Origin of the sequence: Pseudomonas sp. MAG002Y, assembly GCF_019400845.1 — a bacterium.
In the GTDB taxonomy this organism is placed as follows: domain Bacteria; phylum Pseudomonadota; class Gammaproteobacteria; order Pseudomonadales; family Pseudomonadaceae; genus Chryseomonas; species Chryseomonas luteola.
The window spans coordinates 114,936-171,310 of record NZ_WOEJ01000008.1 but is presented as its reverse complement, the minus strand read 5'-3'; the positions used below and the strand labels follow the sequence as shown (position 1 = coordinate 171,310).

The 56,375-nt window shown below is 54.6% G+C and carries 62 protein-coding genes and 4 tRNA genes (2 of these 66 cut by a window edge); 12 read left to right on the top strand and 54 right to left on the bottom strand.

All coding sequences use genetic code 11. From position 1 onward, the window contains the following. The 49 genes from GM154_RS13620 to hslO form a co-directional block, all read right to left on the bottom strand. Positions 1–700: the 5' portion of an MBL fold metallo-hydrolase gene (locus GM154_RS13620; RefSeq protein WP_219652511.1), read on the bottom strand. Its footprint begins 173 nt before the window's first position; the window shows 700 of its 873 coding nt (coding positions 1–700); the start codon lies at positions 698–700; its stop codon lies off the left edge, out of view. Between the two features lie 127 nt (positions 701–827). Beyond that, entirely contained in the window at positions 828–2,285 is a 1,458-nt protein-coding gene (locus GM154_RS13615; protein WP_219652510.1) for a catalase, read from the bottom strand. A gap of 167 nt (positions 2,286–2,452) precedes the next feature. Next, positions 2,453–2,845: a 50S ribosomal protein L17 gene (gene rplQ / locus GM154_RS13610; protein ID WP_074829509.1), complete on the bottom strand. Its 393-nt coding sequence runs from the start codon at positions 2,843–2,845 to the stop codon at positions 2,453–2,455. A 43-nt stretch (positions 2,846–2,888) separates the two neighbouring features. Continuing rightward, complete coding sequence (locus GM154_RS13605; protein ID WP_010796771.1) at positions 2,889–3,890, bottom strand: DNA-directed RNA polymerase subunit alpha; 1,002 nt, start codon at positions 3,888–3,890, stop codon at positions 2,889–2,891. Between the two features lie 22 nt (positions 3,891–3,912). After that, positions 3,913–4,533 (bottom strand): 30S ribosomal protein S4, encoded by a 621-nt coding sequence (gene rpsD / locus GM154_RS13600; RefSeq protein ID WP_010796770.1) that lies wholly within the window; start codon positions 4,531–4,533, stop codon positions 3,913–3,915. A gap of 16 nt (positions 4,534–4,549) precedes the next feature. Then, on the bottom strand, positions 4,550–4,939 hold the full coding sequence (rpsK, locus tag GM154_RS13595) for a 30S ribosomal protein S11 (RefSeq protein WP_003093689.1): 390 nt from the start codon (positions 4,937–4,939) through the stop codon (positions 4,550–4,552). 30 nt (positions 4,940–4,969) lie between these two features. Next, the gene (rpsM, locus tag GM154_RS13590; protein ID WP_010796769.1) at positions 4,970–5,326 is read right to left on the bottom strand and encodes a 30S ribosomal protein S13; all 357 of its coding nucleotides are present in this window, start codon (positions 5,324–5,326) and stop codon (positions 4,970–4,972) included. Positions 5,327–5,458: 132 nt separating this feature from the next. Further along, positions 5,459–5,575, bottom strand: coding sequence for a 50S ribosomal protein L36 (rpmJ, locus tag GM154_RS13585; protein WP_003281814.1), 117 nt, complete (start codon positions 5,573–5,575; stop codon positions 5,459–5,461). A 29-nt stretch (positions 5,576–5,604) separates the two neighbouring features. Continuing rightward, positions 5,605–6,933 (bottom strand): preprotein translocase subunit SecY, encoded by a 1,329-nt coding sequence (gene secY, locus GM154_RS13580; protein WP_010796768.1) that lies wholly within the window; start codon positions 6,931–6,933, stop codon positions 5,605–5,607. Next, positions 6,934–7,368 (bottom strand): 50S ribosomal protein L15, encoded by a 435-nt coding sequence (rplO, locus tag GM154_RS13575; protein ID WP_010796767.1) that lies wholly within the window; start codon positions 7,366–7,368, stop codon positions 6,934–6,936. A 3-nt stretch (positions 7,369–7,371) separates the two neighbouring features. After that, positions 7,372–7,554, bottom strand: coding sequence for a 50S ribosomal protein L30 (gene rpmD, locus GM154_RS13570; RefSeq protein ID WP_010796766.1), 183 nt, complete (start codon positions 7,552–7,554; stop codon positions 7,372–7,374). A 2-nt stretch (positions 7,555–7,556) separates the two neighbouring features. Then, positions 7,557–8,057 (bottom strand): 30S ribosomal protein S5, encoded by a 501-nt coding sequence (gene rpsE, locus GM154_RS13565; RefSeq protein WP_010796765.1) that lies wholly within the window; start codon positions 8,055–8,057, stop codon positions 7,557–7,559. A gap of 3 nt (positions 8,058–8,060) precedes the next feature. Continuing rightward, positions 8,061–8,411: a 50S ribosomal protein L18 gene (gene rplR / locus GM154_RS13560; protein WP_010796764.1), complete on the bottom strand. Its 351-nt coding sequence runs from the start codon at positions 8,409–8,411 to the stop codon at positions 8,061–8,063. 10 nt (positions 8,412–8,421) lie between these two features. Continuing rightward, a complete protein-coding gene (gene rplF / locus GM154_RS13555) occupies positions 8,422–8,955 on the bottom strand; it encodes a 50S ribosomal protein L6 (RefSeq protein ID WP_010796763.1) in 534 nt (177 codons plus the stop codon). Between the two features lie 11 nt (positions 8,956–8,966). Then, positions 8,967–9,359, bottom strand: a complete 393-nt coding sequence (rpsH, locus tag GM154_RS13550) for a 30S ribosomal protein S8 (protein WP_010796762.1) — start codon at positions 9,357–9,359, stop codon at positions 8,967–8,969. A gap of 161 nt (positions 9,360–9,520) precedes the next feature. Then, positions 9,521–9,826, bottom strand: coding sequence for a 30S ribosomal protein S14 (gene rpsN, locus GM154_RS13545; RefSeq protein WP_010796761.1), 306 nt, complete (start codon positions 9,824–9,826; stop codon positions 9,521–9,523). A gap of 12 nt (positions 9,827–9,838) precedes the next feature. Further along, complete coding sequence (rplE, locus tag GM154_RS13540; protein WP_010796760.1) at positions 9,839–10,378, bottom strand: 50S ribosomal protein L5; 540 nt, start codon at positions 10,376–10,378, stop codon at positions 9,839–9,841. Positions 10,379–10,397: 19 nt separating this feature from the next. Next, positions 10,398–10,712, bottom strand: coding sequence for a 50S ribosomal protein L24 (rplX, locus tag GM154_RS13535; protein ID WP_010796759.1), 315 nt, complete (start codon positions 10,710–10,712; stop codon positions 10,398–10,400). 12 nt (positions 10,713–10,724) lie between these two features. Further along, positions 10,725–11,093 (bottom strand): 50S ribosomal protein L14, encoded by a 369-nt coding sequence (rplN, locus tag GM154_RS13530; protein WP_007161241.1) that lies wholly within the window; start codon positions 11,091–11,093, stop codon positions 10,725–10,727. A 12-nt stretch (positions 11,094–11,105) separates the two neighbouring features. Then, complete coding sequence (gene rpsQ / locus GM154_RS13525; RefSeq protein ID WP_010796758.1) at positions 11,106–11,372, bottom strand: 30S ribosomal protein S17; 267 nt, start codon at positions 11,370–11,372, stop codon at positions 11,106–11,108. Between the two features lie 2 nt (positions 11,373–11,374). Continuing rightward, positions 11,375–11,566, bottom strand: a complete 192-nt coding sequence (gene rpmC / locus GM154_RS13520) for a 50S ribosomal protein L29 (RefSeq protein ID WP_010796757.1) — start codon at positions 11,564–11,566, stop codon at positions 11,375–11,377. Continuing rightward, the gene (gene rplP, locus GM154_RS13515; RefSeq protein WP_010796756.1) at positions 11,566–11,979 is read right to left on the bottom strand and encodes a 50S ribosomal protein L16; all 414 of its coding nucleotides are present in this window, start codon (positions 11,977–11,979) and stop codon (positions 11,566–11,568) included. The genes rpmC and rplP overlap by 1 nt, the downstream gene beginning before the upstream one ends. Before the next feature lie 12 nt (positions 11,980–11,991). After that, positions 11,992–12,678 (bottom strand): 30S ribosomal protein S3, encoded by a 687-nt coding sequence (rpsC, locus tag GM154_RS13510; RefSeq protein WP_010796755.1) that lies wholly within the window; start codon positions 12,676–12,678, stop codon positions 11,992–11,994. A gap of 13 nt (positions 12,679–12,691) precedes the next feature. Next, positions 12,692–13,024, bottom strand: a complete 333-nt coding sequence (rplV, locus tag GM154_RS13505) for a 50S ribosomal protein L22 (RefSeq protein ID WP_003103908.1) — start codon at positions 13,022–13,024, stop codon at positions 12,692–12,694. A 13-nt stretch (positions 13,025–13,037) separates the two neighbouring features. After that, a complete protein-coding gene (rpsS, locus tag GM154_RS13500) occupies positions 13,038–13,313 on the bottom strand; it encodes a 30S ribosomal protein S19 (protein WP_010796754.1) in 276 nt (91 codons plus the stop codon). 18 nt (positions 13,314–13,331) lie between these two features. Continuing rightward, positions 13,332–14,153, bottom strand: a complete 822-nt coding sequence (rplB, locus tag GM154_RS13495; protein WP_010796753.1) for a 50S ribosomal protein L2 — start codon at positions 14,151–14,153, stop codon at positions 13,332–13,334. A 13-nt stretch (positions 14,154–14,166) separates the two neighbouring features. After that, on the bottom strand, positions 14,167–14,466 hold the full coding sequence (rplW, locus tag GM154_RS13490; RefSeq protein WP_010796752.1) for a 50S ribosomal protein L23: 300 nt from the start codon (positions 14,464–14,466) through the stop codon (positions 14,167–14,169). Further along, entirely contained in the window at positions 14,463–15,065 is a 603-nt protein-coding gene (rplD, locus tag GM154_RS13485; RefSeq protein ID WP_010796751.1) for a 50S ribosomal protein L4, read from the bottom strand. Before rplD ends, rplW begins: the two co-directional genes overlap by 4 nt. A gap of 14 nt (positions 15,066–15,079) precedes the next feature. Continuing rightward, on the bottom strand, positions 15,080–15,715 hold the full coding sequence (gene rplC, locus GM154_RS13480; protein ID WP_010796750.1) for a 50S ribosomal protein L3: 636 nt from the start codon (positions 15,713–15,715) through the stop codon (positions 15,080–15,082). Between the two features lie 83 nt (positions 15,716–15,798). Further along, positions 15,799–16,110, bottom strand: a complete 312-nt coding sequence (gene rpsJ, locus GM154_RS13475; RefSeq protein ID WP_003243886.1) for a 30S ribosomal protein S10 — start codon at positions 16,108–16,110, stop codon at positions 15,799–15,801. 142 nt (positions 16,111–16,252) lie between these two features. Further along, entirely contained in the window at positions 16,253–17,446 is a 1,194-nt protein-coding gene (gene tuf, locus GM154_RS13470; protein WP_010796738.1) for an elongation factor Tu, read from the bottom strand. Between the two features lie 29 nt (positions 17,447–17,475). Beyond that, positions 17,476–19,578 (bottom strand): elongation factor G, encoded by a 2,103-nt coding sequence (gene fusA / locus GM154_RS13465; RefSeq protein ID WP_219652509.1) that lies wholly within the window; start codon positions 19,576–19,578, stop codon positions 17,476–17,478. Positions 19,579–19,596: 18 nt separating this feature from the next. After that, the gene (rpsG, locus tag GM154_RS13460; protein ID WP_010796748.1) at positions 19,597–20,070 is read right to left on the bottom strand and encodes a 30S ribosomal protein S7; all 474 of its coding nucleotides are present in this window, start codon (positions 20,068–20,070) and stop codon (positions 19,597–19,599) included. 96 nt (positions 20,071–20,166) lie between these two features. Continuing rightward, the gene (gene rpsL / locus GM154_RS13455; protein WP_010796747.1) at positions 20,167–20,538 is read right to left on the bottom strand and encodes a 30S ribosomal protein S12; all 372 of its coding nucleotides are present in this window, start codon (positions 20,536–20,538) and stop codon (positions 20,167–20,169) included. A 150-nt stretch (positions 20,539–20,688) separates the two neighbouring features. Next, on the bottom strand, positions 20,689–24,891 hold the full coding sequence (gene rpoC, locus GM154_RS13450) for a DNA-directed RNA polymerase subunit beta' (RefSeq protein ID WP_219652508.1): 4,203 nt from the start codon (positions 24,889–24,891) through the stop codon (positions 20,689–20,691). Positions 24,892–24,955: 64 nt separating this feature from the next. Further along, entirely contained in the window at positions 24,956–29,029 is a 4,074-nt protein-coding gene (gene rpoB / locus GM154_RS13445; RefSeq protein ID WP_122043688.1) for a DNA-directed RNA polymerase subunit beta, read from the bottom strand. Between the two features lie 224 nt (positions 29,030–29,253). Continuing rightward, positions 29,254–29,622 (bottom strand): 50S ribosomal protein L7/L12, encoded by a 369-nt coding sequence (gene rplL, locus GM154_RS13440; protein WP_010796744.1) that lies wholly within the window; start codon positions 29,620–29,622, stop codon positions 29,254–29,256. Positions 29,623–29,700: 78 nt separating this feature from the next. After that, positions 29,701–30,201, bottom strand: coding sequence for a 50S ribosomal protein L10 (gene rplJ / locus GM154_RS13435; protein WP_010796743.1), 501 nt, complete (start codon positions 30,199–30,201; stop codon positions 29,701–29,703). Between the two features lie 192 nt (positions 30,202–30,393). After that, positions 30,394–31,089, bottom strand: a complete 696-nt coding sequence (gene rplA / locus GM154_RS13430) for a 50S ribosomal protein L1 (protein ID WP_010796742.1) — start codon at positions 31,087–31,089, stop codon at positions 30,394–30,396. After that, positions 31,089–31,520 carry a 50S ribosomal protein L11 gene (gene rplK, locus GM154_RS13425; protein WP_010796741.1) on the bottom strand — a complete coding sequence of 144 codons (432 nt, stop codon included), beginning with the start codon at positions 31,518–31,520 and terminating at the stop codon, positions 31,089–31,091. Before rplK ends, rplA begins: the two co-directional genes overlap by 1 nt. A gap of 113 nt (positions 31,521–31,633) precedes the next feature. Next, on the bottom strand, positions 31,634–32,170 hold the full coding sequence (nusG, locus tag GM154_RS13420) for a transcription termination/antitermination protein NusG (RefSeq protein ID WP_074830397.1): 537 nt from the start codon (positions 32,168–32,170) through the stop codon (positions 31,634–31,636). A gap of 9 nt (positions 32,171–32,179) precedes the next feature. After that, a complete protein-coding gene (secE, locus tag GM154_RS13415) occupies positions 32,180–32,548 on the bottom strand; it encodes a preprotein translocase subunit SecE (protein WP_019366107.1) in 369 nt (122 codons plus the stop codon). 36 nt (positions 32,549–32,584) lie between these two features. After that, positions 32,585–32,660: transfer RNA gene (locus tag GM154_RS13410), tRNA-Trp, on the bottom strand. 54 nt (positions 32,661–32,714) lie between these two features. After that, positions 32,715–33,908: an elongation factor Tu gene (gene tuf / locus GM154_RS13405; RefSeq protein WP_010796738.1), complete on the bottom strand. Its 1,194-nt coding sequence runs from the start codon at positions 33,906–33,908 to the stop codon at positions 32,715–32,717. 81 nt (positions 33,909–33,989) lie between these two features. Further along, positions 33,990–34,065, bottom strand: a tRNA-Thr gene (locus GM154_RS13400). 14 nt (positions 34,066–34,079) lie between these two features. After that, a tRNA-Gly gene (locus tag GM154_RS13395) sits at positions 34,080–34,153 on the bottom strand. Positions 34,154–34,175: 22 nt separating this feature from the next. Further along, positions 34,176–34,260, bottom strand: a tRNA-Tyr gene (locus GM154_RS13390). Between the two features lie 223 nt (positions 34,261–34,483). Next, positions 34,484–36,025 carry a phosphoenolpyruvate carboxykinase gene (locus tag GM154_RS13385; RefSeq protein WP_074821650.1) on the bottom strand — a complete coding sequence of 514 codons (1,542 nt, stop codon included), beginning with the start codon at positions 36,023–36,025 and terminating at the stop codon, positions 34,484–34,486. 118 nt (positions 36,026–36,143) lie between these two features. After that, positions 36,144–37,037, bottom strand: coding sequence for an Hsp33 family molecular chaperone HslO (hslO, locus tag GM154_RS13380; protein WP_074821755.1), 894 nt, complete (start codon positions 37,035–37,037; stop codon positions 36,144–36,146). Between the two features lie 96 nt (positions 37,038–37,133). On the opposite strand from hslO, the gene GM154_RS13375 reads away from it, so the two are divergent. Continuing rightward, positions 37,134–37,934 (top strand): phosphatase PAP2 family protein, encoded by an 801-nt coding sequence (locus tag GM154_RS13375; RefSeq protein WP_074821646.1) that lies wholly within the window; start codon positions 37,134–37,136, stop codon positions 37,932–37,934. An 8-nt stretch (positions 37,935–37,942) separates the two neighbouring features. On the opposite strand, the gene GM154_RS13370 is transcribed toward GM154_RS13375, so the two are convergent. After that, positions 37,943–38,359, bottom strand: a complete 417-nt coding sequence (locus GM154_RS13370; protein ID WP_010796733.1) for an RNA-binding S4 domain-containing protein — start codon at positions 38,357–38,359, stop codon at positions 37,943–37,945. A 77-nt stretch (positions 38,360–38,436) separates the two neighbouring features. Here GM154_RS13370 and GM154_RS13365 point away from each other — a divergent pair, with 77 nt between their 5' ends. Genes GM154_RS13365 through GM154_RS13350 form a run of 4 tightly spaced genes read left to right on the top strand, consistent with a single transcriptional unit; the run spans position 38,437 to position 41,534 of the window. Beyond that, positions 38,437–39,216 carry an EAL domain-containing protein gene (locus GM154_RS13365; protein WP_219652507.1) on the top strand — a complete coding sequence of 260 codons (780 nt, stop codon included), beginning with the start codon at positions 38,437–38,439 and terminating at the stop codon, positions 39,214–39,216. A gap of 48 nt (positions 39,217–39,264) precedes the next feature. After that, positions 39,265–39,714 carry an ATP-dependent zinc protease gene (locus GM154_RS13360; protein ID WP_256205724.1) on the top strand — a complete coding sequence of 150 codons (450 nt, stop codon included), beginning with the start codon at positions 39,265–39,267 and terminating at the stop codon, positions 39,712–39,714. After that, a complete protein-coding gene (rimK, locus tag GM154_RS13355) occupies positions 39,711–40,616 on the top strand; it encodes a 30S ribosomal protein S6--L-glutamate ligase (protein WP_010796730.1) in 906 nt (301 codons plus the stop codon). The genes GM154_RS13360 and rimK overlap by 4 nt, the downstream gene beginning before the upstream one ends. A gap of 3 nt (positions 40,617–40,619) precedes the next feature. Then, positions 40,620–41,534: an LD-carboxypeptidase gene (locus GM154_RS13350; RefSeq protein WP_219652506.1), complete on the top strand. Its 915-nt coding sequence runs from the start codon at positions 40,620–40,622 to the stop codon at positions 41,532–41,534. Between the two features lie 7 nt (positions 41,535–41,541). Here the strand turns inward: GM154_RS13350 and GM154_RS13345 are convergent, their stop codons facing one another. After that, positions 41,542–42,855: an ATP-binding protein gene (locus GM154_RS13345; protein ID WP_219652505.1), complete on the bottom strand. Its 1,314-nt coding sequence runs from the start codon at positions 42,853–42,855 to the stop codon at positions 41,542–41,544. Between the two features lie 201 nt (positions 42,856–43,056). On the opposite strand from GM154_RS13345, the gene GM154_RS13340 reads away from it, so the two are divergent. Beyond that, a complete protein-coding gene (locus tag GM154_RS13340; RefSeq protein WP_219854971.1) occupies positions 43,057–43,920 on the top strand; it encodes an undecaprenyl-diphosphate phosphatase in 864 nt (287 codons plus the stop codon). Positions 43,921–43,943: 23 nt separating this feature from the next. Here GM154_RS13340 and ompR read toward each other — a convergent pair whose 3' ends face one another. Then, a complete protein-coding gene (gene ompR / locus GM154_RS13335; RefSeq protein WP_010796726.1) occupies positions 43,944–44,675 on the bottom strand; it encodes a two-component system response regulator OmpR in 732 nt (243 codons plus the stop codon). A 227-nt stretch (positions 44,676–44,902) separates the two neighbouring features. Between ompR and GM154_RS13330 the strand changes: the two genes are divergently transcribed. The 3 genes from GM154_RS13330 (at position 44,903) to gshA (ending at position 49,382) form a co-directional block, all read left to right on the top strand. Next, positions 44,903–47,230, top strand: a complete 2,328-nt coding sequence (locus GM154_RS13330; RefSeq protein WP_219652504.1) for a Tex family protein — start codon at positions 44,903–44,905, stop codon at positions 47,228–47,230. Between the two features lie 2 nt (positions 47,231–47,232). Beyond that, positions 47,233–47,616, top strand: a complete 384-nt coding sequence (locus GM154_RS13325; protein WP_122040966.1) for a PaaI family thioesterase — start codon at positions 47,233–47,235, stop codon at positions 47,614–47,616. 182 nt (positions 47,617–47,798) lie between these two features. Continuing rightward, positions 47,799–49,382, top strand: a complete 1,584-nt coding sequence (gshA, locus tag GM154_RS13320; protein ID WP_219652503.1) for a glutamate--cysteine ligase — start codon at positions 47,799–47,801, stop codon at positions 49,380–49,382. Between the two features lie 37 nt (positions 49,383–49,419). Here gshA and argA read toward each other — a convergent pair whose 3' ends face one another. Together argA and argE are read right to left on the bottom strand one after the other, a co-directional pair. After that, positions 49,420–50,721, bottom strand: a complete 1,302-nt coding sequence (gene argA / locus GM154_RS13315) for an amino-acid N-acetyltransferase (RefSeq protein WP_074821604.1) — start codon at positions 50,719–50,721, stop codon at positions 49,420–49,422. A 75-nt stretch (positions 50,722–50,796) separates the two neighbouring features. Beyond that, positions 50,797–51,957: an acetylornithine deacetylase gene (gene argE / locus GM154_RS13310; RefSeq protein WP_074821597.1), complete on the bottom strand. Its 1,161-nt coding sequence runs from the start codon at positions 51,955–51,957 to the stop codon at positions 50,797–50,799. A 243-nt stretch (positions 51,958–52,200) separates the two neighbouring features. Between argE and GM154_RS13305 the strand changes: the two genes are divergently transcribed. The 3 genes from GM154_RS13305 to GM154_RS13295 all read left to right on the top strand — a co-directional run. Then, positions 52,201–53,553, top strand: coding sequence for an inorganic triphosphatase (locus tag GM154_RS13305; RefSeq protein ID WP_219652502.1), 1,353 nt, complete (start codon positions 52,201–52,203; stop codon positions 53,551–53,553). Between the two features lie 276 nt (positions 53,554–53,829). After that, positions 53,830–55,611 (top strand): GspE/PulE family protein, encoded by a 1,782-nt coding sequence (locus GM154_RS13300; protein WP_074821590.1) that lies wholly within the window; start codon positions 53,830–53,832, stop codon positions 55,609–55,611. Positions 55,612–55,729: 118 nt separating this feature from the next. Continuing rightward, on the top strand, positions 55,730–56,375 hold the start of the coding sequence (locus GM154_RS13295; protein ID WP_219652501.1) for a PAS domain S-box protein. It continues 4,067 nt past the right edge of the window; 646 of the gene's 4,713 nt are visible here — the first part of the coding sequence; the start codon lies at positions 55,730–55,732; its stop codon lies beyond the right edge, outside the window.

Below are 56,375 nucleotides of genomic sequence, written 5' to 3'. Positions count from 1 at the left end.
CCATCATCGTTTGATAAAAACGCAAACCTGGCGTACAGGAACGCTTCGGCTGCCCGACTTCTTCACGATAAAAGTAAGCATCACCAGCGTGAAGCAACCAACCTGTCGGTGTCTGAATGGCAATCCCCGCATGCCCCCAAGTATGGCCTGCCAATGGAATCATGAGAATTTCTGGAGGCAGACCTTTCAAATCCCGAACTGCAGAAAAGCCATACCATGCCTCGCCTTGAGGCTCATATAGTTCCCAGCGCCTTACCTGGTCCCATTGATGAAAACGGTAGCGTCGCTTGCCTATATAGCCATGAGGCAAACGGGCCATACTTATCTCACGCTCTAGCACATGAACCGTGGCGTCTGGAAAATCCTCCAGACCACCCGCATGGTCGAAGTCCAGATGGGTAAGCACAATATGGCGTACATCGCTGGCCTGGAATCCAAGCTGCCGAATTTGCTCGATAGCGGTATAACGCATCTCAAACTGTATATTGTTGAACCCAATAAAAAATCCGCTAAGACGCTTGTGCGGTGCATGAACATCACGGGCACCAAACCCTGTATCAACCAAGACAAGGCCATCGTTGTCTGTCTCAATCAACAGACAATGACAAACAAGATGTCCTGTCAGACCTTTGCTGAATCCATCAAAAAGCGCACCGCCCCACGGACACATACAACCGCAGTTAAGATGATGTATACGCATGAGATCAATCCCAGTGTGGTTCTTTTATTGCGACACACCGCGGGCGTCAGGTGTTTCCTCTATCTCGACATTTATTTGCAGACAATAAAAAGCCCCTCGTAGGAGGGGCCTTCTGAACTGACGATACTTATTCCACTTCGCTTAAGGACACACCCAAACCACTGGCGATCCCCTCACCATAAGCGCGATCCGCCTTAAGGAAATGAGCAATCTGACGGCATTGAACGTCACGCGTAACAGAACGCATAGCACCAGTGATGTTATCGATCAATAATGCCTTTTGCGCATCGGACATCAGGCGGAACAACGCTCCTGCTTGAGAATAATAATCCTTGTCCAGGCGATGATCATAACGATCCGCTGCACCACTCAATGTCATTGCAGGCTCACGGTACTGAGGGGCCTGCTTGGGTGCCTTGCTAAAGCTGTTTGGCTCATAGTTGGGCGCTGCCCCACCATTACCATCAAAACGCATGGCACCATCACGTTGGTAGTTCTGGTAAGGCGAACGCGGAACATTTACAGGCAGCTGTTGATAGTTGGTTCCGACACGATAACGCTGAGCATCAGCATAAGCGAACACGCGCCCCTGCAACATTCGATCAGGCGACAGACCAACCCCTGGCACTACGTTACTAGGAGCAAAAGCTGCCTGTTCAACCTCTGCAAAATAATTAAGTGGATTACGGTTAAGCTCCAGGTCACCCACCTCAATCAACGGAAACTCTTTTTGCGACCATACCTTGGTGACATCGAACGGATTCTCTGTACGGCTAAACGCTTCAGCTTCGTCCATCACCTGAATGCAAACGCGCCATTTCGGAAAGTCACCCCGCTCGATTGCATCGAACAGATCACGCTGAGCATAATCTGGATCAGTACCGGCCAACCTCGTAGCTTCCGCGGGAGATAGGTTCTTGATGCCCTGCTTGCTCTTAAAGTGCCACTTCACGAAGCGCCGCTCACCCGCTTCATTGATAACGCTAAACGTGTGGCTCCCAAAGCCATGCATGAAGCGATAGCCGTCAGGAATACCACGATCAGAGAACAGAATGGTTACTTGGTGCAGTGACTCCGGAGAATGCGACCAGAAGTCCCACATCATTTGCGGGCTCTTTAGGTTAGTCTGCGGGTTGCGCTTCTGGGTATGAATGAAATCGGGAAACTTCAGTGGATCACGCAGGAAGAAAACAGGCGTGTTGTTACCAACGATATCCCAGTTGCCCTCTTCCGTGTAAAACTTCAAGGCAAAACCACGAGGATCACGTTCGGTATCTGCCGAGCCACGCTCACCGCCAACAGTAGAAAAGCGCAAGAATACCGGCGTCTGCTTACCTACGCTTTCAAAAAGCCGAGCAGAGGATAGATGGGTAATATTTTGAGTAACGGTAAAAGTACCGTAAGCCCCAGAACCTTTTGCATGTACACGACGCTCAGGAATCACTTCACGGTTGAAGTGAGCCAGCTTTTCAACAAGATGAAAATCATCTAACAGCAACGGGCCACGTTCACCGGCAGAGCGAGAGTTTTGATTGTCGGCAACTGGAATGCCGCTAGCAGTAGTGAGCGTATTGTTCTGGCTCATGAAAAACTTCTCCCTTGGAATTGCGCTTCAGCGCGTCTTGCAGAGAAGTATGTTAAAAGCGGGACGGTAGATCTAATTTATTAGATCTAGCCTTGTGATAGAAAACCCAACTACTTTAAGCATAAAAAAGCCGGACACTAGGCCCGGCTTTTGATAACACTCACTGTTTATTCAGCAGAGTCAGCCTCAACTGTGCCGCCAATAGGACGGTCAACCAGCTCAACATAGGCCATAGGAGCGTTATCACCAGCACGGAAGCCGCACTTGAGAATACGCAGGTAACCACCTGGACGATTTGCATAACGCTTGCCCAGATCGTTAAACAGCTTGCCGACAGCAGCTTTCGAACGAGTACGGTCGAAAGCCAGACGACGGTTGGCAACGCTATCTTCTTTGGCCAGAGTGATCAGCGGCTCGGCAACGCGACGCAGTTCCTTGGCTTTCGGAAGAGTAGTTTTGATCAGTTCATGCTCGAACAGCGACACAGCCATGTTCTGGAACATAGCCTTGCGGTGTGCGCTCGTGCGGTTCAGGTGACGACCACTTTTACGATGACGCATGGTTAAATTCCTTACCAAACTAACGTTCGGTGACTAATAACGATCAGGCTGTAGCCTTATCGTCCTTCTTAAGACTTGCCGGGGGCCAGTTGTCCAGGCGCATGCCAAGCGACAAACCACGTGAAGCTAGGACATCCTTAATCTCGGTAAGCGACTTCTTACCTAGGTTAGGCGTCTTGAGCAGCTCTACTTCGGTACGCTGAATCAGATCACCGATATAGTAGATATTCTCAGCTTTCAAGCAGTTAGCCGAACGGACGGTCAGTTCAAGGTCATCAACCGGACGCAGCAGAATCGGATCAATTTCGTCTTCCTGCTCAACGACAACAGGCTCACTGTCACCTTTGAGATCAACGAAAGCAGCCAATTGCTGTTGCAAGATGGTTGCAGCACGACGGATAGCTTCCTCAGGATCTAGAGTACCATTGGTCTCAAGATCAAGAACCAGCTTATCCAGGTTAGTACGCTGCTCAACACGAGCGTTTTCGACCACATAGGCCACACGGCGAACCGGGCTAAAAGAGGAATCGAGCTGCAGGCGACCAATGGCACGCGTCTCGTCTTCTTCACTCTGGCGAGCATCAGCCGGCTCATAGCCACGGCCACGAGCAATCTTAAGCCGCATGTTCAGCGAACCGTTATCAGCCAGATGAGCAATGACATGATCGCCGTTGACGATTTCAACGTCATGCTCAAGCTGAATATCGGAAGCCAGAACGGGACCTTGACCTTTCTTGGAAAGGGTCAGAGTCACCTCGTCACGACCATGAAGCTTGATAGCCAGACCTTTAAGGTTAAGCAGGATTTCAATAACGTCTTCCTGCACGCCTTCGATTGCGCTGTACTCGTGTAGTACGCCATCAATTTCGGCTTCGACCACCGCGCAGCCAGGCATGGAGGACAACAAGATGCGACGAAGCGCGTTGCCCAAGGTATGACCAAAACCGCGCTCGAGAGGCTCGAGCGTGATTTTGGCGCGGGTTGGACTGACCGCCTGCACATCAATGTGCCGGGGGGTCAGGAACTCATTTACCGAACTCTGCATGGATGCACCTATTTTCTAGCCCTTACTTGGAGTAGAGCTCGACAATCAGGTTTTCGTTGATGTCGGCGGAAAGGTCGCCACGAGCCGGAACGCTCTTGAACGTACCAGACTTCTTCTCGGAGTCGACTTCTACCCACTCAACACGACCGCGCTGGGCGCAAAGCTCGAGAGCTTGGGCGATACGCAGTTGATTCTTTGCCTTCTCGCGTACTGCTACCACATCACCAGGCTTAACTTGGTAGGACGGGATGTTTACAGTCTGACCATTAACAGTAATGGACTTGTGAGAAACCAGCTGGCGAGACTCTGCACGAGTAGCACCGAAACCCATACGGTAAACAACGTTATCCAAACGAGTTTCTAGCAGCTGCAGCAGGTTTTCGCCTGTTGCACCTTTGCGACGAGCAGCTTCTTTGTAATAACCAGCAAACTGACGCTCCAGGACGCCGTAGATACGACGAACTTTTTGCTTCTCACGTAACTGCAGACCATAGTCGGATAGACGACCACGACGCTGACCGTGAGCTCCAGGAGCAGTTTCAATATTGCACTTGGATTCAATCGCGCGCACACCGCTCTTCAGGAAGAGATCGGTGCCTTCACGGCGGGACAGTTTGCACTTGGGACCAATGTAACGAGCCATTTCTTACTGTCTCCTATTACACGCGACGCTTCTTCGGCGGACGGCATCCATTATGCGGGATGGGCGTCACGTCGGTAATGCTGGCGATCTTGTAACCACAGGCGTTCAATGCACGCACTGCAGACTCACGGCCCGGGCCTGGGCCTTTGACGTTTACGTCAAGGTTCTTGAGACCGTACTCAAGAGCTGCCTGTCCGGCACGCTCAGCTGCAACCTGGGCAGCGAACGGAGTGCTCTTACGGGAGCCACGGAAACCGGAACCACCAGAAGTAGCCCAGGACAACGCATTACCTTGACGATCAGTAATGGTTACGATGGTGTTATTGAAAGACGCATGGATGTGGGCGATGCCATCAACCACTGTCTTTTTGACTTTCTTACGAGGACGAGCAGCAGGTTTTGCCATGACTAAATTCCTGTCGATTCGCGGATGCGATTACTTGCGGATCGGCTTACGCGGGCCCTTACGGGTACGCGCGTTGGTCTTGGTACGCTGACCACGAACCGGCAGACCGCGACGATGGCGAAGGCCACGGTAGCAACCCAGGTCCATCAAGCGCTTGATGTTCATGTTGAGTTCGCGACGCAGGTCACCTTCAGTGACGAGCTTAGCGACTTCATTACGCAGCTGATCGATCTGCTCGTCGCTCAGATCCTTGATTTTGGCGGACGGGCTGATGCCTGTGGCCGCACAGATATTCTGAGCAGTAGTGCGACCAATACCATAGATATAGGTCAGCGAGATAACAGTATGCTTGTTATCCGGAATGTTAACGCCTGCAATACGGGCCATTCTAGAAAAACTCCATGTGACAGCAACCCACGCCCTGGAAGCCAAGAAAAGGGCGCGAGATATTAACGCTGTAATAAAAAATGATCAACCCGACAGCACACTAGCTGTCGGGTTATACGCGTGTATTCACACTCAGCCTTGGCGCTGCTTGTGACGCGGCTCCGCGCTGCAGATCACCCGAACGACGCCGTCGCGACGGATGATTTTGCAGTTACGGCACAGCTTCTTGACCGATGCACGAACTTTCATCACCAACTCCTTAACCTTACGGGTACTGATCAGCGGAGCATTCCGCCGCCGTAGCCCTTCAGGTTGGCTTTCTTCATCAGAGACTCATACTGGTGGGATACAAGATGCGATTGGACCTGGGACATAAAGTCCATGACCACCACAACTACGATCAGCAGCGAAGTCCCGCCGAGGTAAAACGGCACGTTGGCTGCAACCACCAGAAACTGGGGCAACAAGCAGACCGCCGTCATATACAGGGCGCCGAACATGGTCAAACGCGTCAACACACCATCTATATAGCGTGCAGACTGCTCACCAGGACGGATTCCTGGAATAAACGCACCAGACTTCTTTAGGTTCTCGGCAACGTCTTTGGGGTTAAACATCAAGGCTGTATAGAAGAAGCAGAAGAATATGATCCCTGCACTAAACAGCAAGATATTAAGCGGCTGTCCTGGAGCAATGGCCTGAGCCACATCCTGAAGCCAACCGAGCCCTTGAGACTGACCGAACCACGAGCCTAGCGAGGCCGGAAATAGCAAAATGCTACTTGCAAAGATAGCAGGTATGACACCCGCCATATTTACTTTCAGTGGCAAATGACTATTTTGCGCTGCAAACACCTTGCGGCCTTGCTGGCGCTTAGCATAATGAACAGCGATACGACGCTGGCCGCGCTCGATGAAGACCACGAACGCAATGATAGCAACAGCAACAAGGCCCACCGCTATCAGAGCGAAGATATTAATATCGCCTTGACGAGCAGACTCGAAGGATTGACCAATCGCTCGCGGTAAGCCAGCAACGATACCCGAGAAGATCAGCATGGAAATTCCATTACCAACACCTCGCTCGGTTATCTGCTCACCCAGCCACATCATAAAAAGTGCGCCTGCAACAAACGTGGTTACAGCAACAAAATAGAAGCTGAACCCTGCTGAAAAGGCTACACCTTGACTCGCCAGTCCTACAGACATACCCGTAGCCTGAACCAGCGCAAGCACGAGCGTACCGTAACGAGTGTACTGACTGATCTTGCGGCGACCAGACTCGCCTTCTTTTTTCAACTGCTCTAGCTGTGGGCTGATAGCAGTGAGAAGCTGCATGATGATCGACGCCGAGATATACGGCATGATCCCAAGTGCAAATATACTCATCCGCTCCAGCGCACCGCCAGAGAACATGTTGAACAGGCTAAGAATGGTCCCCTCGTTCTGCCGAAACAGTGCAGCCAATTGATCAGGATTTATACCTGGAACTGGAATATGCGCACCAATTCGATAAACGATGATTGCCAGAAACAGGAAGCGCAAGCGCGCCCACAGTTCCGACAAACCGCCATTGTTGAGCGCAGAGAGAGAACCTTGCTTAGCCATTTATTCCTCGATCTTACCGCCAGCTGCTTCGATAGCCGCGCGAGCGCCCTTAGTGGCAGGAATGCCCTTCAAGGTAATAGCGTGACCGATTTCGCCAGAGAGAACGACCTTAACGCGCACAACGCTACGATTGATAACATTGGCATCTTTCAGCGCTTGCAAAGTGATCACGCCGCCTTCTACCTTTGCCAGCTCTGAAGTACGAACCTCAGCGCGATCAAGGGCTTTCAGCGATACGAAACCAAACTTCGGCAGACGACGATGAAGGGGCTGTTGACCACCCTCGAAACCAGGAGCAACCTTACCGCCGGAACGGGAAGTAGCACCCTTGTGGCCACGGCCGCCAGTCTTACCAAGACCGCTACCGATACCACGACCTGGACGCAGCTTTTCACGACGTGCACCAGGAGCGGAACGTAGATCGTTAAGTTTCATAACTTAACCCTCCACACGCAGTAAATAGTAAGCCTTATTAATCATGCCGCGGTTTTCTGGAGTATCCAGAACTTCAACGGTATGACCGATGCGACGCAGGCCGAGACCCTTGACGCAGGCTTTGTGATTAGCCAAACGGCCATTCACGCTTTTGATCAGCGTAACTTTAACAGTTGAAGTAGCCATGATCAGAGAATCTCCTCGACGCTCTTGCCACGCTTGGCCGCGACCGACTCAGGCGACTGCATGTGCTTCAAACCCTCAAACGTTGCATAGACAACGTTTACTGGATTAGTAGAGCCATAGCACTTAGCCAGAACGTTCTGAACGCCAGCCACCTCTAGAACGGCACGCATGGCACCGCCGGCAATGATACCCGTACCTTCAGAAGCAGGCTGCATGAAAACTTTGGATGCGCCATGAGCAGACTTCACTGGGTATTGAAGTGTGTTGCCGTTCAGATCAACCTGAATCATGTTACGGCGCGCAGCTTCCATAGCCTTTTGAATAGCTGCAGGAACTTCGCGCGCCTTACCACGGCCAAAACCAACACGACCCTTACCATCACCCACCACGGTTAGTGCAGTGAAAGCAAAGATACGGCCACCTTTAACGGTTTTAGCAACACGGTTAACTTGAACGAGCTTCTCGATGTAACCTTCGTCGCGCTTTTGATCGTTGTTTGCCATGACTTAGAACTCCAGCCCGCCTTCACGAGCGGCATCGGCCAGCGCCTTAACGCGACCATGATACTTGAAGCCAGAACGATCAAACGCTACTTGAGTAACGCCAGCCGCTTTGGCACGCTCTGCTACCAGCTTGCCGACCTTTTGCGCCGCTTCGATGTTGCTGGTTGCGCCTTCGCGCAGGTCTTTGTCCAGCGTAGACGCACTGGCCAGAACCTTGCTGCCGTCGGCCGCGATGACCTGGGCATAGATGTGCTGAGAGGAACGGTAGACGCACAGGCGTACAGTTTCCAGCTCGCGCATTCTCAGGCGTGCCTTGCGAGCGCGACGCAGTCGAGTTTCTTTCTTTACGCTCATTTGCTATGCCCTACTTTTTCTTGGCTTCTTTACGGCGAACGACTTCATCGGAATAACGTACACCTTTGCCCTTATAAGGCTCTGGCGGACGGAAATCACGAATCTCTGCTGCCACCTGTCCAACGAGCTGCTTATCAATACCCTTAATCAGGATATCAGTCTGGCTCGGGGTCTCAGCAGTAATGCCTTGCGGCAATTCATAGTCGACCGGATGAGAGAAACCCAGGGAAAGCGAAAGAACCTGGCCCTTGGCCTGAGCTTTATAACCAACACCAACCAGCTGAAGCTTGCGCTCAAAGCCTTGGCTCACGCCAATGACCATATTGTTAACCAGCGCACGGGTAGTACCAGCCATGGCACGAGTCTGCTGATCACCATTACGAGCGGCGAAACGAAGCTCACCGGACTCTTGAGAGACTTCAACAGAAGGATGAACCTTAAGCTCAAGAGAGCCTTTGGAACCCTTAATAGAAAGCTGTTGACCAGCCAGGTTAATTTCAACACCGGCAGGAAGCTTAACGGGGTTTTTAGCAACGCGAGACATGCTTCTTCCCCTTAGAAAACAGTGCAGAGCACTTCGCCGCCAACACCAGCAGCACGGGCTGCACGATCAGTCATCACACCCTTGTTGGTGGACACGATCGATACACCCAAACCGCCGCGCACTTTCGGCAACTGGTCAACAGATTTGTACTGGCGAAGGCCAGGACGGCTAGAACGCTTAAGCTCTTCGATTACAGGCTTACCTTCGAAGTACTTCAGCTCGATGGACAGCAGCGGCTTAACTTCCGTGCTGACCTGAAAACCCGCGATGTAACCTTCGTCCTTAAGGACTTTAGCTACCGCCACCTTCAGCTTGGAGGAAGGCATGCTTACGACGGACTTTTCAGCCATCTGGGCATTACGGATACGAGTTAGCATATCTGCTAACGGGTCCTGCATACTCATGGGCTTGTAGCTCCTAAATGCATAAATGAGCCTATAGCTCTGAAACTGCCCAGCCGAAAACATGCCGACTCGGGCGAGCCGGATATTCTAGTAGGCATACAAAAACGAATCAAGCCCCAAAAGGGGCTTGATTCGCATACTTACTGCAAATTGCTATGAAATTACCAGCTGGCTTTAACCAGACCAGGAACATCACCACGCATTGCAGCTTCGCGCAACATAATACGCGACAGACCGAACTTACGGTATACACCGTGCGGACGACCAGTCAAACGGCAGCGATTACGCAGACGACTGGCGCTAGCGTCGCGAGGCTGCTTTTGAAGTGCAACCTGTGCAGCCCAACGATCTTCCGGAGAAGTGTTGGGATTGGCAATAGCTGCCTTTAACTCAGCGCGCTTAGCTGCAAACTTAGCAACCGTTTGCTGACGCTTCAGCTCACGGTTCTTCATGCTTTGCTTAGCCATACGTAGCTCCTATCAGTTACGGAACGGGAAGTTAAATGCACGAAGCAGTGCACGACCTTCCTCATCCGTACGAGCAGTTGTAGTCAGAGTAATATCCATACCGCGGAGCGCATCGATTTTATCGTAATCGATTTCCGGGAAGATGATTTGCTCTTTAACACCCATGCTGTAGTTACCGCGACCATCAAAGGACTTGGCATTCAGACCACGGAAGTCACGAACGCGCGGCAAAGAGATAGCCAGCAGACGATCCAGGAACTCGTACATGCGATCGCTACGCAGAGTTACCTTGACGCCAATCGGCCAACCATCACGGATCTTAAAACCAGCGATCGACTTACGCGCATAAGTTACAACCGGCTTCTGACCAGCAATTTTCTCAAGGTCAGCCAGCGCATTGTCGATAATCTTCTTATCGCCTACCGCCTCACCAACACCCATATTCAGAGTGATTTTAGTGATACGCGGAACTTCCATCACGTTAGCCAGCTGAAGCTGTTCTTTCAGCTTGGGCGCGATGTCCTTCCGATAAACTTCTTTCAATCGTGCCATGGTGATCTACCTAGCAACCTTAAGCCTGAACCGCTTTCTGGTTCGACTTAAAGATACGAATTTTTTTACCGTCCTCTACCTTGAAACCTACGCGGTCAGCCTTGTTAGTTTCAGGGTTGAAGATAGCAACGTTGGAGACATGCAGAGGAGCTTCCTTCTCAACAATGCCACCTTGCGCGCCCAGCATGGGGTTAGGCTTGGTGTGACGCTTGACAAGGTTAACACCACCAACAACCAAACGGTCATCAGCCAGAACCTTGAGCACCTTACCGCGCTTGCCCTTGTCCTTGCCTGCGATGACGATTACTTCATCGTCACGACGAATCTTTTGCATGACGGCTACTCCTTACAGCACTTCGGGGGCAAGGGAGACGATCTTCATGAACTTCTCAGAGCGAAGTTCACGCGTCACCGGCCCAAAGATACGGGTACCGATAGGCTCCTGCTTGTTGTTCAACAGAACAGCCGCGTTACCGTCGAAGCGAATGATGGAGCCGTCAGTACGGCGCACACCGTGCTTAGTACGTACCACAACAGCTGTCATCACCTGGCCCTTCTTCACCTTTCCACGAGGAATGGCTTCTTTTACGGTGACCTTGATGATGTCGCCAATACCTGCGTAGCGGCGATGCGAACCACCCAGCACCTTGATGCACATAACACGACGAGCGCCGCTGTTATCGGCCACATCGAGCATGGATTGAGTCTGAATCATGGCTCTTCACCCTTACACTTGTACGGCGCGCTCAACGACATCAACCAGCGTCCACGCCTTGGTCTTTGCCAGAGGGCGGGTTTCACGAATGGTGACCAGGTCACCAGCGCGGCACTGATTGTTTTCGTCGTGGGCGTGCAGCTTAGTGGAACGCTTGACGTATTTACCGTAGATCGGGTGCTTAACGCGACGCTCGATCAATACAGTGATGGTTTTGTCCATTTTATCACTGACCACTCGGCCGGTCAGTGTACGGACGGTCTTTTCAGCTTCAGCCATGATCACTTACCTGCTTGCTGGTTCAGCACAGTCTTGACACGAGCAATGTCGCGCTTCACTTGCGAGAGCATGTGAGACTGCCCCAATTGGCCAGTTGCCTTCTGCATACGCAGATTAAACTGGTCACGCAGCAGGCTGAGGAGCTGCTCGTTCAGCTCCTCGACGGATTTCTCACGTAATTCTTGCGCTTTCATTACATCACCGTCCGCTTAACAAAGGAGGTTTCAACGGGAAGCTTGGCAGCCGCGAGCGCAAAAGCTTCACGAGCCAGAACCTCAGAAACACCCTCGATCTCGTAGAGGACCTTGCCCGGCTGGATCTGGGCTACCCAGTACTCAACACTACCCTTACCTTTACCCATACGCACTTCAAGGGGCTTCTTGGTAACAGGCTTGTCCGGGAACACACGGATCCAGATTTTACCGCCACGCTTAACGTGACGAGTCAAGGCACGACGAGCTGCTTCGATCTGGCGAGCAGTAAGACGGCCACGGCCAACAGCTTTCAGCGCATATTCGCCAAAGCTTACTTTACTACCGCGATGAGCCAAGCCACGGTTGTGACCAGTCATCTGCTTGCGGAATTTTGTACGCTTAGGTTGCAGCATGATGCGTACTCCTTACTTAGCAGCTTTTTTACGCGGAGCAGGAGCTACAGGCTTAAGCTCTTCCTGGCGGCCACCAATGACCTCGCCCTTGAAGATCCAAACCTTCACACCGATCACACCATAAGTGGTGTGCGCTTCCGCAGTTGCGTAGTCAATATCGGCACGCAGTGTGTGCAGCGGCACACGACCTTCGCGATACCACTCGGTACGAGCAATTTCTGCCCCGCCAAGACGACCACTCACCTGAATCTTGATGCCTTTGGCACCTAGACGCATCGCACTCTGCACCGCGCGCTTCATCGCACGACGGAACATAACGCGACGCTCGAGCTGCTGAGCCACGCTTTGCGCAACCAGCGCACCGTCGAGCTCCGGCTTACGGATCTCTTCGATGTTGATGTGCACAGGCACACCCATTTGCTTGGTCAGGTCCTGACGCAGCTTTTCTACATCCTCACCTTTCTTGCCGATAACGATACCGGGACGAGCAGTGTGGATGGTAATGCGTGCAGTTTGCGCCGGACGATGAATATCGATACGGCTTACGGACGCGCTTTTTAGTTTGTCTTGGAGGTACTCACGAACCTTCAGGTCGGAGAGCAGATAATCAGCGTAAGTGCGCTTATCTGCATACCAAACGGAAGTATGCTCCTTGACGATGCCCAGGCGAATGCCATTGGGATGTACTTTCTGACCCATCTGATCGACTCCGTTACTTGTCCGCAACCTTGACCGTGATATGGCAAGACCGCTTCACGATGCGATCAGCACGACCTTTGGCGCGCGGCATGATGCGCTTCAGCGAACGCCCTTCGTTGACGAAAACCGTGGAGACTTTTAGGTCATCCACGTCTGCGCCTTCGTTGTGCTCGGCATTGGCAACAGCCGACTCCAACACTTTTTTCATGATCTCGGCAGCTTTCTTACTGCTGAAAGCCAGGAGGTTGAGCGCCTCGCCCACCTTCTTCCCGCGAATCTGGTCGGCGACCAAGCGGGCTTTCTGGGCGGAGATTCGAGCGCCCGACAGCTTAGCGGCTACTTCCATCTTTCCTTACCCCTTAACGCTTGGCTTTCTTGTCAGCCGCATGACCGCGATAAGTGCGGGTAGCAGCGAACTCGCCGAGTTTATGACCAACCATGTCTTCGTTGACTAGCACCGGGACATGCTGGCGGCCGTTGTGTACAGCGATGGTCAGGCCGACCATCTGCGGAAGAATCATCGAACGACGCGACCAAGTCTTAATTGGCTTACGATCGTTCTTCTCTACCGCAACTTCGATCTTCTTCAGTAGGTGAAGATCGATAAAAGGACCTTTCTTAAGAGAACGTGGCACAGTCGTATCCTCAATTCGTTACTTGCGGCGACGGACGATCATCTTGTCAGTGCGCTTGTTCGCACGGGTCTTCGCGCCCTTGGTCGGGAAGCCCCATGGAGACACCGGATGACGGCCACCGGAGGTACGACCCTCACCACCACCATGCGGGTGATCAACAGGGTTCATCGCCACACCGCGGACGGTTGGACGAATACCACGCCAGCGCTTAGCACCTGCTTTACCCAGGGAACGCAGACTGTGCTCGGTATTGGATACTTCACCCAACGTTGCGCGACATTCACTTAGAACCTTGCGCATCTCGCCGGAGCGTAGACGCAGCGTTACATAAGCGCCTTCACGGGCAACTAGCTGGGCGGAAGCACCAGCTGAGCGGGCGATCTGTGCGCCTTTGCCTGGCTTGAGCTCAATACCGTGAACAGTACTACCTACCGGGATATTGCGCAGAGGCAAGCTGTTACCTGCTTTGATTGGAGCACCAGCACCAGAGATCAGCTGATCACCTGCTGTCACACCTTTCGGAGCGATGATGTAACGACGTTCGCCATCAGCGTACTTCAGCAGCGCGATGTGAGCAGTACGGTTTGGATCGTACTCAACGCGCTCAACAACAGCCGGGATACCATCCTTATCGCGACGGAAATCAACCAGACGATAGTGCTGCTTATGACCGCCACCCTTGTGACGAGTGGTGATACGACCGTTGTTATTACGGCCACCGGACTTACCCTGCTTCTCCAGAAGAGGAGCATACGGGGCGCCCTTGTGCAGATCAGCATTGACAACCTTGACCACGAAACGGCGGCCAGCGGAGGTCGGCTTGCATTTTACGATTGCCATGATGCCCCCTTACTTACTCAGCATTGCTGGAGAAATCGAGGTCTTGGCCCGGCTGGAGAGCAATATATGCCTTCTTCCAATCGTTACGCTTGCCCAGACCACGTGCGGTACGCTTAGTCTTACCCTTTACATTCAGGGTGCTAACGCTGCGCACTTTAACGTCGAACAGCTGCTCGACCGCCTTCTTGATTTCCAGCTTGGTTGCATCAGTAGCAACCTTGAAAATAAACTGCTTTTGGTTTTCCGCTAGCACAGTTGCCTTCTCGGAGATGTGCGGACCAAGCAGTACCTTGAATACACGTTCCTGGTTCATCCCAGCAGCTCCTCGAATTTCTTCACAGCAGACACTGTGACCAAAACCTTGTCGTAAGCGATCAGGCTAACAGGGTCGGAACCCTGTACATCACGAACGTCAACGAAAGGCAGGTTGCGGGCAGCCAAGTAAAGGTTCTGATCGACGTTATCAGTCACAATCAGGACATCTTTCAGGCCAAGGCCGTCAAGCTTGTTTACCAACCCTTTAGTCTTAGGGGCATCGATAGAAAACTCGTCCACTACGACCAGACGATCCAGACGTACCAGCTCCGCCAGAATGGAGCGCAGCGCAGCGCGATACATCTTCTTGTTGAGCTTCTGCTCATGGTTCTGCGGCTTAGCAGCAAAAGTGGTACCACCGCCACGCCAGATAGGGCTACGAATAGTACCTGCACGGGCACGACCGCTACCCTTTTGACGCCAGGGCTTTTTGCCGCCGCCAGATACTTCAGAGCGAGTCTTTTGAGCGCGAGTACCCTGACGACCGCCAGCCATGTAGGCGACTACTGCCTGATGGACCAGCGTCTCGTTGAATTCGCCACCAAAGGCGCGCTCAGAGACTTCAATAGCCTGCGAGCCATTTACATTTAGTTGCATGTTCCGTTCCCCTCTTAACCGCGAGCCTTGGCTGCAGGACGAACAACCACATCACCGCCAGGCGCGCCAGGAATGGCACCCTTGACCAGAAGCAGGTTGCGCTCAGCATCAACACGGACAATTTCAAGGGACTGCACAGTTACACGCTCAGCACCCAGGTGACCGGACATCTTCTTGCCCTTGAACACTCGACCAGGAGTCTGGCACTGGCCGATAGAGCCAGGTGCGCGGTGAGAAACGGAGTTACCGTGAGTATTATCTTGGCCACGGAAGTTCCAACGCTTAATGGTACCGGCATAGCCTTTACCTTTGGACTGACCAGTCACATCGACCAGCTGTCCAGCTTGGAAAATATCAACCGTGATCTGATCACCAGCGTTGTACTCGCCTTCTTCAAGACGAAACTCCAGAACGCTACGACCAGCAGCAACGCTAGCTTTGGCAAAGTGACCTGCCTGAGCCTTGCTAACACGAGAAGCACGACGTTCACCTACTGTCACTTGAACAGCACGATAGCCATCAGTCTCTTCTACTTTCATCTGTGTTACACGGTTCGGCTCAATCTCGATGACTGTAACCGGAACGGAAACACCTTCCTCGGTGAAAACGCGGGTCATGCCGCACTTACGACCGACTACACCAATAGTCATTGTATAAACCTCTTGAGTGTACGGGGCTTTCACCCGCTATGGCCGCCCATTTCAGAGCGTTACACGACTAAAACCCCAAGGTTTTAGCCGAGGCTGATTTGTACTTCTACACCAGCAGCAAGGTCGAGCTTCATCAGCGCATCAACGGTTTTATCCGTTGGCTGGACGATATCCAGCACACGCTTGTGAGTACGAATCTCGTACTGGTCACGTGCATCCTTGTTGACGTGCGGAGAAATCAGCACTGTGTAACGTTCCTTGCGGGTAGGCAGAGGAATCGGACCACGCACCTGAGCACCAGTACGTTTCGCGGTTTCCACGATTTCCTGGGTGGACTGATCAATCAGGCGATGATCAAAAGCCTTCAACCGAATACGGATTTGTTGGTTTTGCATTTGACCTCAGACTCCAAGCTTTCCCCTCAGGCAGAATATGCCCGATAAAAGGAGGCGCAATTCTATAGAGACGCCAGAGGGGTGTCAATAATAGACAAAGCAGAAAAGGCCCCGAAGGGCCTTCTCTGGACGAACGTCGATATTATTCGACGATCTTGGCAACCACGCCGGCGCCTACGGTACGGCCGCCTTCGCGAATAGCGAAACGCAGACCTTCTTCCATGGCGATCGGAGCGATCAGGGTAACAACCATCTTGATGTTGTCGCCCGGCATTACCATCTCAACGCCTTCCGGCAGTTCGCAGTTACCAGTCACGTCAGTAGTACGGAAGTAGAACTGAGGACGGTAGCCCTTGAAGAACGGAGTATGACGACCACCTTCTTCCTTGGACAGAACGTACACTTCGCACTCGAACTTGGTGTGCGGCTTGATGGTGCCCGGCTTGGCCAGAACCTGACCACGCTCAACGTCTTCACGCTTGGTACCACGCAGCAGGGCGCCAACGTTCTCACCTGCACGACCTTCGTCTAGCAGCTTACGGAACATTTCAACGCCGGTGCAGGTAGTTTTGGTCGTAGCTTTGATACCTACGATTTCAACTTCCTCACCCACCTTGACGATACCACGCTCAACACGGCCCGTTACTACAGTACCGCGACCAGAGATGGAGAATACGTCTTCGATCGGCATCAGGAACGGCTGGTCGATTGCACGAACCGGCTCAGGGATGTAGGCATCCAGAGTTTCAACCAGCTTACGCACAGCAGAAACACCGATTTCGTTGTCGTCTTTGCCTTCCAGCGCCATCAGCGCGGAACCTACAACGATCGGAGTGTCGTCACCTGGGAAGTCATAGGTGTTCAGCAGATCGCGAACTTCCATTTCTACCAGCTCGAGCAGCTCGGCATCGTCAACCATGTCGGCCTTGTTCAGGAACACGACAATGTAAGGAACGCCTACCTGACGGGACAGCAGGATGTGCTCACGAGTCTGCGGCATGGGGCCGTCAGCTGCCGAGCAAACCAGGATCGCACCGTCCATCTGCGCAGCACCGGTGATCATGTTCTTCACATAGTCAGCGTGGCCAGGGCAGTCAACGTGAGCGTAGTGGCGAGTGGCCGAATCGTACTCAACGTGGGAAGTGTTAATGGTAATACCGCGCGCTTTTTCTTCCGGAGCGTTATCGATCTGGTCGAAGTTACGGGCAGAACCACCCCAAGTTTCAGAGCAAACCTTGGTCAGTGCTGCAGTCAGCGTTGTCTTACCATGGTCGACGTGGCCGATGGTGCCGACGTTGACGTGCGGTTTGTTACGTTCAAATTTTTCTTTAGCCACGAGTATAAACCCCTACTAGAAAGCGTTTATTAAGCTTGTTTCTTGATAATAGCTTCGGCGATGTTCGATGGCGCTTCAGCGTACTTGGCGAACTCCATGGAGTAGCTAGCACGACCTTGAGACATGGAACGCACATCAGTAGCGTAGCCAAACATCTCGCCCAGCGGAACTTCAGCACGAATCACCTTACCGGATACAGTATCTTCCATACCCTGGATCAGGCCGCGACGACGGTTCAGGTCACCCATTACGTCGCCCATGTAGTCTTCAGGCGTTACCACCTCGACCTTCATGATTGGCTCAAGCAGAACAGCACCACCCTTCTGGGTCAACTGCTTGGTCGCCATCGAAGCAGCGATTTTGAACGCCATTTCGTTGGAGTCGACGTCGTGATAAGAGCCGTCGAATACAGTTGCTTTCAAGCCAAGCAGCGGATAACCGGCAACGATACCGTTTTTCATCTGCTCTTCGATGCCCTTCTGAATAGCAGGGATGTATTCTTTCGGAATCACACCACCTACTACCTCACTGGTAAATTCGAGACCTTCCTGACCTTCGTCAGCCGGGGCGAAACGAATCCAGCAGTGACCGAACTGACCACGACCACCGGACTGGCGAACGAACTTACCTTCGATTTCGCACTTGTTCCGGATAGTTTCACGGTAGGCTACCTGAGGCTTGCCGATGTTAGCCTCAACCCCAAACTCGCGCTTCATACGGTCAACCAGAATATCCAGGTGCAGCTCACCCATACCGGAAATAATGGTTTGACCAGATTCTTCGTCGGTCTTAACTCGGAAAGACGGGTCTTCCTGGGCTAGCTTGCCCAATGCAATACCCATTTTCTCTTGGTCAGCCTTGGTCTTCGGCTCAACCGCAACCGAAATTACCGGCTCAGGGAAGTCCATACGCTCAAGGATAATCGGCTTCTCTAGCGAGCAAAGAGTATCGCCCGTAGTAACATCCTTCATACCAATCAGAGCAGCAATGTCACCTGCACGAACTTCCTTGATCTCTTCACGGGTGTTCGCGTGCATCTGCACCATACGACCCACACGCTCTTTCTTACCCTTCACAGAGTTCAGAATCGAATCACCGGAATTCAGAACACCAGAGTAAACGCGCGCAAAAGTCAGCGTACCTACAAACGGGTCGGTGGCAATCTTAAACGCTAGAGCAGAGAAGGGCTCTTCGTCATTAGCATGACGCTCATCTTCCTGCTCCTCGTTATCCGGATGGACACCTTTGATCGCAGGAATTTCTGTCGGAGCCGGCAGGAAGTCAATCACGGCATCAAGAACCAGTGGAACACCCTTGTTCTTGAAGGAGGAACCACACACAGCCGGAACGATTTCGCATGCGATAGTACGCTGACGCAGGCCAGCCTTGATCTCTTCGATCGACAGCTCACCTTCTTCCAGGTACTTGTTCATCAGCTCTTCGTTAGCCTCAGCTGCTGCTTCAACCATGTTGGAGCGCCACTCATCAGCCAAGTCCTGAAGCTCTGCAGGAATTTCTTCCTCGCGATAGGTCATGCCCTGGTCATCATCGTTCCAGAAGATCGCTTTCATCTTCAGAAGGTCAATCTGACCCTGAAAGTTATCTTCAGCACCGATAGCCAGCTGAACCGGGACAGGTGTATGACCTAGACGCTTTTTGATCTGCTCAACAACACGCAGGAAGTTGGCACCAGCGCGGTCCATCTTGTTGACATAGACAATACGCGGAACACCGTACTTGTTAGCCTGACGCCATACAGTTTCAGACTGAGGCTCAACACCCGAAGTACCGCAGAAAACAACAACAGCACCGTCCAGCACACGCAAGGAACGCTCAACTTCAATAGTGAAGTCAACGTGACCAGGGGTATCAATGATGTTTACACGGTACTTGTCATACTGCTTAGTGGAGCCGGACCAGAACGCTGTGGTAGCAGCAGAAGTAATGGTAATACCACGCTCCTGCTCCTGAACCATCCAGTCCATGGTAGCTGCGCCGTCATGAACCTCACCCATCTTATGGTTCACGCCGGTGTAGAACAGAATACGCTCCGTGGTAGTCGTTTTACCTGCGTCCACGTGGGCGCAGATACCGATATTACGGTAGCGATTAATTGAGGTAGTACGAGCCACGATAAGGTCCTCGCTTGATTAGAAGCGGTAGTGCGAGAAGGCCTTGTTGGCCTCTGCCATGCGATGCACGTCTTCGCGCTTCTTGACTGCGGCGCCCTTGCCTTCGAATGCATCCATGAGCTCTCCCGCCAGGCGCAGAGCCATGGACTTCTCACCACGCTTACGCGCAGAGTCCACAAGCCAGCGCATGGCCAGAGCGTTACGACGGGACGGACGAACTTCGACCGGCACCTGGTAGGTAGCACCGCCTACACGGCGGGACTTCACTTCGACCAGCGGAGCGATGGCGTCGAGCGCTTTTTCGAAAACTTCCAGGGGGTCGGCATTCTTGGAACGCTCTTTGACCTTGTCCAGAGCACCATAAACGATACGCTCAGCAACGGCTTTCTTGCCGCTTTCCATTACGTGGTTCATGAACTTGGCCAGGATCTGGCTTCCGTATTTTGGATCGTCAAGTATTTCGCGCTTGGCCGCTACACGACGTCTTGGCATTGATAAGCCCTCAAAACGGTCTTCAGGTTAGCTCAGGACTGTAACAAGCAGGTTACGCCTGACCTTACTCTTATCGACTCGAACAAAAAGAATAGATTACTTCGGACGCTTCGCGCCGTACTTAGAACGACCCTGCTTACGGTCTTTAACACCAGAGGTGTCCAGAGAGCCGCGTACAGTGTGGTAGCGCACACCCGGAAGGTCCTTTACACGACCGCCACGGATCAGTACCACGCTGTGCTCTTGCAGGTTGTGACCTTCACCACCAATGTACGAAGTCACTTCGAAGCCGTTTGTCAAACGTACACGGCATACTTTACGCAGTGCCGAGTTAGGCTTCTTAGGGGTAGTTGTATATACGCGGGTGCAAACACCACGACGTTGCGGGCAGTTTTGCAGCGCAGGCACGTCGCTCTTTTCGACGAGACGCTTGCGCGGCTTACGCACCAGCTGGTTGATAGTTGCCATCTATAGCTCCACTGATTGTCTTACGACACAAACGAAATGGCAGGACCATGGGCCCTGCCAATTTTCGGGGTACGAAAGTCTAAAGAGGTTCTCCCGTACCGTCAATACGAAGCCCTGACCACTCGGCCAAGGCTTCGTTTGATTTACTGCTTAGCTACCACTTGAGTTCAACGCTTCGGTCAGCGCAGCTTCCGCCTCGCTCGCACTCACACGCTGAGGCTTGCCAATTTCCCGCTGACGCTTGCGCTCGCTGTGATAAGCCAGACCAGTACCCGCCGGGATCAGACGACCCACAACAACGTTCTCCTTCAGGCCACGCAGGAAGTCACGCTTACCTGTTACCGCCGCCTCAGTAAGAACGCGCGTTGTCTCCTGGAAGGAAGCTGCCGAAATAAAGGATTCCGTTGACAAGGATGCCTTCGTGATACCCAGCAGCACACGCTCGTACTTGGAAATGAACTTATCTTCTGCAACCAGGCGCTCATTTTCTTCCAGCACCTGAGTCAACTCCATCTGATCACCCTTGATGAAGCTTGAATCACCAACTTCACTCACCTCCACCTTGCGCAGCATCTGGCGCAGGATGGTCTCAATGTGCTTGTCGTTGATCTTCACGCCTTGCAGACGATATACATCCTGAATCTCATTCACGATGTATTTTGCCAGCGCACTTACGCCTAACAACCGAAGGATGTCATGCGGATTGCTTGGGCCATCGGAGATAACCTCACCGCGACTCACCTGCTCGCCCTCAAAGACGTTAAGGTGACGCCACTTAGGAATCAGCTCTTCGTACGGTTCACTACCGTCGGTAGGCGTAATTACCAAACGACGCTTGCCTTTTGTTTCCTTACCAAAAGAAATCGTACCGCTGATTTCCGCAAGAATAGCCGGCTCTTTTGGACGACGCGCTTCGAACAAGTCAGCCACACGCGGCAGACCACCCGTAATATCTCGGGTCTTCGATGTTTCCTGCGGGATACGTGCAATGACGTCACCCACATGAACCTTGGCACCATCGTTCAGGTTAACCAGTGCATTGGGCGGCAGGAAGTACTGGGCTGGTACGTCAGTACCTGGCAACAGTAAGTCGCGACCATTTGCATCAATCAACTTTACAGCCGGACGAATGTCTTTACCGGAGCTTGGACGATCTTTGATATCCAATACTTCGATATTGGTCAAACCTGTCAACTCATCGGTCTGACGCTTGATCGTGATACCTTCTTCCATGCCGACAAAGGCTACGGTACCGTCCATCTCCGTTACGATCGGGTGGGTATGCGGATCCCACTTGGCCACCACAGCACCCGGCTCAACCTTGTCACCTTCCTTGACAGAGATTACTGCACCGTACGGCAGACGATAGCGCTCACGTTCACGACCAAAGTCATCCGCGATAGCCAGCTCACCGGAACGGGATACAGCAACCAACGCACCGTCAGCGCGTTCAACGTGTTTCAGGTTATGCAGACGGATGGTACCGCCGTTCTTCACCTGAACATTGTCCGCTGCGGATGTACGGCTGGCCGCGCCACCAATGTGGAACGTACGCATGGTCAGCTGTGTACCAGGCTCACCAATCGACTGAGCAGCAATAACGCCAACCGCCTCACCGATATTGACCTGATGTCCGCGAGCCAGATCACGGCCGTAGCACTTGGCACAGATACCATGACGTGTTTCACAGGTAATTGGAGAGCGAACCACTACCTCGTCTACGCTATTCAGCTCGAGGAACTCAACCCAACGCTCATCTACCAGAGTGCCTGCAGGAACAATGACTTCGTCATCCGCACCGGGCTTGAAGACATCACGTGCAATGGTCCGACCGAGGACGCGCTCACCCAACGGCTCGACCACGTCGCCACCTTCGATGTGCGGCGTCATAACCAGGCCATGCTCGGTACCACAGTCGACTTCGGTTACAACCAAGTCTTGCGCAACGTCAACCAGACGGCGAGTCAGGTAACCTGAGTTCGCAGTTTTCAAGGCGGTATCCGCCAAGCCTTTACGTGCGCCGTGTGTGGAAATGAAGTACTGGAGTACGTTCAAGCCTTCACGGAAGTTCGCAGTAATAGGCGTCTCGATGATGGAGCCATCAGGCTTGGCCATCAAACCACGCATACCGGCTAACTGACGAATCTGTGCAGCGGAGCCCCGCGCACCTGAGTCAGCCATCATATACATGGAGTTAAATGACTCCTGATCAACTTCCTTACCCTCACGATCGATCACCTTCTCCTTCGAGAGATTGGTCATCATCGCCTTGGATACTTCGTCGTTAGCCTTCGACCAAAGGTCGATCACCTTGTTGTACTTCTCACCCTGAGTAACCAGACCAGAGGCATACTGGCTTTCGATCTCTTTTACTTCAGACGTAGCGGCATCAATGATACGAGCCTTCTCGTCTGGAATAACGAAGTCGTTCACGCCAATGGAAACGCCCGACAAGGTCGAATAGGCGAAACCGGTGTACATGAGTTGGTCTGCAAAAATGACGGTATCCTTTAGACCTACCACGCGATAGCAATGGTTGATCAGTTTGGAGATCGCCTTTTTCTTCATGGACTGGTTTACGACATCGAACGGCAAACCGGCAGGAACGACCTGGAACAGCAAGGCACGACCTACTGTCGTATCAACGATACGGGTGTTGCTAACGACAGAGCCGTCCTTCTGCTTCACCTTTTCATTGATACGAACCTTGATCTTGGCATGCAGCGCAGCTTCGCCAGCGCGGAATACGCGATCGACTTCCTGCAGGTCAGCAAATACACGACCTTCACCCTTGGCGTTCACCGCCTCGCGCGTCATGTAATAGAGGCCCAGCACCACGTCCTGCGACGGCACGATAATCGGCTCACCATTAGCAGGCGACAGGATGTTGTTGGTCGACATCATCAATGCGCGAGCTTCCAGCTGAGCTTCCAGTGTCAGCGGCACGTGGACAGCCATCTGGTCACCATCGAAGTCAGCGTTATAAGCCGCACACACCAATGGGTGCAACTGAATCGCCTTGCCTTCAATGAGCACAGGCTCGAACGCCTGAATACCCAAGCGGTGCAACGTCGGAGCACGGTTCAGCAATACAGGGTGTTCGCGAATGACATCGGCAAGAACGTCCCAGACCTCAGGCAGCTCACGCTCAACCATTTTCTTGGCGGCCTTGATGGTAGTCGCCATACCGCGAGCTTCCAGCTTGCCAAAGATGAATGGCTTGAATAGCTCCAACGCCATTTTCTTGGGCAGACCGCACTGATGCAGACGCAAGGTCGGACCTACGGTAATAACCGAACGGCCTGAATAATCCACGCGCTTACCCAGCAGGTTTTGACGGAAGCGGCCCTGCTTACCCTTGATCATATCAGCCAGCGATTTCAGCGGACGCTTGTTAGAGCCCGTGATTGCGCGACCGCGACGGCCATTATCCAGCAGTGCATCAACCGCCTCCTGCAGCATCCGCTTTTCGTTACGCACGATAATATCGGGCGCAGACAGATCAAGCAGGCGCTTCAGCCGGTTATTACGGTTGATAACGCGACGATAAAGATCGTTTAGATCAGACGTTGCAAAACGGCCGCCATCTAGCGGAACTAGCGGACGCAGATCTGGAGGCAGAACGGGCAGCACCGTCATGACCATCCATTCAGGCTTATTGCCGGAGCCCTGGAAGGCCTCCATCAGCTTCAAGCGCTTGGATAGCTTCTTGATCTTGGTTTCAGAATTGGTTTGCGGAATTTCTTCGCGCAGGCGGCCAATTTCGTGCTCTAGATCAATACCGCCCAGCAATTCGAAAACCGCTTCAGCGCCCATGCGAGCATCAAAATCGTCACCGAACTCTTCAAGAGCTTCAAAGTACTGCTCGTCATTGAGCAGCTGATATTTTTCAAGCGTGGTCATGCCCGGATCGATGACAACGTAGCTCTCGAAATAGAGCACTCGCTCGATATCCCGCAGAGTCATGTCCAGCAGCAGGCCGATACGGGACGGCAGTGACTTTAGAAACCAAATGTGTGCAACTGGGGATGCCAGCTCAATATGACCCATGCGCTCACGACGCACTTTAGCCAGCGCAACTTCTACACCACACTTTTCACAAATAACGCCACGGTGCTTAAGGCGCTTGTACTTTCCGCACAGGCACTCGTAGTCCTTTACTGGACCAAAGATCTTGGCACAGAAAAGACCATCACGCTCAGGCTTGAACGTACGGTAATTGATGGTCTCGGGCTTCTTCACTTCGCCAAAGGACCAGGAACGGATCATCTCGGGCGAGGCCAGACCGATACGAATGGCATCGAACTCTTCGAGTTGACCCTGGTTTTTCAACAGATTCAGCAAGTCTTTCAAGGCCTTTCCTCCTCACGGACCAGGCATGACCGCCTTGACGGCCATGCCTTCTTGGCGTCGCGTGTTATTCGGTTTCCAATTCGATATCGATACCGAGCGAGCGAATTTCCTTGATCAGTACGTTGAAGGACTCCGGCATACCGGCCTCCATACGATGATCTCCGTCCACGATGTTCTTGTACATCTTGGTCCGGCCATTCACATCGTCCGACTTGACCGTCAGCATTTCCTGAAGGGTGTAGGCGGCACCATAAGCTTCCAGCGCCCAGACCTCCATCTCTCCGAAACGCTGTCCACCGAACTGCGCCTTACCACCCAGCGGCTGCTGAGTAACCAGGCTATACGATCCTGTGGAACGGGCATGCATCTTGTCATCGACCAGGTGGTTGAGCTTCAGCATATACATGTAGCCGACAGTAACCGGACGCTCGAACTGATTACCGGTACGGCCGTCAAACAGGCGCATCTGACCACTTTCGGGCAGATCAGCCAGCTTCAGCATAGCCTTGATTTCACGTTCCTTAGCACCATCGAAGACCGGCGTAGCCATCGGCACGCCACCACGCAGGTTTTTAGCCAAACGCAACACTTCTTCGTCGCTCAGCTCATCCAGGTTTTCCTGGCGGCCACCGATCTCGTTATAGAGCTCATGCAGGAAACTACGCAGCTCAGCTACTTTGCGTTGCTCTTCAAGCATGCGATTGATCTTCTCGCCCAACCCCTTTGCAGCAAGGCCTAGGTGCGTTTCAAGAATCTGACCAACGTTCATCCGTGACGGAACACCCAGCGGGTTCAATACGATGTCAACCGGAGTACCCGTCTCATCGTAAGGCATGTCTTCAACCGGCATGATGACCGATACCACACCCTTGTTACCGTGACGACCTGCCATCTTGTCACCAGGCTGGATACGGCGACGGATTGCCAGGTAAACCTTCACGATCTTAAGCACGCCAGGTGCCAGGTCATCGCCTTGCTGCAGCTTGCGCTTCTTGTCCTCGAACTTGTCGTCCAAGAGCTGACGGCGATCGGATAGATAGGCTTGAGCCTTTTCCAACTGCTCGTTTTGCGCATCTTCTGCCATACGCAGCTTGAACCACTGGCCACGCTCCAGACCATCCAGGTATTCGTCAGTAATGACAGAACCTTTTTTGACATTCGGTCCGCCATCCGCAACCTGACCTACAAGTGCCTGACGGAGACGCTCGAAGGTGGCACCTTCAACGATACGGAACTCCTCGTTGAGGTCTTTGCGAATCTCGTCGAGCTGGGACTTCTCGATTGCCAGTGCACGAGAGTCACGCTCTACCCCATCACGGGTAAAGACTTGTACATCAATGACCGTACCCTTAGTACCCGTTGGTACCCGCAGGGAAGTATCCTTAACATCGGACGCCTTTTCGCCGAAGATGGCACGTAGCAGCTTTTCTTCTGGAGTCAGCTGGGTTTCACCTTTCGGCGTTACCTTACCGACCAGAATGTCACCTGCTTGTACCTCGGCACCAACGTAAACAATACCGGCTTCATCAAGCTTGTTAAGCGCTGCCTCACCTACGTTCGGGATATCAGAAGTGATTTCTTCTGGGCCGAGCTTTGTATCACGAGCCACACAGGTCAACTCCTGAATGTGGATCGTAGTAAAGCGGTCTTCCTGCACAACGCGCTCAGACAACAGGATCGAGTCTTCGAAGTTGAAGCCGTTCCAGGTCATAAACGCAACGCGCATATTCTGACCCAGTGCCAGCTCACCCATATCGGTAGACGGGCCATCAGCCAGGATGTCGCCTCGCGCAATGACGTCACCCTTATTTACCAGCGGACGCTGGTTAATGCAGGTGTTCTGGTTGGAGCGGGTATATTTGGTCAGATTGTAGATATCTACACCCGCCTCGCCCGTTTCAACTTCGGCATTAGCAACGCGCACCACGATACGGCTTGCGTCAACGGAGTCGATCACACCGCCTCGACGTGCCACAACACAAACACCAGAGTCGCGTGCTACGTTACGCTCCATACCCGTTCCGACTAGCGGCTTGTCCGAACGCAGAGTCGGAACAGCCTGACGCTGCATGTTCGAACCCATAAGGGCACGGTTCGCATCATCGTGCTCGAGGAAAGGAATCAGCGAAGCAGCAACGGAAACCACCTGCTTGGGTGACACATCCATCAGAGTTACGTCTTCCGGGCTCTTAACCGTGAATTCGTTCTGATGGCGTACCGCTACAAGCTCATCGACCAGTCGGTTATTTTCGTCCAGAGCCGCAGAGGCCTGAGCGATGACATGATTGGCTTCTTCGATCGCTGACAGGAACACAATCTCATCAGAGGCCACGGCATCCTTGACTACGCGATAAGGACTTTCCAGGAAACCATACTGGTTCGTGCGTGCATAGGTTGCCAGCGAGTTGATCAGACCAATGTTCGGGCCTTCTGGTGTCTCAATCGGACATACGCGACCATAATGAGTCGGGTGAACGTCACGAACCTCAAAGCCCGCACGCTCCCGTGTTAAACCACCCGGGCCGAGCGCTGAGACACGACGCTTGTGCGTGATCTCAGAAAGCGGGTTGTTCTGGTCCATGAACTGAGACAACTGGCTCGATCCGAAAAACTCCTTGATCGCAGCAGCCACCGGCTTTGCATTGATCAGGTCTTGCGGCATCAGTCCTTCACTTTCGGCCATCGATAGACGTTCCTTGACCGCGCGCTCAACACGCACCAGGCCAACACGGAACTGATTCTCAGCCATCTCACCTACGCAACGTACACGACGGTTACCTAGGTGATCGATATCATCGACGATACCTTTACCGTTCCGAATATCAACCAGCGTTCTGAGTACGTCAACAATGTCTTCGCGGCTCAGTACACCCTGGCCTTCAATTTCGTCACGGCCGATACGACGGTTGAACTTCATACGACCAACGGCAGATAGATCGTAACGCTCAGCGCTGAAGAACAGGTTGTTAAATAGCGTCTCGGCAGCTTCCTTGGTTGGAGGCTCGCCTGGACGCATCATACGATAAATTTCAACCAATGCTTCGAGTTGATTGGTTGTGGAATCGATCTTCAGCGTATCGGAAACAAACGGACCACAGTCAATGTCGTTGGTGTACAACGTTTCGATGCGGACGACATTTGCCTTTGCAATTTTTGCCAGCATATCGAGGGTTAACTCGGTATTGCACTCGGCAATAATTTCACCAGTAGCAGGATGCACGATCGCCTTGGCAGTAGTACGGCCAATAACATAATCGAATGGCACTTCCAGCTCGGTGATACCTGATTTTTCAAGCTGATTGATATGGCGCGCAGTAACACGACGTCCCTGCTCTACAATCACCTTGCCTGCATTGTCCTTAATATCAAAGCTGGCAATTTCGCCACGCAGACGCTGCGGCACCAATTCCAGATTCAAGGTTTCACCCTTGATGTGGAATACGTTGGTGTCGTAGAACATATCCAGCACTTCTTCAGTACCGTAACCAAGCGCGCGCAGCAGAACGGTCGCAGGCAGCTTGCGGCGACGGTCGATACGAACGAATACGCTGTCCTTGGGGTCAAACTCGAAGTCTAACCAAGAACCACGGTAAGGAATAATACGAGCGGAATACAGCAGCTTACCGGAGCTGTGGGTCTTACCACGGTCGTGATCGAAGAAGACACCAGGAGAACGGTGCAACTGGGAAACGATGACACGCTCGGTACCATTGATAATGAAGGTGCCGTTTTCTGTCATCAGGGGAATTTCCCCCATGTAAACTTCTTGCTCCTTGATGTCTTTGATCGCCTTGTTGGATGACTCACGATCAAAAATAATCAGGCGCACTTTTACTCGCAGCGGAACAGCAAATGTCACGCCGCGCAGAACACACTCTTTAACATCGAACGCCGGCTCGCCAAGGCGATAACCGACATATTCCAAGGCAGCATTGCCGGAATAACTGATAATCGGGAAAACGGACTTGAAGGCCGCGTGCAGACCGATATCGCGGAGCTGATCTTTGCCTGCGCCCGCCTGCAGGAATTCGCGATACGAATCCAGCTGGATAGCCAATAGATACGGCACGTCCATAACGTGCGGCAACTTGCTAAAGTCCTTGCGGATACGTTTTTTCTCAGTGTATGAGTAAGCCATCAGCGTTCCCCAGCTTGGTCACCTGCTTGTTTGGCCTCTCCGACGGGAGCAGCCGGAAAATCTTGCAAACGTTATCGTTTGCGCCATCACCTATGATGGCCTTCTTTATTTCTATTTGATCACAAGCCCGACCGGGCTGCATCGAAACAGAAAAAGGCCGGTGGCTATTGCCACCAGCCATCAGCCGAACTTTAACGCTCAGGCTGTAGACGCAATGTCTGAGCTTACTTGAGCTCGACCTTGGCGCCAGCTTCTTCCAGAGACTTCTTGGCAGCCTCGGCTTCCTCTTTGGAAACGCCCTCTTTAACAACGCCAGGGGCGCCGTCAACAACTGCCTTGGCTTCTTTCAGGCCCAGACCAGTCAGTTCACGAACGACCTTAATGACGTTCACTTTCTTGTCGCCAGCCTCGGTCAACATGATAGTGAATTCAGTCTGCTCTTCAGCAGCAGGAGCGGCAGCAGCCGGACCAGCAGCTACAGCGGCAGCAGCAGTTACACCGAACTTCTCTTCCATCGCCTTGATCAGTTCGACCACTTGCATGACGGACATTTCGGATACGGCGTTGATGATATCTTCGTTGGTCAGAGCCATGACTCTAATTCCTGTATCGTTTAGGGGCTTCGTAGCCACTAGAATTAAACAAAAAAGCGAGAAAGTAGATGCTTAGCCTTAGGCTGCAGCAGATTCTTTCTGGTCGCGAATAGCTGCCAGAGTACGAGCCAGCTTGCTGGTTGCGCCCTGGATAACGCTCATCAGCTGGGACACAGCTTCGTCGTAGGTTGGCAGAGTTGCCAGTACGTCGATCTGGTTAGCTGGGATCAGCTTGCCTTCAAACGCGGCTGCCTTGATCTCGAACTTGTCCTGACCCTTGGCGAATTCCTTGAAAATGCGAGCAGCAGCGCCCGGATGTTCAGTGGAAAAAGCAATCAGGGTCGGGCCTTTGAACGCGTCGTTCAGTACGTCAAACGAAGTACCTTCAACAGCGCGACGCAGCAGTGTGTTACGCACAACTTTCACGTAAACACCAGCCGCACGGGCCTCTTTACGGAGTCCGGTCATTGCACCTACTGTCACGCCACGGGCATCAGCCACGACAGCAGACAGGGCACTTTGGGCAGCCTCGTTGACTTCAGCGACGATAGCCTTCTTGTCTTCGAGTTTAATTGCCACGGGTTTTACTCCTGGATGTTACCGTATCGCCCAACCTAAGCCGGACGTCGTTTTGGTGTCTGACTCGGTAACCGAATCGGGAGCACCATCTGCGTAGGCTTAATTTAAGACTTTCGTCACCTACGGTCTTGGACAGCCCCCGCCAGGCAGGGACCCCAATAAGAGAGCGAAGCAGTGCTTCGCTCGAATCACTTAGGCTTCCAAGGAAGCCTGATCAATCTGCAGACCTGGGCCCATGGTGGTGCTCAGAGTCACGCGCTTGACATAAATACCTTTGGAAGTAGACGGCTTGAGTCTCTTCAGGTCAGCCAGCAGCGCTTCAACGTTCTGCTTGAGCTTAACGGGTTCGAAATCCACCTTGCCAACGGAGGCATGGATGATGCCGTTCTTGTCGGTACGGAAACGAACCTGACCGGCCTTTGCGTTCTTGACTGCAGTAGCAACGTCCGGAGTCACAGTGCCAACTTTGGGGTTAGGCATCAGACCACGAGGACCAAGGATCTGACCCAACTGACCTACTACGCGCATTGCATCTGGAGAAGCAATCACGACGTCATAGCTCAGATCGCCAGCTTTCATCTCGGCAGCCAAGTCGTCCATACCCACTTTTTCTGCACCAGCAGCCAGCGCTGCTTCAGCATTGGGGCCCTGAGTAAACACGGCTACACGGACGCTCTTGCCAGTACCGTTTGGCAGAACGGTAGCACCACGAACAACCTGGTCAGATTTACGAGGATCAACGCCCAGATTAACTGAAACGTCTACCGACTCTTTGAACTTGACAGTGGACAGCTGAGACAGAAGCGCAGCAGCCTCTTCAAAGCTGTACTGCTTGCCTGCTTCAATCTTGGCAGCAATAGCCTTTTGACGCTTAGTGAGCTTGGCCATTACACGCCCTCCACATTGAGGCCCATGCTACGCGCAGAGCCAGCGATAGTACGTACAGCTGCATCCATATCAGCAGCAGTCAGATCAGCATTCTTGGTCTTAGCAATCTCTTCAAGCTGAGCACGCGTTACGGTGCCTACTTTCTGAGAGTTAGGACGGCTAGAACCGCTCTGAATGCCCGCAGCCTTCTTCAGAAGAACGGAAGCAGGAGTACTCTTGGTCTCAAACGTGAAGCTACGGTCACTGTAAACGGTAATAATTACCGGAGTAGGCAGACCTGGTTCCATACCTTGGGTACGGGCGTTGAATGCCTTACAGAATTCCATGATGTTCACGCCATGCTGACCCAGCGCCGGACCTACTGGCGGGCTTGGGTTAGCTTGGGCCGCTTTAACTTGCAGCTTGATATAAGCTTGGATTTTCTTAGCCATTTGCTACTCCAATGACGGGTCTAACGCCTTAAGGCTCCCCGGTTTGATTCACCTTATCCCACTGACGACAAAACCCCGCAGCCTAAACTGCGGGGTATGGGACCAGGCATCAGTTAGACGACTTTTTCGACCTGACTGAATTCCAGCTCAACCGGCGTAGAACGTCCAAAAATCAGGACAGCCACTTGAATCCGGCTTTTTTCGTAATTCACTTCTTCGACAACACCATTGAAGTCAGCAAACGGACCATCGATAACACGAACAGTCTCACCTGGCTCAAACAGTGTTTTCGGCTTGGGCTTATCACTACTATCGGAAACACGACGAAGAATCGCCTCTGCCTCACGATCAGTAATCGGTGCTGGCTTATCAGCCGTCCCACCAATAAAACCCATAACCCGCGGGGTATCTTTAACGAGGTGCCAAGTACCTTCGTTCATTTCCATCTGAACGAGCACATAACCTGGAAAGAATTTACGTTCGCTTTTGCGCTTCTGGCCATTACGCATTTCCACTACTTCTTCAGTGGGAACCAGAATATCGCCGAACTCATCTTCCATTCCGGCAAGCTTGACGCGCTCAATCAAAGAGCGCATGACATGCTTCTCGTAACCCGAGTATGCATGCACTACGTACCAACGCTTAGCCACGGCGAACCCTTAACCTACGATCATGGAAACAAGCCATCCGAGCAGGGAATCTAATCCCCATAGCAGCAGCGCCATGACCAGCACTACTGCAACCACAATCAATGTGGTCTGAGTTGTCTCTTGCCTACTAGGCCAGACAACCTTACGAATCTCGGTGCGCGCCTCTTTGAGCAGCGTGAAAAACGCTTGCCCTTTGACAGTCTGTAATGCAACGAAAGCAGCTACAGCACCCAGAACCAGCAAACCGATAACGCGATACAGGATCGGCTGGGCTGAGTAGTAGTGGTTAGCAACAACACCTACTGCTACCAGCAAGACGACCACAAGCCACTTCATCGCATCGAAGCGTGACTCTTTGGCTTCCGCCTTGACGCTCATCAATTGAAATCCTGTCAGGAAATGCCAGATTAAATCTGGCAGGCCAGGAGGGAATCGAACCCCCAACCTGCGGTTTTGGAGACCGCCGCTCTGCCAATTGAGCTACTGGCCTGTAACTTAAATCAGGCCGGCTATTATGCCGGCCTAACAACCCAAGATCAAGAACTTATTCGACGATCTTGGCAACCACGCCGGCGCCTACGGTACGGCCGCCTTCGCGAATAGCGAAACGCAGACCTTCTTCCATGGCGATCGGAGCGATCAGGGTAACAACCATCTTGATGTTGTCGCCCGGCATTACCATCTCAACGCCTTCCGGCAGTTCGCAGTTACCAGTCACGTCAGTAGTACGGAAGTAGAACTGAGGACGGTAGCCCTTGAAGAACGGAGTATGACGACCACCTTCTTCCTTGGACAGAACGTACACTTCGCACTCGAACTTGGTGTGCGGCTTGATGGTGCCCGGCTTGGCCAGAACCTGACCACGCTCAACGTCTTCACGCTTGGTACCACGCAGCAGGGCGCCAACGTTCTCACCTGCACGACCTTCGTCTAGCAGCTTACGGAACATTTCAACGCCGGTGCAGGTAGTTTTGGTCGTAGCTTTGATACCTACGATTTCAACTTCCTCACCCACCTTGACGATACCACGCTCAACACGGCCCGTTACTACAGTACCGCGACCAGAGATGGAGAATACGTCTTCGATCGGCATCAGGAACGGCTGGTCGATTGCACGAACCGGCTCAGGGATGTAGGCATCCAGAGTTTCAACCAGCTTACGCACAGCAGAAACACCGATTTCGTTGTCGTCTTTGCCTTCCAGCGCCATCAGCGCGGAACCTACAACGATCGGAGTGTCGTCACCTGGGAAGTCATAGGTGTTCAGCAGATCGCGAACTTCCATTTCTACCAGCTCGAGCAGCTCGGCATCGTCAACCATGTCGGCCTTGTTCAGGAACACGACAATGTAAGGAACGCCTACCTGACGGGACAGCAGGATGTGCTCACGAGTCTGCGGCATGGGGCCGTCAGCTGCCGAGCAAACCAGGATCGCACCGTCCATCTGCGCAGCACCGGTGATCATGTTCTTCACATAGTCAGCGTGGCCAGGGCAGTCAACGTGAGCGTAGTGGCGAGTGGCCGAATCGTACTCAACGTGGGAAGTGTTAATGGTAATACCGCGCGCTTTTTCTTCCGGAGCGTTATCGATCTGGTCGAAGTTACGGGCAGAACCACCCCAAGTTTCAGAGCAAACCTTGGTCAGTGCTGCAGTCAGCGTTGTCTTACCATGGTCGACGTGGCCGATGGTGCCGACGTTGACGTGCGGTTTGTTACGTTCAAATTTTTCTTTAGCCATCGACACTCTCTCCCATCAAGAATTGAGCAAGTAACGCCGCCATAAAATAAAGGCAGATATTCTCATATCTGCCCTTAATAATGGAGCTCATGAGCGGATTTGAACCGCTGACCTCACCCTTACCAAGGGTGTGCTCTACCAACTGAGCTACATGAGCAAACTACAACAAACTGGAGCGGGTAGCGGGAATCGAACCCGCATCATCAGCTTGGAAGGCTGAGGTTCTACCACTGAACTATACCCGCAGAGCCTGTAGCTCTTGCAATTTGGTGGAGGGAGAAGGATTCGAACCTTCGAAGTCGTAGACGTCAGATTTACAGTCTGATCCCTTTGGCCGCTCGGGAATCCCTCCAAAGGAGGCAGCATTCTATTTGCTTGCTGCCGTCGTGTCAAGGATTTTCTTACTTTTCCTCAACTTACGTTGCCTTGACCGCCAACCAGTGGACTTACATGTTCAAGGCGGGCGCATTTTATGCATTTAATTTTTCACATGCAATCATTAAATGCGTTTTTCTTAAATTTTTTCTTAAAAAACAAAGGGTCGCTTAAGCGACCCTTTGTTTTCAGCCTAACGATTATAACTGTGGACCAGCTGCCTTAATCGCTTCGGAGACGCCACTGAACTTTTTGAAGTTCTCGATGAACTTGCCTGCCAGCGCCTTGGCCGATTCATCATAGGCATTTTTATCTTCCCAAGTGTTACGCGGGTTGAGCAATGCAGTATCGACACCAGCTACGACCTTGGGAACATCAAGGTTGATAATGGGCAAATGCTCGGTTTCAACATCGACCAGCGCCCCACTTTGAATAGCGGCAATCACTGCTCGTGTCGTTGGGATATTGAAGCGCTTGCCTACACCGTAACCGCCCCCAGTCCACCCAGTGTTCACCAGGTAAACTTTGGAGCCGAACCCATTGATACGCTTGATGAGAAGCTCAGCGTACTCGGCCGCCGGACGCGGGAAGAAGGGTGCACCGAAACAGGTAGAGAAAGTGGATTTGATGCCAGCCCCCGATCCCATTTCAGTAGAACCCACCAGCGCAGTGTAACCCGAAAGGAAATGATAAGCCGCCTGCTCGTTATTAAGGATAGATACAGGAGGCAGCACACCCGTCAGATCGCAGGTGAGAAAGATTACTGCATTAGGCTCGCCACCGCGGTTCAGTTCCGCACGCTTTTCGATCAACTCACGAGGATAGGCCGCTCGGCTGTTCTGGGTCAGACTATCGTCCGAATAATCTGGCTGGCGCGACTGTGGATCAAGCACCACGTTTTCCAGCACAGCGCCGAACTGAATGGCTTTCCAGATGACAGGCTCATTCTTTTCGGACAGGTCGATACACTTAGCATAGCAGCCGCCCTCTATATTAAAGACGGTGCCGACACCCCAGCCATGCTCGTCGTCACCGATCAGGTAACGGCTTTCATCGGCAGATAGCGTCGTCTTACCTGTTCCCGACAGGCCAAAGAACAGCGTAACGTCGCCCTCTTCGCCCATGTTGGCCGCACAGTGCATAGGAAGTACATCATGCTCAGGCAGCAGGAAGTTTTGCACCGAGAACATGGCCTTCTTCATTTCACCGGCATAACGCATGCCCGCGATTAATACCTTGCGAGCAGCAAAGTTAATGATGACGGTGCCATCGGAATTGGTTCCATCACGCTCCGGCTCGCAGACAAACCAAGGGGCGTTAAGGATTTCCCACTCCTGGCGGGACTGAGGGTTGTAACTTTCCGGGTTGATGAACAGGCAACGGCCAAACAGGTTGTGCCAGGCGGTTTCCGTAGTCATCTTGACTGCAAGGTAGTGCTCTGGATCGGAGCCTACATGCACATGCGAAACGAAGTGATCCCGCTCACCTACATAGGTTGAAACGCGATCCCATAGCGCATCGAACTTTTCCGCTGGAAAAGGACGGTTGATAGAACCCCAATCGATGGCATCACGGGTAGACGACTCTTCAACAATGAAGCGGTCGGCTGGCGAGCGGCCGGTGCGATGTCCAGTCTTGACTACAAGAGAGCCATTGGCGGCTAACTCACCCTCGCCGCGCCGAAGCGCCTCTTCTACCAGCTGCGCGGCGCTAATATCGGTATAAACGTTGGCTTGCGTCATGTAGTTCCCCGTCGGCCCTCGGCCGGTCCTTTTGCGTTTTGTAGCTTAACCCGAGTTTGGCTACATAAAAAACGAAGTCGCGCGATTATGCCAGAAAGCCTATTCCTGAATGCAATGCTTAGTGACGGGTTTCTTGCGGTGTTTGGCTTCCACCGCCTGCAAAAATCTGCGCGACATCGGCAGCGTCGAACAGGTATCGCTGATTGCAGAACTGGCAGTCGATTTCTATCTGACCACCCTGCTCCTGCAATAGCAGTTCGACATCTTCCTGGCCCACAGAGACAAGCGCATTGGCAGAACGTTCCCTAGAACAGCCACAATGGAATTCGACGATTTGAGGATCAAAGACTCTGACGGTTTCTTCATGATAGAGACGATGAAGTACCGTTTCGTTGGGTAACCCCAACAGCTCTTCTGCAGTCAGCGTATTGCCGAGGGTTGTAAGGTGCTCCCAGCTGGCGTCGCGCGACTCTTTGTCCTTGTGTTTGTCCGCTGGCAGCTGTTGGAGCAGGAGCCCACGAGCGCGCCGTCCATCGGCATTGAGCCAGAAGCGGGTAGGCAGCTGCTCGGACGTGGCGAAGTAGCCTGAAAGGCATTCAGCGAGCGTCTGGCCTTCGAGAGGAACGATCCCTTGATAACGCTGACCGTTGGTCGGATCGACCGTAATGGCAAGAATACCTTCGGGCATTAGATCTTTCAGCGTGGCATCAGGAGCGATGTCGTCGGCATTGTAGCGGGCGATACCGCGCACCTCTCGGGCGCTCGAGCACTCCACCATCAATAGAGGAATCGCACCGCTGGAGCGTGCCTGCAATACCAGCAGACCGTCGAACTTGAGCGTGCCGCACAGCAAGGCAGCTGCTGCAAGCATTTCACCCAACAGCTGCGCGACGGGTTCTGGATAAGGGTGTTTGGCAAGCACCTCTACATAGCTTCTTTCAAGCAATGCAAGTTCGCCGCGAACGTCGGTGTCTTCAAACAGGAAACGCTGTGTGTAATCGAATGGGGTCATGACAAAAGTACGCTTGAACAGGGAAAATGACAAAAGCGTGACAACACTCCCGTGCGGTCACGCTTTCTGTTTATTCATATGGATTCATTTCATTCTATGGACAATGCCACACTCTTCCAAGCCAAGTGGCAATGGCGAGCATTTCTAATCAGCCACCTCGTGGCGCTGCTGTTGATTATTCTCTGGCTTATCCCTTCCGTACGCACCACTCTTCTGGATCTGGATGCGCATCTCTTCCGTGCGCTGAACGCACCGCTGGAAAGCAATACGGTCTGGCTACACGTCTGGGCCGTTGCCAGCCTGAGGCCATTCGACATCGTTGTGGGCATTATTCTTCTCACACTTACGATACGTGGGAATTGGGTGTTCAAACCAGAGCAGGTCCGTAGCGCCTTCTTCGGCTTGCTTACGGTACTGCTAGCCTTGCTGCTGATCCGCAACCTGTTCACCAAGGCTATCGAAGCCGCCGGCCTGCAGCATGCCAGTCCATCCGACATGCTGACGTATGCCATTCACATGAGCGATTACTTCCAGTCCTGGGAAAAGGCCTGGGAGCTCAAAGATCGCTCCGGCGCCAGCTTTCCGGGGGATCATGCTTCGGTTCTTCTGCTCTGGGGCCTCTTTCTAACGGCTTTTACGCGCAACCCATTACAACTTATCGTCACTTGGCTACTGGTAATGCTTTTCATGATGCCGCGCCTGGTCGCCGGTGCTCACTGGGCTTCGGATGACTATATGGGCGGTATTGCCGTTGCACTACTGGCAATGGCCTGGGGGTTTTATACGCCGCTGGCCAATGCCGGTAGCCGCATGTTCCTTCGTTTAACTGCGCCGCTGTTTCGTGTAGCAGCTCATATTCCTGTTATCCGGCAGATGAGCCTGGTCAAGCACTACTGACTGCTCATCTAGTCATTGGCCCGAGAATCAGCGTCGCCCCGGAATCGATGAATCTGACGGCGCTGTTTCTTGGTTGGCCTTCCATCCGTTGCCAACCCAAGCGCTCCTGCCTTGCGCATGGCCGTAGCCCGCTCGCGACGCTCAAGACTTTCCTCTGTCTCCCGATACAGTAACTGGGCCTCGGGTGCTCCGCGACGCTGTTGAGACAGGGAGAGGACTATGACGGTCTTCTCATCGAACCCCTGACGAATCGTCAGCTCATCACCGACCTTGGGCTCTTTGCTGGGCTTACACCGCTCACCCCGACATTGAACCTTGCCTCCTTCTATAGCAGCCTTGGCCAGTGCTCGTGTCTTGAAGAACCGTGCAGCCCACAGCCACTTATCCAGGCGGACTTTTTCATCTATATCTTGAATAGACGTCATTAACGAAAACGCTCCGAATACTTATCAATTTTTGCCATTAGACCAGGGCTGGTTACGGGCATTCTAACGGTACGATCATGAAGACCTTCTTTCCTGAAGAATTAACCAACCCTATGCGCTGCCAGGGCTGCCACCAGAGTGAACCCCTTGGGTTCGATTTCGCCTTTGCCTATCAGCCTATTGTTGACGTAACCACTCGCAGTATCTTTGCTCACGAGGCGCTGGTCCGTGGCCCGGAAGGCCAGGGTGCGCTTTCAGTGCTTGAGCGGGTGGATGCGCATAACCGCTATCGTTTCGATCAGTTATGCCGCACCAAGGCGATTTCAGGCGCAGCAAAGCTTGGAATGAAGGAAAAACTTTCCATCAACTTTCTTCCAAATGCCGTCTATCGACCGGAGCTGTGCATTCGCAGCACACTGGAGGCGGCCAAACGGCATGACTTTCCGTTGAGCAATCTTATTTTTGAAACAGTTGAAAGCGAGCATATTGGTGATAGCCAGCATCTAATGCATATCCTGAAGGAATATCGCCAGTTCGGCTTCATGACGGCGATTGACGACTTTGGTGCCGGACATTCAGGCTTGAACCTGCTAGCCGCTTTTCAACCGGATCTGATCAAGCTGGATATGGCCTTGATTCGCAATATCGATCATGATCGAATCCGGCAGGCCATTGTTCGAGCCGTCGTCTCCATGTGTACGGAGTTGAACATCCAGATCATTGCCGAAGGTATTGAAACCGCTGCCGAGCGTGATTGCCTGCGTGACATTGGTATCACGTTGATGCAGGGTTACTGGTTTGCCAAGCCTGCGTTCAATGCGCTGGCCTCCATCGATAAGCAGATATGGGGACACTGATCCCGACTTCAAGGATTACGCTTGGACACACTCGACGAGCTGGCCATTATCGGCCTACGTGAATGGGTCGCCCTGCCGGACCTGGGCGTAATCGGCCTGAGGGCCAAGATCGACACAGGTGCGAGCACTTCAGCCCTGCATGCAACGGAAGTTGTTCCTTTTGAGCGTAACGGTGAACGCTGGGTGCGTTTTACGGTCCATCTGGGCACACTGGTGCAGTCCCGGCACCGGCATTGCGAAGCCCCGTTGGTAGCCAAGAAGACCATACGAAGCTCCAATGGCCATGCTCAGAACCGCTATGTGATTCGAACCAATCTCGCTCTGGGTAATCGATCCTGGCCAGTGGAATTTACCCTGGCCTGCCGCAAGAGCATGCGTTACCGCATGCTTCTAGGCTCGAAAGCCTTGGTCGAGGGTGGCCTGATCGTGAATCCGGCCGTCAGCTATGCGCAAGACAAACCCATCCTATCCCTCTCTCCCGCTCCGGGTGCTGCATGAAAATCGCTGTGCTGTCGCGTAATCCTCGCCTGTATTCCACTCGTCGCCTGGTGGAAGCCGGGGAGCAACGTGGTCATCAGATGGTCGTGATCGATACGTTGCGCGCGTATATGAATATCGCAAGCCACAAACCGCAGATTCACTATAGAGGCAAGCCGCTCGAAGACTTCGATGCCGTGATTCCGCGAATTGGGGCATCGGTAACGTTTTATGGCTGCGCAGTGCTGCGGCAGTTCGAAATGATGGGCGTCTTTCCGCTCAATGAGTCCGTCGCCATCAGCCGAGCCCGAGACAAGCTGCGCTCCCTACAGTTGATGTCACGCAAGGGTGTTGGCCTGCCGGTGACAGGCTTTGCGCACTCTCCAGATGATGTACCGGACCTTATCCGCATGGTTGGCGGTGCTCCGCTGGTCATCAAGCTGCTGGAGGGTACTCAGGGAATCGGCGTGGTGCTGTGTGAAACCGAAAAGGCTGCCGAGTCGGTACTGGAAGCATTCATGGGACTCAAGCAGAACATCATGGTGCAGGAGTATATCCGCGAGGCAGGCGGTGCGGATATTCGCTGCTTTGTGGTGGGTGACAAGGTGATTGCCGCCATGAAACGCCAGGCCAAGCCCGGCGAGTTCCGCTCCAACCTGCATCGCGGCGGCACGGCAAGTCTGGTGAAAATTACGCCTGAAGAGCGTATGGCCGCCATTAGAGCCGCCAAGGTGCTGGGGCTGAATGTGGCCGGTGTCGATATTCTTCGCTCCAATCATGGTCCGCTGGTCATGGAGGTGAACTCCTCACCGGGCCTGGAAGGCATCGAGCAAACGACCAACCAGGACATTGCGGGCATGATCATCCAGTATCTGGAAAAGAACAGTGGCCCCAACCTGACACGTACCAAAGGCAAAGGCTAAGGGATGACAGGCAGCACGTCTCTTCTTGATGCCTCCAGTTTCGGGGGCAAGGTAGCGCTAATTGCACCAGCGGCAGCAATTGCCAACGATGCGCTGGAAACTACCTACGCTCGGTTGCGTGAGATGGAGGTTCCGTATGTTGCAGGCGAGCACGTACAGGCACGTCATCGTTATCTTGCGGGTACAGTGGATCAGCGCCTGGCCGATGTTTATGCGGCCTTTGAGAATCCAAAGGTTAGTGCTGTCTGGTGTTTGCGGGGCGGCTATGGGTGTGCTCAGCTTTTACCGCATCTGGATTGGGAGCGCATCAGGCGGGCTGGCCCTAAACCGCTGATTGGTTTCTCCGATATCTCGATCATGCTCAGCGCCTTTCATCGGCAAAGTCTGCCTGCAGTACATGGTCCAGTGGCTACGGCATTGGCCAAACGATATGACGGTGAAGAACAGCTGCGTCATGAGGACTCGTTTCGCAGTCTCGATCGGCTGCTGAGAACGGCCGGAGGGCATCTGCCAGCCCAACCGGTCAATCACTCGCTCAAGTCCATACAAGGACCGCTGATTGGCGGCAACCTGACGGCACTGGCCAGTACCGAGGGCACCGGCTATGGACTGTATGCGCCTGACGGCGCCATTCTGATCCTGGAGGATGTAGGTGAGCCGTACTATCGCATCGAGCGTAGTCTGTGGCAGCTATTGAACAGTATCGATAGCGCCAGGCTTGGCGCCGTATGCCTGGGCACCTTTACGGATTGCCCACGCAAGGGTGTGGTACACAGCCTTGAAGAGATTATTGCTGAATGGCTGGAGCCTCATGGTGTTCCGTTGTTCTCGGGTCTGCCTAGTGGACACGGCCCGGATAACCAAGCCTGGCCATATGGTCAGGAAGCCCGCCTCGATCATGACGGACTCCACTGGTAGCGTCAGATCAGCTGGCGGTACGAGGCAGCAGCAGACCTAGTGGCAACAAGACGCGCGCCTCGACTCCGCCACCCTCACGATTACGCAGCTCTACGCTGCCACCATGCTGGGCGGCAATACGCCTGACGATGGCCAGCCCCAGCCCGGTACCAGAGCCGGTACGCGCCCGGTTGCCCCGAATGAAAGGATTGAAGATTTCCTCTATCTCACTGGGATCAATGCCCGGTCCCTGGTCCAGAACGCTCAGCACAACATAGGGCGCTGTCGAATCTCCACCTACGTGAGCCCTGACCTCCACGGCGCCGCCTCCATGCTTGAACGCATTTTCCAGGAGGTTGGTCAGCATCCGCTTGATCGACACACGCCGCAAAGCCACGGGCGGCACATCGGTCTGGGAGAGACGGACCCGCTCCTCATTCTGGTTGTAAGGCGCCACGGTTTCCTGAATCAGGTCATTCAGGTTCGTTTCTTCTAAAGGCTCATCGCGTCCATCACGTATAAATGCCAGGAACTGATCGAGAATCAGGTTCATATCCTCGATATCGCGGACCATGTCCTCCGTCATTTCGTCCATTTCAGGCAGCAATTCGACTGAGAGGCGTAGACGGGTAAGCGGCGTGCGCAGGTCGTGGGACACGCCGGCCAACATCAGCTCACGCTCGCGTCCAACCTGCTCGACATCGTGAGCCATCTGATTGAAGGCATGATAGACCTCCATGATCTCGCTTGGCGCATCACTTTCCGGCAGGCGTACGCTATGCCCTTTACCCAGCTCGCGGGCGGCATAGACGAGCCGTTTGAGTGGCCGGTTCAGCTGGCCGACAAACACCCAGGCCACGGCGGTAGAAAACAGGCCAATCCCGAAGAACCAACCCAGCACACTCCAGATTCGCTGGCCTCGCAGGGGGTGAGCGTACAGCGGTATCTTGATCCAATCAGGCCCCAGCGATGGCGCCAGCACCCAAAGTGCAGGCCCCTGCTGTACACGAACCCTGACTTGGGTATCCGGACCCAGTTCCTGCTGCATCTGGCGGTCGAAAATTTCACTGTAAGGCCAATGATACTCACCCGCTGGCACCGTTTCCGGCGATTCATAGTGCAGCCCGGATGCCTGAGCGACAGCGGGACGGTCATCCGGATCAGCGGCCCAGTAGGCCCGCAACGTCAGTGCAGCGCCATGACTGTATTGGCGATCAACCAATACATCTTCGTTGAGCAGCAGGTAAACCAGCGTCAGCGCCTTGGAAAACAGTACGGCAATCAGAACCAGCCAGAGCGAGCGTGCGAAGAAGCTTTGAGGGAACCAGGCAGGCGTTTTCATAGTAACCACACGTCATTGACGCTCCGAGCATATTGCCACCCTATAAAGACCTGCTTCATAGAAAAGGCATCGATTTTGTTGAGTGACTGAACAAAACGGCTTTTTAAATGCCTCACAGCCTCGTTTCGCTAAGAAACACTTTGATACATTTGCCCGACTCTTTTCAAAGACCTCCCACACTGGAGATATTTCGTGTCCGATATGTGCCATACCGGCTTGGACATTGGCTTTGCTTCCCTTAGTTACGCCCAGGTTATTTTCCTAGGTGTTGTGCAGGGTATCACCGAGCTCCTGCCAATTTCCTCTACTGCTCACATGCGTGTCGTTCCAGCCCTGTTAGGTTGGCAAGATCCTGGTTCCGCCTTTTCCGCTGCAATGCAGATGGCAGCTCTGGCAGCTGTCATCAGTTATTTCTGGCGTGACGTCAGCTCCGTTACCACCGGCAGCGTCAATGCAATTCGTCATAAGGACTACAACAGTCGCGCCTTTGTCCTGGCCATGGCAATCATTCTGGCGACAATCCCTATCTGTGTGGTCGGGCTTGCGCTTTCCCCTGTGCTCAATGCCTGCGACTCGCCTTTACGGGGCTTGAATGTCATTGGCTATGCCTGTTTGGGCATGGCGGCGTTGCTGGCCATTGCCGAGCTGACCTGCAAGCACAAGCGCGACATGAGTGAAATGCGCCTGCGCGACGCCTTGATTGTTGGAATTGCACAAATTGGCGCGTTGATTCCAGGAGTATCCCGCTCCGGCTCGACATTGACTGCGGCCATGTTCCTCAACTTAAAGCGTGAAGAAGCAGCCCGCTTTTCTTTCCTGCTGGGCCTGCCCGCGATTGCCCTGGCTGGCTTGAAAGAACTGGTCGTGCTCTGGCATGCGTCCATCCCGGCAGAAGCCTGGTCGCTTCTGCTGGTAGGCATCCTGGTAGCAAGCCTTTCGGCGTTTGCAGCCATCTGGGGTCTGATGCGCTTTCTGGAACGCTTTTCGACCTGGATCTTCATTGTCTATCGAGCGCTGCTGGGCATCTTCCTGTTGGTAGGTGTTCACAACGGCTTGTTCGCCTGAAGGCGTCCCTAAGTGCCGGACTGTTACTTATTGCCGTCCGGCACGAATACGTAGCCAACCCCCCAGACCGTCTGGATATAGCGAGGCTTGGAGGGATCAGGCTCGATCATGCGGCGCAGACGGGAAATCTGTACATCGATCGACCGTTCTAGCGCATCCCACTCACGGCCACGTGCCAGGTTCATCAACTTGTCGCGGGTCAGCGGCTCGCGCGCATGCTGGACCAGCGCCTTGAGCACGGCAAATTCACCGGTGGTCAGCATATGCACTTCATCACCGCGTTTGAGTTCGCGGGTCGCCAGCGAAAGCTCATAATCACCAAAGGTTACGACGGCATCTTCGCTGCCCGGTGCGCCCGGAACCTGGGGTGCTTGCCGGCGCAGAACGGCCTTGATACGGGCCAGAAGTTCGCGAGGGTTGAAAGGCTTGGCCAGATAGTCATCGGCGCCCTGCTCAAGCCCCTGGATGCGACTGCCCTCATCGCCCTTGGCCGTCAGCATGATGATCGGGATCTGGTTGTTCTGCTCACGCAGACGGGCGCAGGCCGACATACCGTCTTCGCCCGGCATCATCAGATCCAGCACGACCAGATGGAAAAGCTCACGGGACATCAGGCGGTCCATCTGCTCGGTGCTTTCCACGGTACGCACACGGTAGCCCTGCTCGGCCAGAAAACGCTCGAGCAGGCGACGCAGACGAGCATCGTCATCTACGACCAGAATCTTTTCACCTTCCGTAACGGGGGTGGTGCTCATGTCAACTCCTTCAAATAGGGAAGTGGATTATGGCGCAGGCCTCGTCCGCAGAGGGACAGTCCATTGTTAGCAGATTTTTCCTGAGAATGGGGGATTAGCCTGCATAAGAAGTTGAAAGCACACACTTATCCTTGGCAAATTGCCGCAGCGCGTTGATACCCGACGGGTATAATGCAGCGCTTCAAGCCTGCCGGTCAGGCCCGCTTCTCTGGTTTTCAGGTGGTTTCATGGACAGTATCAACTCCCGCATCGCCGAAGAGCTCGGCGTCCGCCCACAACAGGTCGCCGCAGCCGTGGCGCTGCTTGATGAGGGATCGACGGTTCCTTTCATCGCCCGTTATAGAAAAGAAGTCACCGGCAGCCTCGACGATACGCACCTGCGTCATCTGGAAGAGCGCCTGCGCTACCTGCGCGAGCTGGAAGAGCGTCGCACGGCGATCCTGGCCAGCATCGACGAGCAAGGTAAACTCACGCCGGAGCTAGCCCGCGAGATCAAGCAGGCCGATACCAAGACCCGTCTTGAAGACCTTTATCTGCCCTATAAGCAGAAGCGTCGTACCAAGGGCCAGATTGCCCTGGAAGCCGGCCTTGGCCCACTGGCAGATGCCTTGCTCAATGACCCAACGCTTTCTCCCGAGACCGAAGCCGCCGGCTATGTAGATGCGGACAAAGGCGTCGCCGACGCAAAAGCGGCCCTGGAGGGTGCCAAATACATTCTGATGGAGCGTTTTGCCGAAGATGCCGACCTCCTGGAAAAGCTGCGCGCATTCCTGAAGCAGGAGGCGACACTTTCAGCTCGTCTGGTGACCGGGAAGGAGCAGGAAGGCGCCAAGTTCAGTGACTATTTCGAACATGACGAGCTTTTCAGAAATGTACCGTCCCACCGAGCCCTTGCGATCTTCCGCGGCCGTAACGAAGGCATCCTGAGTGCCTCGCTCAAGGTAGGCGATGAAGCACCTGGGACCATGCACCCTTGCGAGATAATGATTGCCGAGCATTTCGAGGTGAAGAATCAGAATCGCGCAGCAGACAAATGGCTGGCGGAAGTCGTGCGCTGGACCTGGAAGGTTAAGCTGTACACCTCGCTGGAAACCGATCTGCTGGGCGAGCTGCGTGAAAAGGCTGAAGATGATGCCATCAGCGTATTCGCACGCAACCTGCATGATCTGTTGCTGGCAGCACCTGCTGGCCCACGTGCCACGCTGGGTCTGGACCCAGGACTGCGAACGGGCGTGAAAGTCGCCGTGGTCGACTCAACCGGCAAGCTGCTGGCCACCGATACCGTGTATCCGCACGCCCCGAAAAACCAGTGGGACCAGACCATCGATACGCTGGCGAAGCTGTGTGCCAAGCATGGCGTCGACCTGATTGCCATTGGCAACGGCACGGCTAGCCGCGAGACCGATAAACTGGCGGGAGAACTGATCAAGAAATACCCGGGCCTCAAGATGACCAAAATCATGGTCAGCGAAGCTGGCGCCTCGGTGTACTCAGCGTCCGAACTTGCAGCCAAGGAATTTCCGGATTTGGATGTTTCTTTGCGTGGCGCTGTATCTATTGCTCGCCGCTTGCAGGATCCGCTGGCTGAGCTGGTCAAGATCGAGCCCAAGTCCATTGGCGTGGGCCAGTACCAGCATGACGTCTCACAACTCAAGCTGGCTCGTAGCCTGGATGCTGTGGTGGAAGACTGCGTAAACGCCGTAGGGGTGGACGTAAACACGGCCTCTGCAGCGCTGCTGGCCCGTATCTCCGGTCTGAACGCAACGCTGGCGCAGAATATCGTGGCCTACCGCGACCTGAATGGTGCTTTCAAGTCCCGTCACGAGTTGAAGAAAGTGAGTCGCCTGGGAGACAAGACATTCGAGCAGGCTGCAGGCTTCCTGCGGGTCATGAGCGGCAGCAATCCACTGGATGCCTCTGGCGTTCACCCGGAAGCCTACCCTGTCGTCGAGCGTATCGCTGCTGATACCGGCCGTGATATTCGCTCCCTGATTGGAGACTCCAGCTTCCTGAAGCGCCTGGATCCAAAGAAATTTACTGATGAAACCTTTGGCCTGCCGACCGTGACGGATATCCTGAGCGAGCTGGACAAGCCGGGGCGAGACCCGCGCCCCGAGTTCAAGACAGCAGAATTCCAGGAAGGCGTTGAATCCCTCAAGGATCTCAAGCCCGGTATGATTCTCGAAGGTGTTGTGACCAACGTGACCAACTTTGGTGCGTTCGTCGATATCGGTGTACACCAGGACGGCTTGGTACACATCAGCGCCTTGTCCGAGAAGTTTGTCAAAGACCCCTACGAAGTGGTCAAGGCAGGCGATATCGTGAAGGTCAAGGTCATGGAAGTGGACATTCCCCGTAACCGTGTGGGTCTGTCCATGCGCATGAGCGATACGCCTGGTGAAAAGGTCGAAGGCCAACGTGGCGGGCAACCCCGCAGCGGCAAGCCTGGTAACAACCCATCGCGTGACCGTAATGCACCCCGTAACGAAAGCAAGCCTGCTGCCAGTGGTGCCATGGCAGCACTGTTTGCCAACGCCAAACAATTGAGGAAGTAACCATGAGCCAGTCCGTGGCAGGTAATGACAGTGCATTCAGCCAGCTGCTGGGGATGCGTATCCTCAAAGCCGAGCAGGGAGAATCCGAAGTCCGGATGAACATGCAGGACAAGCTGCTCAACCTGCACGGCAAGATGCATGGTGGCGCGTTGTTCTCGCTGATCGATACAGCGCTTGGACAGGCCAGTCACAGCCTGTTCGAGGGCAAGCCAGGCAGCGTGACCCTGGAGTGCAAGGTCAACTACATTCGGGGCGTCAGCGACGGTGAAATCGTCTGCCGCGCCAAGGTGATCCATCCCGGGCGCAAAACGCACGTCATCGAAGCGGAAGTGCATCAGAACGATAAGTTGGTGGCCAAGGCCCAGGCAACGTTCGCCTGCCTGTAATGCGTTCGCCCGGCGTGTTCTGCGCCGGGCTTTTACCCTGCCACAACGGCGATCGTACCCGCGGTGCACTTCGTCCACTTTCGGATGCAACCGCGGTAGGCCTATTGAAGTCTATTCGACAGACTTGTACACCGGCTCACTCATCCCCATAGTGGGGCCACTGTCGAGTGAAGGAAAACATCTTGAGCGATATCTTGACCCGCCGCCTGGCCCTGCTCGGCGATTCTGCCCATCTGTCGCTGTTGACTGAGTGTCAGCACGGCATCGAACGTGAAACCCTGCGTGTGGACGAGCACGGCCAATTGGCTCAGACACCTCATCCGGCAGCCCTGGGCTCGGCTCTGACTCACCCTCAGATCACGACGGACTATTCCGAGGCCCTGCTTGAATTCATTACTCCCACGGCGCATGACCCTGCCAAGGTGCTTGAGCAGCTCGATGTCATTCACCGCTTCGCTACGCGACAGCTTGACGGTGAGCTCCTGTGGAGCCCGTCGATGCCGTGTCCGCTGCCGGAGGAAGAGCAGATTCCGATTGCCCATTATGGCGATTCCCATATCGGCAAGCTCAAGCATGTCTACCGCCGCGGGCTGGCCGTGCGCTACGGTCGGACCATGCAGTGCATTGCGGGTATCCATTACAACTTTTCGCTGCCGGAAACGCTCTGGCCCTTGTTACGCCAGGCCGAAGGCGATACCCGTAGCGATCGTGACTACCAGTCCTCCCGCTATATTGCGCTGATCCGTAACTTCCGCCGTTACAGCTGGATGCTGATGTACCTGTTCGGTGCCTCTCCTGCGCTGGATGTCGGATTCATGCGTGGCCGCCCGCATCAGTTGGAGACCTTTGATGCCGACACACTGTACCTGCCGTACGCGACCAGTCTGCGCATGAGCGACCTGGGCTATCAGAGCGAGGCGCAAGCCAGCCTGACGCCGTGTTACAACGACCTGCAGAGCTACACGGAGAGCCTGCGCAAGGCAGTGGCGACGCCCTACCCGCCTTACGCTGAAATCGGCACTCACCGCGATGGTGAATGGGTGCAGCTCAACACCAATATCCTGCAGATTGAAAACGAGTATTACTCGAACATCCGGCCCAAGCGGGTTACCCGTACGGGCGAGCGTCCCGTCCAGGCACTGATTGCTCGGGGCGTGCAGTACATCGAAGTCCGGTGCCTGGATATCAACCCGTTCCTGCCACTGGGCATCGACGTGGTGGAGTCACGCTTCCTGGATGCGTTCCTACTGTTCTGCGCCCTTGAGGAAAGCCCGCCGCTGAACGGCGAGTGTGGCGAATGTACGCAGAACTTTACTAAGGTTGTGAAGGAAGGCCGCAAGCCAGGCCTGTTCCTACAACGCCAGGGCGCCCCGATTTCGATGTTGGACTGGGCCGAGCGGCTGCTGGGCTGCATTGATCGCTGTGCCAAACTGCTGGATACCGCCTACGGTGGCAGCGCCTACCATGCATCAGTCGAAGAGCAGCGCCACAAGTTTATCAACCCGGCCCTGACGCCTTCGGCTCAAGTCCTGGCTGAAATGCGCGAGCATGGCGAAAGCTTTGCCGAATTCTCTCTGCGGCAGAGCAAGGTCCATGCTGACTACTTCCGCCAGGCGGAGCTAAGCCCCGAACAGCAGGCCCTTTTCGAACGGATGGCAGAACAGTCATTGAAGGACCAAGAAGAACTGGAGACTGCCGACCAAGGCGACTTCGATACTTTTGCAGCGGCCTACCAAGCCAGCATCCTCGGCACGCTGAGCGTGTAGCGTTCGGGCTCTGGCCGGGCTATCCGGCCAGAATCACCTATAGCGCTTTTTCAAAGATCTTTGAGTTGCGCTGATAGTTGTACAGCGATGCACGAGCACTGGGCAGTCGATCGACGCTGCTGGGCTCAAAGCCTCGCTCGCGAAACCAGTGAGCCGTACGGGTCGTCAGGACGAACAGGGTCTTGATGCCCTGAGCGCGGGCCCTCTGCTCGATGCGTTCCAGCAACTCGTCCCCCCGCCCACCATGTCGATAGTCGGGATTGACCGCCAGACAGGCCAGCTCGCCTGCGTTTGAATCAGCGATCGGATACAGCGCGGCACAGGCGATAATGAGCCCTTCCCGCTCGACGATACTGAACTTGTCGATCTCACGCTCCAGCACTTCCCGCGAGCGGCGTACCAGAATCCCCTGTTCTTCCAGCGGACGGATCAGTTCGATCAGACCGCCCACATCGCCAATATCCGCCTCGCGAATGGACTCGAACTGCTCCTGCGCCACCAGCGTGCCGCTACCGCTGCGGGTAAAGAGCTCGTTGAGCAGTGCGCCATCCTCGGCGTAGCTCACGATATGCGTGCGGCGCACCCCACCCCGGCAGGCCTGAGCGGCCGCATCCAGCAGCTCCGCCTGGTAGTTGCCACTGCCAAGCCGCTCCAGATGCGGCGGCACTTGTTGAGGACGTAGCTCACGGATCAGGTTGCCTTCGGCATCCAGCAGACCTTGCTCGGCACCGTAGAGCACCAGCTTGTCGGCGGCCAGATCGACAGCGGCACGGGTCGCAACGTCTTCACAGGCAATATTAAAAATCTCCCCGGTGGGCGAATACCCCAGCGGTGACAGCAGCACAATAGTGCGCTCATCCAGAAGACGACTGATGCCCTTGCGGTCGATGCGGCGGACCTCACCGGTATGGTGAAAATCGACACCGTCATGGATACCGTAGGGTCGCGCGGTGACGAGGTTGCCGCTGGCTACCCGCAATCGCGCGCCCTGCATGGGGGAGGCAGCCATGTCCATGGACAGACGGGCCTCGATGGACAGGCGCAGACTGCCCACGGCATCGATCACGCACTCCAGCGTCGCAGCGTCGGTGATGCGCAGGTCACGGTGAAAGCGTGGGGCAATTCCGCGCGCAGCCAGTCGCGTCTCGATCTGTGGCCGCGAGCCATGGACCAGTACCAGGCGCACACCCAGGCTGTGCAGCAGCACGAGGTCGTGGACGATATTGCCGAAATTTGGATGCTCCAGCCCGTCGCCAGGCAGCATGACCACAAAGGTCCGGTCACGGTGAGCATTAATGTAGGGAGACGCGTGGCGAAGCCAATTAACGTAATCGTGCATTAAAGAGAAAACCTTGTGCAGCAAAAGTAAAAGGTGAACGGTGAGGGCTCGTTCATCGTCGTCGCAGCAACACGGTCACTCCTTGGCTATTGGTAGCGTTATGCAGTAATGGTGAATCAATTGACGAAGCACCTTTACGGTTGGTTCGATCTGGGAAAGCTCCAGATGTTCGTCTGGCTGATGGGCGCAGGCAATATTTCCAGGCCCCATGACCAACGTCTCGATCCCCAGCTGTTGAAGATACGGCGCTTCGGTGCCAAAGGCTACCGCCTGGGCCTCGCAGCCGGTGAGTTGTTCGGCGATGCGGACCAGTTCGCTGGTAGCTGACTGCTCGAAGGGTGGAACCGCCGGAAACAAGGGTTGGTAGTCGATCTTGACGGCATGGCGCTCTGCAATCGGTCTCAGCCGCCCCTTGATCAGATTGCGCAGCTCGTCCGCCTGCATGCCCGGCAGGGGACGCAGGTCAAACTCCAACGCACACTGCCCGCAGATCCGGTTGGGGTTGTCGCCGCCGTGGATACAGCCCAGATTCAGGGTCGGCTGCGGCACGTTGAAAAAAGGGTTGTGGTGCTCATGCTGCCATTGCTGCCGCAGTGCCATGAGTTCGCCCATGACGGCATGCATGGCCTCCATGGCGCTTCGCCCAAGGCTAGGGTCAGACGAATGGCCGCTCTGCCCCAGGATATCGATACGCTCCATCATGATGCCTTTGTGCATGCGGATGGGCCTGAGACTGGTCGGCTCGCCGATCACCGCGGCACGCCCCAATGGCCTGCCTGCCTCGGCGATCGCCCGGGCACCGTCCATGGAGCATTCTTCATCACAGGTCGCCAGGATGATCAGGGGATGACGGAACGGCTGGTCGATCAGCGTACGAACCGCCTCGATCACCAGGGCGAAAAAGCCCTTCATATCGCAGCTACCCAACCCATACCAACGATCATCCGCCTCGCGTAGTGTTAGCGGGTCGCTGGCCCAGAGCGGCTCATCGTAAGGCACGGTGTCAGTATGCCCGGATAGAACCAGCCCACCCGGTCCGCTGCCATAGGTCGCGATCAGGTTGTATTTTCCGGGCAGAATCTCCTGGGTCTCACAGCGAAAGCCCAGATCCCCCAACCAGCTCGACAACTGCGTAATGACGCCCGCGTTGGACTGGTCTAGCTGTGGTTGTGTGCAACTGACGGACGATTCGGCCAACAAGGCCTTGAATTGCTGTTTGAGCGCGGGGATGGGCATAGGCGTACTCCTTCGGCTAGTTCCCATCTTAGAGTGCTGAATGACCGGGTCAACGCCGCTCCTCGAAAAGATGACGCCAGCGCCATGCGAATCTCCTGTCATGGGCCGCAGGGTTAGATACACTGATACCCAATCAGTCGACTCATAGCCCAGCGAGCCTTGCCGGCCTAGCTATACCGCTGCGCCAAGGCGCCGGTCGAACGCTTCACTTCACAGATCTTTCAGGCACCAGACCTTTTTGCCATGGCCAAAGAAACCGAAATCAAATTACGCGCGACTCCCGAAACCCTTGCTGCCCTGCGTGAGCACCCTGTGCTGAAAAAACGCAACAAGGAAGGTTGGAAGCGCCGCGAGCTGTACAACCAATACTACGACACCGACACCCGTGAGCTGGCCCATGCCCGAGTGGCGCTGCGGGTCCGTCGCGATGGTGACCAGTACATCCAGACCCTCAAGAGCCGCGGCCAGAGCGTGGCAGGCCTGTCCGAGCGCAACGAGTGGGAGTGGAACCTGAGCGGTCCAGACCTGGACACTAGCCTGCTGGGCCCTGAATGCTGGCCAGCGGCTCTGGCTGATCTGGACAAACACCAGCTCAAGCCGATCTTCACAACCGATTTCACTCGCGACTATGCCGATATCGCATGGGAACGCGGCAAGAGCCGTGCTGTAGTCGAGGCAGCGCTGGACCAGGGTGCGGTCCTGGCTGGCGAACATCAGGAAGCCATCTGCGAGCTGGAGCTTGAGCTGCGCGAGGGCGAGCCGGCCGATCTTCTTGAGCTGGCTGAACAGCTGGCGGCTGACCTGCCGCTAATGCCTTGCGACATCAGCAAGGCCGAACGCGGCTATCGCCTGCACGATGCAGCCAGCTACACCCTGCATCTAACGCCCCCTACCCTGACGGCGGAAACCACCCTGGATGACGCATTCGCAGCCATTGCCTGGCACCTGCTTGGCAGCAGCCAGCGTCTGGCAGAACAATACCGCTGGAATGGCCACTGGCGTCTGCTTGTGGAGTGGGTACATCAACTCGTCGACCTACGGGCGCTGCTGAGCAGTCTGGGCCAGGCAGTTCCCCGTACGTCCAGCCGTGACCTGCGCCAGGCACTGGACGCGCTGCTGGCAGATTGGAAAACGTTTGCAACCATTGGCCAAGAAGATGAAGAAGCACGTCAGCAGGCACCAGAGCGCTTTGCCAACGAGTTGGCAAAGCCACGCTGGGGCCACTTCTCGTTGGTGGCGGCCCGCTGGCTGCATGATCGTCGCTGGACAGAAGCCCGTAATGACCGAGGCAACAAGCTAGGCCAGCTGTCGTTGGGCAAGTGGTTGCCCCGAACCCTGGCCGAAGAGGCTGACGCGATTCCTCTTCAGCGCGGCATGAACCAACCCGAGCTGGTGGCAGAGCAGCTGCCACGTGTCGAGCGGATGCTGGTCTGGCTACGCCTCGCCCGTCCGGTGCTTAACTTGCCTGAGACGGATCGTCTCTATGGTGAGCTTGCCAAACTGCCAGCGCTGATCGCCCACGAGCAACACGACGCAGTAGCCAACCAGGCACGAACGCTTATTTCACTGCCAGCCTGGAAAGCCCTGCCCCGCTAATCAGACAGCATGGCGTACCGGCCCTAATGGCGGTGCGCCATGATTTCACCGCGACGGCGCTGTTCATATAATGATCAGCCATCCTCTGGGCGCCTATCTGGCGCTCATTGACGTATCGTCGGACGCACCGAACTTCCTATAGCCTAAAGGCTCAGCTGTGTATAAGCGGCCGAGCGCAAGCCTGACGATCAAACGAAACTGCTGTCTGCCGTTATCCGTACGGCCAGGCGCCCCGATCGAAGGTTAAAGCAGTACATTACAGACGAGGAGACCTGCATGTCCGCTATCGCATCCCCCGCTCAGGACCGTTGGCTGGAGCTCTCCGACGTCCTGCGTGAATTGGTTACACAAGGTCGGATCGACCAGCAGGCCGCCGAGCAATGTCTGACCATTCGCCGCGGCGCTAATAATCCCCAGCAGCACCCGCTCGAATTTCTGGCCGCCCAGAACGTAGAAGATTTGAAGCGTCCCGGGAAGAAACTGGACCTGGAAACCCTGACTCAGTGGCTGGCAGAGTTTTCTGGCCAGCCCTACTTCCGAATCGATCCGTTGAAGATCGACGTGGCCTCGATCACGCCACTGATGTCCTACGCCTTTGCCCAGCGCAACAAGATCCTGGCGGTGGCCGTTGCTCCCGATGAAGTGACCATTGCCAGCGCCCAGCCGTTTGTCAGCAGCTGGGAAAGCAACCTCACCCATGTGCTCAAGCGACCCATCAAGCGTGTGGTGGCCAACCCTGTCGACATTCAACGCTACACACAGGAGTTCTTCCGCTTGGCCAAATCGGTCAGCGGCGCTTCGGCAGTCGAGCAGCGCGGCATCAACGTCGGCAACTTCGAACAGCTGGTCAACCTGGGCGCCAGCGATCAGGAGCCGGACGCCAACGATGCCCACATCGTTAACATCGTGGATTGGCTATTCCAGTACGCCTTCCAACAGCGCGCCAGTGATATTCACGTAGAGCCGCGCCGTGACCAGGGTACCGTTCGCTTTCGTATCGACGGCGTGCTCCATAGCGTTTACCAGTTTCCAGCGCAGGTAACCCTGGCAGTTATCAGCCGCATCAAGAACCTGGGCCGCATGAATGTGGCCGAGAAGCGCAAGCCGCAGGACGGTCGCGTCAAGACGCGTATGCCCGGCGACAAAGAAGTGGAACTACGCCTTTCCACCATGCCGACCGCCTTTGGCGAAAAGCTGGTGATGCGTATCTTCGACCCTGATGTGTTGCTCAAGAGTTTTGACCAGCTGGGCTTTTCGGCCGATGACCTGCGCCGCTGGTCCGCCATGACCGGTCAGCCCAACGGCATTATCCTGGTAACCGGTCCGACCGGCTCAGGCAAGACCACGACGCTGTACACCACGCTCAAGCAGCTGGCGACGCCGGAAGTCAACGTGTGCACCATCGAAGACCCGATCGAAATGGTCGAGGACTCGTTCAATCAGATGCAGGTGCAACACAATATCGATGTGAATTTCGCCAGTGGTGTGCGTGCTCTGATGCGTCAGGACCCCGATATCATCATGATCGGTGAGATCCGTGACCTGGAGACGGCAGAGATGGCCATCCAGGCAGCCCTCACCGGCCACCTGGTGCTCTCCACCCTGCACACCAACGATGCGCCCAGCTCCATCAGCCGCCTGATCGAGTTGGGTGTGCCCTATTACCTGATTCGGGCAACGGTGCTGGGTGTCATGGCGCAGCGTCTGGTGCGGACACTCTGCCCCCACTGCAAGGCGCCGATCGAGCTCAACGAGCAGGACTGGCAGGAGCTTACCCGCCCTTGGAGCGCGCCGCTTCCCACGGGTGCCATGCAGCCCGTAGGCTGCTCTGAATGCCGTGATACGGGCTATCGAGGCCGGGCTGGCGTGTACGAGATCATGGTGCTTTCGGATGCGACCCGACAGTTGATTTCACCGGATACCGATATCACGGCGCTGCGTCGACAGGCCTTCAAAGAGGGCATGCGAAGCCTTCGTCTTTCCGGTGCGCAAAAAATTGCGGCAGGTTTGACTACTATGGAAGAAGTCCTCCGCGTTACACCACAAAGCGAGCGATGAATGATCTATGAACTTCGCCAAAAAAGGGTATCACTGCATAATGAAGTGACGCAGAATGGAAATTCCCTGATGTTGTATATGGGTTTTATGGACGATGACGAATCATGCGGAGCCTGTGTTGAGTAATGCCCCCGTACTGCCAACAGGCTGGAGCGAACGCGAGCGACTCGCAGAGCTTGACCGTTACGATATCCTCGACGCCCCCTCCGAGCCCGCCTTTGACGATATCGTTCAGCTAGCCTCGCAGATCTGCCATGCGCCCATCGCTGTCATCAACCTGATTGCCGAGAATCGGGAATGGTTTCTGGCTGAAAAAGGCTTTGGCGTGCGGGAGATGCCTTTGCATCTCTCCATTTGCGCCAAAACCATTGAGCACCCAGGCCCGGTGGTGATTCCCGATCTACGTGGGGATGATCGCTTCGCCAGCAATCCGCTCGTCAAGACCGCAGACGGTCTGCGCTTCTATGCCGGCGTTCCGCTGGTGTCATCTGCCGGCATACCGCTTGGAACGCTGTGTGTGCTGGATTGGCAGCCTCGCGTTCTGACTGCAGCCCAGACGCAATCCCTTGAGGCACTTGGCCGGCAGGTCATGCAGCTCCTGGATCTGCGCCTGGTGAAGGCTGCGTACGAACGCAGCGAGTCGATGAACCGTCAGCTGATGCATAACCAGCCGGGTCAGGCACTGCTGATTCTGGATAACCAGGGGCGCATACTGGCCTGCAACCCTGGCGCCGAATCGGCCCTGGGTTGGGATGAGCATGAGT

What these genes read in the sequence shown, in the direction of transcription:
- GM154_RS13615 (WP_219652510.1), bottom strand. Translation starts at nt 2,285, where the DNA reads ATGAGCCAGAACAATACGCTCACTACTGCTAGCGGCATTCCAGTTGCC.
- rplC (WP_010796750.1), bottom strand. Translation starts at nt 15,715, where the DNA reads ATGACTATTGGTGTAGTCGGTCGTAAGTGCGGCATGACCCGCGTTTTC.
- GM154_RS13330 (WP_219652504.1), top strand. Translation starts at nt 44,903, where the DNA reads ATGGACAGTATCAACTCCCGCATCGCCGAAGAGCTCGGCGTCCGCCCA.
- rplP (WP_010796756.1), bottom strand. Translation starts at nt 11,979, where the DNA reads ATGCTGCAACCTAAGCGTACAAAATTCCGCAAGCAGATGACTGGTCAC.
- GM154_RS13385 (WP_074821650.1), bottom strand. Translation starts at nt 36,025, where the DNA reads ATGACGCAAGCCAACGTTTATACCGATATTAGCGCCGCGCAGCTGGTA.
- rplX (WP_010796759.1), bottom strand. Translation starts at nt 10,712, where the DNA reads ATGCAAAAGATTCGTCGTGACGATGAAGTAATCGTCATCGCAGGCAAG.
- secY (WP_010796768.1), bottom strand. Translation starts at nt 6,933, where the DNA reads ATGGCTAAGCAAGGTTCTCTCTCTGCGCTCAACAATGGCGGTTTGTCG.
- rplR (WP_010796764.1), bottom strand. Translation starts at nt 8,411, where the DNA reads ATGAGCGTAAAGAAAGAAACTCGACTGCGTCGCGCTCGCAAGGCACGC.
- GM154_RS13325 (WP_122040966.1), top strand. Translation starts at nt 47,233, where the DNA reads ATGAGCCAGTCCGTGGCAGGTAATGACAGTGCATTCAGCCAGCTGCTG.
- ompR (WP_010796726.1), bottom strand. Translation starts at nt 44,675, where the DNA reads ATGAGCACCACCCCCGTTACGGAAGGTGAAAAGATTCTGGTCGTAGAT.
- rplF (WP_010796763.1), bottom strand. Translation starts at nt 8,955, where the DNA reads ATGTCTCGCGTTGCTAAAAACCCCGTTAAGCTTCCTGCCGGTGTTGAA.
- rpsQ (WP_010796758.1), bottom strand. Translation starts at nt 11,372, where the DNA reads ATGGCTGAAGCTGAAAAGACCGTCCGTACACTGACCGGCCGAGTGGTC.
- rplW (WP_010796752.1), bottom strand. Translation starts at nt 14,466, where the DNA reads ATGAACCAGGAACGTGTATTCAAGGTACTGCTTGGTCCGCACATCTCC.
- rplE (WP_010796760.1), bottom strand. Translation starts at nt 10,378, where the DNA reads ATGGCACGATTGAAAGAAGTTTATCGGAAGGACATCGCGCCCAAGCTG.
- rpsM (WP_010796769.1), bottom strand. Translation starts at nt 5,326, where the DNA reads ATGGCCCGTATTGCAGGCGTTAACATTCCGGATAACAAGCATACTGTT.
- GM154_RS13605 (WP_010796771.1), bottom strand. Translation starts at nt 3,890, where the DNA reads ATGCAGAGTTCGGTAAATGAGTTCCTGACCCCCCGGCACATTGATGTG.
- rpsC (WP_010796755.1), bottom strand. Translation starts at nt 12,678, where the DNA reads ATGGGTCAGAAAGTACATCCCAATGGCATTCGCCTGGGCATCGTCAAG.
- rpmJ (WP_003281814.1), bottom strand. Translation starts at nt 5,575, where the DNA reads ATGAAAGTTCGTGCATCGGTCAAGAAGCTGTGCCGTAACTGCAAAATC.
- rpsJ (WP_003243886.1), bottom strand. Translation starts at nt 16,110, where the DNA reads ATGCAAAACCAACAAATCCGTATTCGGTTGAAGGCTTTTGATCATCGC.
- hslO (WP_074821755.1), bottom strand. Translation starts at nt 37,037, where the DNA reads ATGACCCCATTCGATTACACACAGCGTTTCCTGTTTGAAGACACCGAC.
- rplA (WP_010796742.1), bottom strand. Translation starts at nt 31,089, where the DNA reads ATGGCCAAGCTCACTAAGCGTCAAAAGGCTATTGCTGCCAAGATTGAA.
- GM154_RS13365 (WP_219652507.1), top strand. Translation starts at nt 38,437, where the DNA reads ATGAAGACCTTCTTTCCTGAAGAATTAACCAACCCTATGCGCTGCCAG.
- rpsG (WP_010796748.1), bottom strand. Translation starts at nt 20,070, where the DNA reads ATGCCAAGACGTCGTGTAGCGGCCAAGCGCGAAATACTTGACGATCCA.
- rplV (WP_003103908.1), bottom strand. Translation starts at nt 13,024, where the DNA reads ATGGAAGTAGCCGCTAAGCTGTCGGGCGCTCGAATCTCCGCCCAGAAA.
- secE (WP_019366107.1), bottom strand. Translation starts at nt 32,548, where the DNA reads ATGAGCGTCAAGGCGGAAGCCAAAGAGTCACGCTTCGATGCGATGAAG.
- tuf (WP_010796738.1), bottom strand. Translation starts at nt 33,908, where the DNA reads ATGGCTAAAGAAAAATTTGAACGTAACAAACCGCACGTCAACGTCGGC.
- rplQ (WP_074829509.1), bottom strand. Translation starts at nt 2,845, where the DNA reads ATGCGTCATCGTAAAAGTGGTCGTCACCTGAACCGCACGAGCGCACAC.
- GM154_RS13350 (WP_219652506.1), top strand. Translation starts at nt 40,620, where the DNA reads ATGACAGGCAGCACGTCTCTTCTTGATGCCTCCAGTTTCGGGGGCAAG.
- rpmD (WP_010796766.1), bottom strand. Translation starts at nt 7,554, where the DNA reads ATGGCTACTTCAACTGTTAAAGTTACGCTGATCAAAAGCGTGAATGGC.
- rplD (WP_010796751.1), bottom strand. Translation starts at nt 15,065, where the DNA reads ATGCAACTAAATGTAAATGGCTCGCAGGCTATTGAAGTCTCTGAGCGC.
- GM154_RS13305 (WP_219652502.1), top strand. Translation starts at nt 52,201, where the DNA reads ATGGCCAAAGAAACCGAAATCAAATTACGCGCGACTCCCGAAACCCTT.
- rplK (WP_010796741.1), bottom strand. Translation starts at nt 31,520, where the DNA reads ATGGCTAAGAAAATCCAAGCTTATATCAAGCTGCAAGTTAAAGCGGCC.
- rplB (WP_010796753.1), bottom strand. Translation starts at nt 14,153, where the DNA reads ATGGCAATCGTAAAATGCAAGCCGACCTCCGCTGGCCGCCGTTTCGTG.
- rpsN (WP_010796761.1), bottom strand. Translation starts at nt 9,826, where the DNA reads ATGGCTAAGCAAAGCATGAAGAACCGTGAGCTGAAGCGTCAGCAAACG.
- rpsD (WP_010796770.1), bottom strand. Translation starts at nt 4,533, where the DNA reads ATGGCTCGTTACATTGGTCCCAAGTGCAAACTGTCCCGCCGTGAAGGC.
- rpsK (WP_003093689.1), bottom strand. Translation starts at nt 4,939, where the DNA reads ATGGCAAAACCTGCTGCTCGTCCTCGTAAGAAAGTCAAAAAGACAGTG.
- GM154_RS13340 (WP_219854971.1), top strand. Translation starts at nt 43,057, where the DNA reads ATGTGCCATACCGGCTTGGACATTGGCTTTGCTTCCCTTAGTTACGCC.
- rplO (WP_010796767.1), bottom strand. Translation starts at nt 7,368, where the DNA reads ATGAAACTTAACGATCTACGTTCCGCTCCTGGTGCACGTCGTGAAAAG.
- GM154_RS13300 (WP_074821590.1), top strand. Translation starts at nt 53,830, where the DNA reads ATGTCCGCTATCGCATCCCCCGCTCAGGACCGTTGGCTGGAGCTCTCC.
- rplL (WP_010796744.1), bottom strand. Translation starts at nt 29,622, where the DNA reads ATGGCTCTGACCAACGAAGATATCATCAACGCCGTATCCGAAATGTCC.
- rpmC (WP_010796757.1), bottom strand. Translation starts at nt 11,566, where the DNA reads ATGAAAGCGCAAGAATTACGTGAGAAATCCGTCGAGGAGCTGAACGAG.
- rplN (WP_007161241.1), bottom strand. Translation starts at nt 11,093, where the DNA reads ATGATTCAGACTCAATCCATGCTCGATGTGGCCGATAACAGCGGCGCT.
- GM154_RS13375 (WP_074821646.1), top strand. Translation starts at nt 37,134, where the DNA reads ATGGACAATGCCACACTCTTCCAAGCCAAGTGGCAATGGCGAGCATTT.
- GM154_RS13345 (WP_219652505.1), bottom strand. Translation starts at nt 42,855, where the DNA reads ATGAAAACGCCTGCCTGGTTCCCTCAAAGCTTCTTCGCACGCTCGCTC.
- rimK (WP_010796730.1), top strand. Translation starts at nt 39,711, where the DNA reads ATGAAAATCGCTGTGCTGTCGCGTAATCCTCGCCTGTATTCCACTCGT.
- argA (WP_074821604.1), bottom strand. Translation starts at nt 50,721, where the DNA reads ATGCACGATTACGTTAATTGGCTTCGCCACGCGTCTCCCTACATTAAT.
- rpoB (WP_122043688.1), bottom strand. Translation starts at nt 29,029, where the DNA reads ATGGCTTACTCATACACTGAGAAAAAACGTATCCGCAAGGACTTTAGC.
- argE (WP_074821597.1), bottom strand. Translation starts at nt 51,957, where the DNA reads ATGCCCATCCCCGCGCTCAAACAGCAATTCAAGGCCTTGTTGGCCGAA.
- rpsH (WP_010796762.1), bottom strand. Translation starts at nt 9,359, where the DNA reads ATGAGTATGCAGGACCCGTTAGCAGATATGCTAACTCGTATCCGTAAT.
- rpsE (WP_010796765.1), bottom strand. Translation starts at nt 8,057, where the DNA reads ATGGCAAACAACGATCAAAAGCGCGACGAAGGTTACATCGAGAAGCTC.
- rpsL (WP_010796747.1), bottom strand. Translation starts at nt 20,538, where the DNA reads ATGGCAACTATCAACCAGCTGGTGCGTAAGCCGCGCAAGCGTCTCGTC.
- GM154_RS13370 (WP_010796733.1), bottom strand. Translation starts at nt 38,359, where the DNA reads ATGACGTCTATTCAAGATATAGATGAAAAAGTCCGCCTGGATAAGTGG.